The organism is Streptomyces sp. C1-1 (assembly GCF_050214755.1).
Lineage (GTDB): Bacteria > Actinomycetota > Actinomycetes > Streptomycetales > Streptomycetaceae > Streptomyces.
Genome location: NZ_CP189827.1, coordinates 172,349 through 230,019, shown reverse-complemented (window position 1 = coordinate 230,019; position 57,671 = coordinate 172,349). Strand labels below are relative to the sequence as shown.

Sequence of the window (57,671 nt, the reverse complement as noted above, 5' to 3'; positions counted from 1 at the left end):
CGGACTTTTTCCAAGATTCTTTTCGAGCGCATGCCGCGAGCGGGCCGTGGCCCGGTGTTCGGCTGCGCACACATGGTTCGACTGGCTGGCCTCACCATGGGAAGGGGACCGATTTTTGTGCCCGAGACGATGAGCCCGGCGGAGAGGGAAGACGCGGACGACGGGGCCCTGCTGGACGTGCTGGAGGCCATTCCCCGGCCCTCTGTCGAGACTCGTAGACGTGTCTACGACCAGATCGCCCGCCGCCACCAGGACGCGATCATCCGTCTGATCGCCAGGGACATGGGCGACGACCTCGCCGGAACCCACGACGTAGTCCAGGAGACCTTCACCGACGCCTTCGTGTACCTGGAGCGCAAAACGACCCTGCCGCCGCCCCGGCTGCTCGGCCCTTGGCTGCGCGGTGTGGCCCGGAACCGGATGAAGGCCTATTGGCGCAAACACCGCGAACGTCCAGCGGCGGACGAGAACGCAGTGGGGGAGCTGAGCGACCAAGAACTGACCCGGGACGCGACGATCCGCGACGACCTGGGAAGAACAGCAGAGGCGCGGCGTCTGATCGCCGAGGTCGAGGCCGCTCTGAGCGAGGACGACCAGCAGCTCTTCCGCCTCCGGTTCACCGAGGGGCTGAGGCCCGCCGAGATCGCCGAACTACTCGGCACGAACGCTTCCACCACCGGAAACCGCTGCAGCGAACTCACCAGGAAAGTCGGCCGTTACTGCGGCCTGCTCCTTCTAGTACGCGGCGACCGCACGAACTGCCCAGATTTGCGCGCCATTCTGGAGATGCACGAAGAAGAACACGGCTCGAAGTTCACCGCCGAACTGGCTAAGGCCGTACAACGGCACCTCGACACCTGTCCGACCTGCGGCGACTGCGCCGTCTGCCGAGCCGAAAAGCGAGTCCTCCTCAGCCAGGCAGCCCCGGTCGTCTTTCCGCTGTTGCTCGCTCTCGGTCTGCGCCGCGAGATCGCCCGCCGCATCAAGGAAGTCTGCTACAGCGGCCCAGCTCCCGGTGGCCCGCCATCCACGGCATTGCCGGAGTCCGCGCCCGCCACGCAGCCCGTCCCGACGCGAGCCGGCCGAGGACCACGAAAGAGGCGTTTGGCGCTGAAGGCGGCGCTCGTCATCGGCGCACTGATCGCGGGCGTTGCCACCGTACGAGCCGTCTGGCCGGACGAGCCGAAGACAGCCGAGCCCGAGAACGTCCGGTTGGCGGCCGACATCCGCGACGCGATGCTCGCACAGGGCCGTCTCGGTGCCACCTTCGAGGCCCGGTGGGGCGGTGACCCGGACTTCTTCGTCGGCACTGCCCGTCTCGACATGCGAAGCCGGACCGCGGTCAACGCCGCCACCCATGTCCTGTACGACTACGGAGAAGGCCACGGCTGGTACCCGCCAGAGATCGTGCTCATCGGGAACCGCGCCGTAGTCACACCCGACAAGGAGATGGCCGCAACACAGGGCGGGCAGAGAACCGTCTCCGACGCCACCGCGGCATCCAACGACCTCCCTGTGAAAAACGCGCTGGAGGCTCGATGGCTGGCCGAACCCGCCAATCTCTACGCGCTCCTCGACGACGCGACCCGCTTCAGGACCAAACAGGCTGGCATCACTCGTACCCTCACCGGCAGCACACCTCTGCGCACCCTGGCTTCCGACATCGCTGTCGGCCGCCTCTACCGCCCCTACGCAGCCAAAAAGCCCAGCGGTCTCGTCAGTTTCATCCTGACCGTAGATGCCCGTGACCTACCCAAGAAACTCGTCATGAAGGTTCCTGCCACCCCTACGGTCACCAAGCAGCTCTACGATCCATTCACTGTGACCTACAGCGGTTGGGCCCAAGGCAAACCGATCATCGCGCCCTCCGGACCTACGCCGTCCCCACAGTGGAGCGCATGAGGCCGTGAGGGGCCAACATCCACGTCGGCATGGGCTGTTGTTCCGGCGTTCTGCGCGACGCCCTCTGCGTGCTGTCCCGCGGGCCTCGCTTCCGCGGCGAGGGGTTTCCGGAACGGGTCCGGCGCCAGATCAGTGCCTGCGATATTCCTCCCAGGAGACGGCTGCCTCTTGCATGGGTTTGGCCCAGTTGTCGGAGCTTTGTGCCGCGATGGAGTCCCATAGTCGCCGTTGGGCGCGGGCGAGGGTGTTGAGGCCTTCGTTGGGGGCTTGTTGCCAGGCTGGGTGTGCGGCGGCGGCTTGTTCGGCCTGCTGGCAGGTGTGGCCGTGGGCGATGAGCCAGAGCAGCCACAGGGCGGGGTCGATCCAGGCGGCGCCGGTGGAGGCCCACCCCCAGTCCACGAGCCGGGCGTGGTGTCCGATGATGAGGATGTTGTGGGGGTTCCATTCGGTGTGCAGGAGGTGGTTGCCGGCGAACCAGGACAGGTCTGCGGGATCGTCCACCGCGCAGGCGGTGCGACATGGTTTTCAGGTCGAGAGCCGGGTCCGGGATGTGGGAGAGCTGGATCATGCTGGCCGTGACGGCGGGCAGGTCGGAGGAGGCGGGCGTGTAGTCGGCGTGGTGTCCTTCGAGGTATTCGAAGGCCAGCAGGCTCCAGCCGTCGGCCTCGCAGTGCCACAGCAGGCGCGGGGCGATGCCCGGCACCTGAGGGCTGATCTGCGCTTCTCGTGTCTGGGTCCACGCGCGGGGGTGATCTAGGGGCAGGCCCTTGACGAACATGGTGCGGTTGGCGGTGGTCACGCGGGCAGCGATGGCGCTGTTCAGGCCTGCGCGGATCATGGCGATGTTGACGACGGGGCTGCCGCTGGCTTTTTCGATCAGTCGCAGCACGTCGTCGGGCAGCTCGGTGAGCCGCTGCGTGGGCATTCGGGGGGCCTTTCGTGCGGGCGTGGTGCTGGGTCCACGGTCGAACGCGGCCCCGGCGGGCTGGTTTCTCGTGGTGCGGATTGTCGTCGCCGCAGCCGGGCAAGGCATCATCGAGAAGCGTCTCCTCGCCTGCGCCCCGGACGACGTCCTTGCGGACCCCGAGGAAGAGAGGACAGTCTGCGGGGCGCGGGTCATTCGAGCACCGCAGCTATGAAGTCAACCTCTCTTCGTGAGCGAGGCCGGTGGCGCGGTTTACCAGTGAATGCTCTGGCCTGCCGATGTGATGCGGATGGTGGCCTCTTCCAGCGCTGGCGTGCCGGCCGCATGCCAGCGGCTGAGTTGATCCTCGACGGCGTCCCAGAGCGGTTCGGGGCCGCCTTGCCGGACGATCCAGCGGCCGTCCTCCTTGTGGAGGGCGGCGAATGATCCGGTCTCGGTGTCGATGAGGACGTCGTCGTTGTGCTGGCCGTCGCCCAGTTTCAGACGCTGGGCGGTCGGCACGGCGAACTGTGCGACGAACCGGCTCGTCCAACCGTCCAGGACATCGGCGCCGATGATGGCCTTGCGCTGCTTGCCGACGCCGAGGTCTGGAAGCATGCCAAGTGAGGGCGCCTGGTGAGGTCGGGCGAGCATGAAACTCACCTGCCCGCCCAGCGCGGGCCCGGAGGCTGTGCCGTCTTCGTGGACGGTCAGACGCACCAGTTCGGAGGCGTTCAGCCAGCCGCCGATGGTGGTCAGGATCTGCCCGCCTGGCCGGGTCTGCTGAAGCCAGGCTGCGGGTACGGTGCGGACGGCGCACGTGGCGATGATCCGGTCGTACAGTGCGCCCTGGCCTCCTCCTTGGAGTCCGTCGCCGGTCAACAGGTGCGGATACATACCGAGTCGGCCGAGCGCCTCCCTGGCCCGCGAAGCGACGTCCTCGTCGTACTCGATCGAGGTGACGTTGCCGTCGCCCAGGCGCGCGCAGAGCACCGCGGTGGAGTAGCCGGTGCCGGTGCCGATCTCCAAGACCTTCATTCCGGGCTGGACGTCGAGGTCTTCGAGCATGCCCAGGACGAGGGAGGGCAGTGTGCTCGAGCTGGTCGGTTCCCGCATGATCTCGCCGCGGATGTCGGCCGGCTTGATCGTGCCCGCGATTTGCGTGACCAGGGATTCATCGGCATAACAGGCCTCGAGCCACCCTTCGCCATCCTCACTGACCGGGGTCCAGGCGGTCGGTGACGTGCCGGGCACCATGCGGAAGTACCCGTTGCGGAGGAACTCGTGCCTCGGTACGGCCGCTGCGGCGTCCTTCCACGGTTGTGATCGCAGCGAACCACTGGCGGTCATGGTGTCGATGAGCTGCCTCAGGTGCTTTTCGTGGTCGCTCACGGCTTCCTTTCCAGGAGGTCGACCAGGGTCGCGCACATGGGCAGGCCGGTCTCGCGTTCCAGCCAGTACCACTGGCCGGAGGGGTTGCATTCCAGGAACCACCATTGCCCGGCGGCGTCCACGGCGAAGTCGAAAGCGCCGAAGTGGAGCCCGAAGTGATCCAGATACTCGTGGAGTGCCAGCTCAATGTCTGCGGGCGTCTCTACGGCGGTGTAGCGCAGGCGGCTGTAATCGGTTCGCCAGTCCAGGAGATCGGAGTCGATCCGGACGCTGAAGGTGTGCCGTCCCATCACGGTTACGCGGATGTCGGCCGCCTTGGGTATGCGTTTTTGGAACAGGTGGGCAGTGCCGGCAACCCTGTCGTCGATGTCCTCCGCGGTCACTTCGGCGATCTTGACCACGGACGAGACGTCGCCGATCCGATACAGGGGGTTCCACAGGGGTTTGTAGATCGTGGGACCGTGCTGCTTGATGAAGGTCCTGGCAGCGTCAGGGTTCGACGTGATGAGCGTGGGCGGCACCCGCAGGCCAGCCTTGGCGGCGGCGGCCAGACCGGACGGTTTGAATTCGGCGTCACCGGTGTAGTGCGGATGATTCACATACAGGCAGTTCGGGAGTGATGCGATTACGCCTCCAAGGCCGTAGCGGGCTTGGGTGATGGCGAACCTTGCGTCCTGCTGGTCGAGGTGCGGGAAAGCGAAGCCGCTCGGGCGCCGGTAGTACAGAGCGCGGACGTTGCCGAGGTCAGCGGTGCGCGAGGGGGTTTCAAGGCGTCCCCGGAGGCCGTCCTGAGTGATCTCGGCTTCCACCGACAGTGAGGCGGGGAAGTCCCCTGCGTCGAACCGCACGACCGGGATGCCCCGGTCGTGCAGCTCGGCTATCACTACGTCGGCGGTGGGGTCGTACAGGCTGGTGACGACCAACACCGGGCGCAGATCACTCACTGGTCGCTGTCACTTCCCGTGTCGCTGTCCTGAGTGGATCCGTTGCCGTCGGGGCTGGTCCCGGTGGCCGGAGAGGTGCCGGTACTGGTGCCGTGGCCGGGCATCTCCATCACCTGGCCCGAGCGGTCGAAGAACACGGCGGCCTGCGTACTCGGGTCGAGCTCGACCCGGGCGTGTTCTGCAGCCATGGTTGGGTAGGGCGCCATGCGGGTGAGACCCCACGGGGCAGGAGTGATGGTTCCCTGCGGGATCGCCGGGCTTGTGGGCAGGCGGTCAGAGTGGACGAACATACGTCTCCTCAAGTCGGAGTTTCACGGCGGGTATTGCCGGGAGAGTTGAGCCCGGCGGCAGGGGGGCTTGTGGGATGGCGTGCCTGTACAGGGCGGATGGCGTGGTGTCAGACGGCGATGCGCCGGCACCAGGCATCGGGGTCAGCGATCTCCCGTGCGGTGGGCAGGAGGGCGGTGTCCTTCCAGACTCGGTTGATCAGATCGGTGCCGTGAGCTTGCACGGTGTGGGCGATGAGCCGTGCTCCTTGCTGGTAGGCGGCGCGGCTGGGGCCGAGGCGGCGGATGCCGGGGATACTCGCGTGGAGCCGGTAGCGCCAGGAGCGGGGGGCTTGCTGGTGGTGGTCGACGGGCCGGCCGACGAGGCGGGTGGTGACCTGCTGGTCCACCCAACTCGCGTGGCCTTCCAGGACGGTGGAGACGCCTTCTTTGCTGATCTGCCGCTCTGCGGGGAAGAAGGTGTGCCACACGGTGCCCGCGCGGGCTTCGGCCTGCAGGTGGTGCACCAGTTCGTGGGCGACCATCTGGTGCAGGCACTGGTCGTCGGCGAGCAGCCCGGTGTGGTGCAGGGCCCGGGGCGCGAGGATGGTTTGCGTGTCCCCGTCGCTCCCCTTCACGGTCTGCCCGAGGATCAGAGGCCAGATGAGTGCCGTGAAGAGGTCGGTGACCTTGAGCGCGCCGCGCAAGGCGTTGATCTTCTCCGGCGGCAGGTCGAGATCCGTGATGTCCCGTTGCAGAACGCGTTCCCGGCTCTCCCGGGAGACGTGGCGCCACGCTGTGGGTGTCAGCAGCCGGAAGCGGACTTCCGGCGGCAGGGGGAGGCCGGTGGTTTCCACCACGTGGGGGGCCACGATGTGCAGGGTGGTGAAAATCTGTTCGCTCAACTCGGGATGGCGGCGGGTGTCGTCGAGGACGACGAAGCGGGTCACAGAGCACCTCCCCTCAGGCTGGCTGTGGGTATCCGGCGATGCTGTTTGGCTATGCCGGCGAGCTTGGAGGCCCCTATGGGGGCTGTGACGGCAAGAAGAACCTTGGTTACGAAGGGGAGGGGAGCGGGCGCATACATGAGCGCTGCAGCGCCGTTGTAGAGGGCGTGGCCGGCCGCCAGGGGTGCCACGGCCTGGTAGCGGCGGTAGAGCCAGAGGTGGCCTGTGGCGTAGCCGCCCATGGCGAGGGCGGCCAGCCCCATGTAGCCGTGCAGGACGGTCTCGACGGCGCCGACGGTGGTGTAGATCTGCCAGGCGGGGCGGCCCGCGGCGGCCAGGAGTCGGCTGACGGCCCCGATCAGCACGACCTGCTCCACCAGGACGGTCATCACCGACAACCAGGCCAGGGCCAGGGGGGTAGTCGCGTTCAGGGCGACACCCTGATCCATCCCCACCAGCAGCCAACTGTCGAAGCCGGCCAGGGTGAGCAGCCATCGGCCGAAGGCGCTGACGACGCCCCCGACGAGGCAGACGGCGAGGGCGGCGGAGGTGAGGGTCCATGTGGTGCGGCGCTGCTCGGGCGTGGCCACCGCACAGCCGGCCCGCAGCGCTGTGCCGTTGGCGCGGCAGACCTCCCATGCCAGCCAGGCGAGCACGACCCCGTACGCGACATCGCGCTGCGCCGGGACGCCGGAGGCTGCCGTGTGCAGGAAGGCGATACCGCCGAGGGCGACGAGCACGTAGCGGCCCATGCGCCGTTGCGTGGATGTGTCCGTTCCGCGGCAGACGAGGGCCGTGGCGAGCCATGCCAGCGCCACGCACAGGAACGTGAAGTCGACCCAGGCCACGTCGGAGGGGGACAGCACGGGATCGCCGTCCGAACCGTCGATGAAGGTTAGAGCAGTAGTAACAGAGGGGCCCGAGGCGAGGGTTATGAGCGCGCCGGCGAGTGTGAGTAACCGCAGCGGGCCAGGGGTGCCGCACGGCGCGCAGGACGCGCTCGGCGGCGGAACGGATGGGGTCATTTCCTCTACTTCGCATGGTGCGGCAGACGGTTCGCTGCCGCTGCTCGAACAAGGGCGCCCTCGCTGCCCCGCCGTCCGGCTGGGGCAGCGAGGAGTGGGGCCCTGCCGCCGAGGGGGAGTTCACCCGGCGGCAGGGGGTCTCAGCGGATCCCGCGTTGCCGTTCCAGGTCGGTAACCTGGTGGCGGTGCCAGTCGAGGTCGGCTCTGGCGGCGTGGGCGTAGTGGCGTACGACGTCCTTGCCGAGCAGGAGGTGGGCGACGGTGCTGTGCTCGAAGTAGGCGAGTGCTTCGGCGAGGTCGGGATACAGGGGGATGGAGTTGCGGTCCTGGTAGGCGTCGCCGTCGCAGGCCGGCCGGACCGTCAGTTTCTCCCTGATGCCGTGGGTGATGGAGGCGGTGTAGGCGGCGAGGGCGAGGTAGACGTTGGCGTCGGCGCCGGCCAGTCGTACCTCGAGATGGGCGCCCGCGTCGTGGCCGGTGACGCGGACGGCGCAGCCTCGGTGGTCGAAGCCCCAGTTGAAGCGGGTGGGGGCGAAGGAGTGCGGTCGGTAGCGCTTGTAGGAGTTGGCGGTGGGCGCGTACAGGGGCGCCAGGTGCGGGAGTGCGGAGATCAGCCCGGCCGTGGCCTGCGCCATCGCGGGCGGCGGCTGTTGGCCGCGGCGGTGGGCAAACGCCGGTGCGTGCTCGTTCCACAGAGACAGGTGCAGGTGCAGGCCGCTGCCGACCCCGGTCTGAGGGGCGGCCATGAACACGGCCGTCATGCCGTACCGGGCGGCGATCTGTCCGACGAGGTACCGGAAGAGGGTGTAGTGGTCGCAGGCGGTGAGGGCGTCGCCGTAGGGGAAGGTCACCTCGCACTGGCCGGCCGCCCCCTCGGTCTTGAAGGCCTCGTACCCGATCCCGGCGTCGCTCAGCGCCTGGCCCAGGTGGTGGAGGAAGTCGCTGATCTCGGGCGGATGCTGCAGGGCGTAGTCCAGGTTCGCCGGCCAGGCCGGGACCGGGCCCTGCGGGCCGTTGGTGTAGAGCACGAACTCGACCTCGACGCCGACCTTCACCTCGTATCCCAGGTGGCGCAGGCGATCGAGTTGCGTCGCCAGCAGGTGCCGGGGCGCCACCTGGACGGGGGAGGCGTCGTCGTGGACGGGCGTGCCGAAGACGAGGGCGGTGCCGGGCCGGTGCGGCAGCATGCGGACCTGGTCCAGGTCGGGGATGACGAGGAAGTCCCCGAACCCTTGGTCCCAGCCGGTGCAGTCGAACGTGTCCAAGGGTGTCATGTCGACGTCGGTGGCCAGGATGTAGGAGCACATCTCCGCCCCGCCGGTCATCCGGCTCAGGAAGACGGAGGCGTTGAAGAGTTTGCCCATCAGCCGCCCGTGCAGGTCGGGCACGGCCAGCATGATGTCGGTGACTGCCCGGTCCTTGAGCAGGCGCTGCAGTGAGCTGCGGTTCACCGGTCCTGCGGGCCACGGCGTCGCGGTGGGGTCGGTGGTGGCGTTCATCAGAAACCTTCGCTGAGCAGGGCTTCGCCGGGCTGGGCGGTCGCGGCGGCGGTGAGCTGGTAGTCCCGCTTGCCGCGGGTGATCCAGGTGGCCCATGCCAGCAGCAGCGCGGCCAGCAGGGTCACCCCGGCGTAGTTGAAGGAGTCGGTGCTGATGGGCGTGGACTGCGGAAGGCAGAACACGATCGTGATGACCGTGACGTAGGCGACGGCGAGTACGCTGACCGGCTTTCGCCAGCGGCCCAGGCTCCACGGGCCGGACTGGTAGGCGCGGCCTTTGCGCAGGGCGAGGTAGACGGGGATGCCGTAGGCGGGGATCATGCCGACGGCGTTGATCGCGGTGATCGCACCGTAGGCGGCCGGCGACCACAGGGCGGGCAGGGCCAGGATGAACGGCACGACGATGACGCACCACACCGCCCGAGTCGGCGTCTTCGTGCGCTCGTTGACCCGCCGCCAGGACTGCCAGCCGGGCAGGGCGCGGCTGCGGGAGAACGCGTAGACCATGCGGCTGGCGGCGGCGACTTCGGCGTTGCCGCAGAACAGCATCGCCACGACGACGAGTGCCAGCAGTGCCTTCGCTCCGCTCGCGCCCAGGGCATCGAGGAAGATCTGCGCGGGCGGCACCCCGGTCGGCGTGTTCTGGGTGGCCGCGTAGTCCTGCATCGCGAACAGCAGCCCGGCCAAGAGCACGAATCCGGCCGCCCACGAGACCCAGATGGAGCGGACGATGCCGCGGGGCGCGGCCATCTGGGCGTCGCTGGTCTCCTCGGCGACGTGGGCGGAGGCGTCGTAGCCGCAGAATGTGTAGCCCGCCAGAAGGGAGCCGATGAGCGCGACGTAGAGGGGGTGGGGGAAACCGGTGTCGTTGTGGAAGTGGGTGAACACGAAGGCCGGTGACCGGTGCGCGGTGGGGGCGAGGGTGAGCGCGGCGACGATGACGGTGACGCCCGCGAGTTGCCACCACACGGAGACCGCGTTGAGGGCGTTGACCAGGCGCACGCCGGCGGAGTTGAGCAGGCCGTGCAGCAGCAGGATGCCTCCGAAAATGGTCATGGTGATGCTGCCGGTGGGGGTGATGCCCCATTGCATCTGGGCGAATGCGTCGGTGAAGACGGCAGCGCCGTAGTCGATGCCGGCGATCGCTCCCAGCAGTCCGAGCAGGTTGAGCCAGCCTGTCATCCAGCCCCAGCGGGCGCCGCCGAGTTTGTCGGCCATGAAGTAGGGGCCGCCCGAGGTCGGGTAGGCGGAGACGACATCCGCCAGGGACAGGCCGACCAGCAGGGTCATTGCACCGATGACGATCCAGCTGCCGAGCATCACCACGGGCCCGCCGTGTGCGAGGCCGAAGCCGAACAGGCTCATGCCGCCGGCCAGGATGCAGATCACCGAAAACGAGATCGCGAAGTTCCCGAACACGCCCATCTTCCGGGAGAGTTCGGGCTTGATCCCGAGGGCGGCCAGGACGTCGTCGTCACTGCCGTCATGGGCAAGGGTGCTGGTTCTTCTGCGTAACACCAGAGATCCACTTTCACAATCGAAGGGGTAAGGGACAAAGACGCGAGGAGCGTCGACCACGCGCACGGGCGGGGAGGTGCGGGACGGTTCACCAGCGCGGGCGCTCGCGCAGGGTGGCGCTGCGGATGCGTAGGAACTCGGTGGTCCAGTCGTAGCTGCGGCCCAGACTGCGGTTGATCGTCTGCCACGGCTCGGGGGTGGCATACGGGCCCATCGCCTCGAACACCGCCCGTGCGTCCTCGCCGCACGCCACCAGAGCGTGCGCGAGGTGATTGAGATCCAGCAGCGACAACCAGGCGTGATGCACCGCAGGGACGGAGGCGAACCAGCGATCCCGGGCCTGGCACGCATAGTGCGCCACCTGCGCGGTCTGCCAGAATTGCAGGGCACTGCCGTGCCCGTTTCCGTGCCGGGCTGCGTAGACGTCACGTAGCGCGTACAGCGGCAGAAGATCCAGCTCAAGGTTGGTGGGCTGGCTGGCAACGGCCCACGCCGAGTAGCTCATGGCGGCTGTGGGGCCGCCGCGGTGGAGGAAGAATTCACGCATGCGGTGATGTCCCTCCCGGTTGCCCGGATCACGCCGGTTGATCTCCTCCAGCAGCGGCCACGGCCCCCGAAGCGGCATGGTCGGATCCCTCAACCGATCCCACGGCAGCGGACGCGACCGCCACTGGGGGTCGAAGTGGTAGGGATCGAAGGGCAACTGCGTCAGCTGCAGCAGGCAGACCCACGCCACTGGACACTCCGGCCGCAGCGTCATCGCCTTGATACAAGCCTGCCGCGCCAGCCCCGCCGCCCGGGCCACCAAGTCCTTGGTCCTGCCGGAGCGGTGGGCGGCGAGCGCGGCCCGGGTGAGTACCCGAGCCCACATCATGTACGCATCCGCGCTGCCGGATTCCTCCCCCAGCCATGTCTTGAAGACACCGCCTTCTCCCGCTCCTGCGGCCAGCAGCTGACTCCGGCGCGTACGCAGAGGCCAGTTCGGACCCGTCCGCGCCAGCAGATCCCGCGCGGCCCGGTAGCGGCCCAGTTTCAAATCCTCTATCGCGGCCCGCAGATCAATGTCGGCGCCGACCGGACTGACGATCAAATCGGTATGGGGCTCCGTGCCCCTTTGAACGGCGGGGAGATTGGCGTTGGTCGTTAACGGCCTGGGCATCGAGGCATCCGCTGGGTAGGGGTGGTGGTCTGGGGGAGTTGCCCGTGCGGCAGGTCTTCTGCGCGGCCGGGGGTGACGCGGTGTGCCGGGTCGTCTGAGGGGGCGGGGACGGTTATTTGTTCCTTGGTTGAACTGCGGCTGGGCAACGCGATACAGGCCCAGACCTGGGTGCCGCTGGGGTTTGTGGTTGCGTGCCAGCGGGTGGCAAGTGCCTCAACCAGACAGAGCCCGCGCCCGTCCTCGGCATCCTCAGCCGCAGTGCGGTGGATGATGGGGGAGCGGGGCCGGCCGCGGTCAGTGACACTGACCCAGACGTGATGAGGGGCCAGCCCTAGCATGACGGTGATGTCTTCAGCACGCGCGTGCACGACCGCATTGGTAGCCAGCTCGCTGGTGATGAGTGCCAAACCTTCTACGGCTTGACGGCGTACATGCCAGGTCCGGCAGGTGTTGATCACGTGCGTGCGGGCTGCCCGTGGCGTGTGCAAGGAGCGGCCGGACAGGTTCCAGGACGCCGACAGATGCTGCTCATAGCGGGGCAGGGCGCTAGTCGGAAACGGCGTGTCGGGCAGTGCTGTACGTAGGGCGGGCAGCATCGCCCACACGACGCCCGAAAGATCGGTGGCCGGGTGGGGGATCACGGTGTGGCCTCCGGGGTGCTTGTGGATTCAGCTCGGTCTAGTTGCCCCAGGCACAAGTGAGGACTCAGGCTGTTGCTTCCTGAGGCTGTGGCAGAGCTGGTTGGTGGTTCTGAACACGTGCAACGCCACCTGCAGGATGGGCGGCTGGGACTCGCTGTCGACCGTAGAGCTGTAGCGCTCGAACTAGCAAAGAGATTGCGCGAGTTTGCAGCAGAGCGATTGACCGGCTGAAATGCTAAGTGGAGCATCGTCATGTCGCGCAAACCTCAGCAAGACAGCAGACAGGAGAAGACCATGAAGTTACGGTTCCTCGGTAAGAACTCCACGGTCGGTGACTGCCCGACCCTGTACGCCACTGACCGGGACACCTATCTCGTCCAGGGGTGGAAGGTCTTCGCGAACGACCTGTTGATGCAACTTGAGGTCTTGGAGGGGGAGACGGTGGTGGAGGTGCCCTCGGAGTTGTTCGAGCACCTCACGAAGGACGGCCTGCCCACTGGGGAGATCAAGCGCATCGATGATCCGATTATGATTCTGACGCCGACCGGTACGTTCGTCGTGCAGGGCCGTGAGGTGACCGATCCCGAGGCCCTAGCCCAGATGGAAATTCCGGACTACGAGAGCGTGGTCGAGGTTCCTGTGGCCGCGATCACCGCCTTACTGGAGGAGCCCCGTGGAGCTGATCTCAAGCGTCGAGCGCAACCAGCTCTTTGAGAGCTTTGCGTACGACGCATGCCATCTGGAGCTGAGGGACGACTACTCAGTTCCCGACGAGGACAGCCCGTTCACGAGCTGGCTCCGCGGCGAGACCGTCGACTACTCCTACATGGAGCCGTGGACGCAACTCGTGCGACGCGTCACCGCGGAAGGTAAAACGGTCCGCCGCATCCGAGTGATCACCGAGCCGCACACCCCCTACATCCAGTGGGAGCACGCCACCACGGCCCTCAATGAGAGGGCGGGTGAACAGATCCGCTGGCTGCCCCGTCGCAGCTTGCCAGAGAACATCACATTTCCTCTGGCAGGCAACGACTGGTGGCTTTACGACGATCGCCTCCTAGCCGTAGGCCACTTCGATTCCGAGGGCAGAGTGCTCGGATCACAGATCATCGAAGACCCGGACACGGTCGCTGAGTGTGCGCGTCTGCGAAACCTTCTGTGGGCCGCCGCCATCCCGCACCTCCAGTACAAGCCCTGACCGACTCGTGAGCACTCAAGTAGAAGAAGCACTGCAGGCGTTGGGTGCTCGGCTGCGCGGCTTCCGTAAGGACGCCGGCTTTGTCAGCGGCCGGGCATTCGCGCGCGCCACCTCCTGGCAGGAGTCGAAGGTCTCCCGCATCGAGAACGGCAAGCAGCGCCCCAGCGAGGACGACATCCGTGTCTGGTGCGAGACGACTGGCCAAGGTGACCAGTTAGGGGACTTGGTCGCGATTGTCCGTCACGTCGACGAGCTTTGGCTTGAGTGGCGTCGCCAACTCCAGACCGGCGTGGAGAAGCGGCAGCACAAAGCGATACCGGTGTACGCCAAGACCAAGGTCTTCCGCATCTGGCACCCCACGCTCATCTGGGGCACGCTACAGACAGCCGAATACGCCGCCGAGGTCTTCAGACAGGGTGTCAGTTACTACGAGATCCCGAACGACACCGAAGCTGCTGTAGCAAAGCGGCTTGAGCGCCAACAGTACCTCTATCAGGGTGATCGTATTTTCAACGTGCTGCTTGGCGAACAGGCCCTCTACACCAACTTTGGCGGTCCTGAGGTCATGAAGGGGCAGCTTGACCGCCTGCTGGCGGTGATGAGGCTTCCCCGCCTCAGCCTGGGCATCGTTCCCAGGGCTGCGCGAACGTCCATATGGCCGGGTAACGCGTTCTCCATGTTCGACGACCGGCTCGTCCTCGTGGAGACCTACTCGGCAGAATTCTCCGTCACGCAGCCCCGCGAAATTGAGTTGTACACCAGGGCGTTCGCTCTCTTGAAGCAGTCGGCGGTCTACGGCACGGCTGTCCGAGACCTCATATCCGCAGCGCTCCATACTTTTGATCAGATGCCGAACGACTAGGAGGAGCGCCATGCAACGTGACGACCCCCACTGGCGTACAAGCTCTTATACCGGGTCCGAAACATGTGTCGAAGTGTCTGACCGGGAACCCTTGGTAGTGCTGGTCCGCGACACGAAGGCACGCGCATACGGAAGCCTGGTGATCAAACGGGAGGCCTGGCGGGCGTTCGTCAGGTATGCCGCGCGACGGTAGGGCATGGTGAGCAAGCCGATGGCTGCTCAGACTTATTGTTCGAACTCCAGGGCTTCGTACCGGCGGGTAGTGGAATTCGGCGCGCTGAACGCGTGCCGTCTGGGACCGGATCGTCGCGGCCTGGGTGGCTGGCGACGATCGGGAGCTGGACGATGCGTGGGTAAACCAGGCTTTGTTGGTACACACCTCATGGGTGGATAGTGCCTGAAGCGAACCAGGCCTGGAGTGTCTGCTCTGCTCCATCTGGGAGATCGTCGATGAACACCACGGCCAGGCCGCGCTGCGCTCGCGAGCAGCAGACGTAGAACAGGTTGCGTGATCGTTCGGTGCGCTCGGCTTTATCGGTGCCTGCAAGCATCTTGCCGATGCTGTACCTGTTCCAGGAACGGTCGTCGACTACGACCATGACGTTCTCGAATTCGTCACCTTTGACGCCGTGCTGGGTCGAGAACGGGGTGAGTTCATCGATGAAGTGGGTGATGTTGATGACCTCACGGTAGGACACGGAGCGGAGGTTGTTGGAGAAGTCTGCTCGTCGCTGGTCCCGCTCGTCTAGGTCGCTGGCGGATCTCCGGCGTTCCAAATCCTTGAGCTTTCCCGGCAGGGCGAGGAGACGGCCGTCGGCCATCAGATCGAGCACGTCGCCGATCGTGCCGGTTGTGCGTATGGCGTCGAGTGCACGAACTGCGTCGCTGATAGCGCGTTTGTGGGCGTGACGGGTGATCCGTGTCCGTCCCTCGTCCAGCAGGTTGGTCAGCTCGGCGAAGTCGTTGTTGTGGAAGGCGGTGCTTACAGCTTCGATGCGGGTCAGGTACTGGATGTACGGCTCGTTGCGTGCCATAAGGTCGTCGGGACCGTAGCGGCCCAGCTTTCGGTACTGTTCCAGGAGGTTGGCGTACTCCAGGGTGCCGGCTATCCCTCGGTGGGTGAGCAGCAGGTACTTGGAGTTCTGTCGGGTCCAGCCGTTCCGGGCGAGGACTGCTTCGGCGGCGGTGAGTCGCACAGGGCCGGCCGGGATGCTGCTGTTGAGGAACAGGTGGACCTCGCCGGTCTGATGTTCCCCGACGGCGTCCTGGGTGAGCTCAGGACGCATCCGGTTGAGCACCTCGACAACGGGAGGCGAGCACCGGTAGTTCTCGTGCTTGGTGATCTCGGTGAGAAGGCCAGCCCGTTTCACCGCTCCGACGCCTGATTCGTAGATCTTCTGCATGGAGTCGCCGAAGAGACCGACTACGCATCTCTCGCGGCCTGCGCCTGCCAGATGATCCAGCAGCAGCTGGATCGTCTGGGGCGACGTGTCTTGGTACTCGTCGACAAAGATGACCGGGTACTTGCTGGTGATGATGCGTATGAGTTTGGGGTGAGCCGTGACGAGACGCAGCGACAGCGCGATGACGTCGTCGTGGGAGATGCGCCCCTCGTGCAGCCTGCGCCCGCGGTCGGAATACTCGATGGCGGGAGGATCGGCGACGTCATCAAGGTCTTCTGGTTTGGACAGGTCCTTGTTGTAGTCGAGGATTTGCTGCCAGAGCTCATGCTGGTACGGCTGGATGACGCTCCACAGGAATTCGTGGATGGTGCCGACATCGACGAGGGGATCTGCGGCGATGCGTTCGTGGATCTTCTTCTTTGCGACGTTGGTGTAGGTGATGCAGGCGATCCGCCAGCCGTGTGCTTCCAGGTCTGCACGGCGGTGGGCCAGGAGGTACTGCAGGGCGCGGACCAGGGTGGTCGTCTTGCCGGCGCCGGCCCCTGCCTCGACGAGGAAGCTGCGCCGGGCTTCCAGTTCGGTGGCGACGGCTTCGAGGGTGTCTAGGCGAGCCACTGCAGTCCTTCGGCGATGTAGCGGGGAACGGCCCAGTCCTCCAGGAGCATGACGTCGAAGGCGAAGTCCGTTTTGTGGTCGCTGAGTTGCTGTGCGATGTCGTAGGCCTTGGCTTCGATGTCGTCGGTGGTGGGGTCGGCCCCGACCTCTTTGACGAAGGCTCCTTTTAGGGCGAGTTGGCGGAAGCCGCGTACGAGGGGTTCTGCGTTGGCGATGATGAAGGCGTCCTCGAAGCTCCGCGCGCAGGCTCCCGAATCTGTCTCCGGGATCTGGTAGGCGACGCGGACATGATCCTGCTCCTTGTCAGCCGGGTCGGTGGCGAGCAGCTCGGCGACGCTGGACTTTGCGGGCAGCCAGGTCTTGAGCGTCGTATTCGAGGTGACCGTCTGCCCCTGGCCGGGTGGGCAGGCTTTGCGGTGCTTCGGGCACACGGAGTCGATGTCGGTGATGATCAGGGTCTTGACGTTCAGGAAGGCGAGCAGTTGCCGGAAGCGGACGGCGTAGGCGTCGCCGACCTCGATGACTGATACGTACTGGTGCAGCAGCTCCTTGGCACACCGCCGGACCATCTCCGGCAGGATCAGCCGTTCAGCAGTGCCCTCGATCAGGATCACCTTGTCGGCGAAGAACATGTCACACCGGTGCAGGACCATGTACTGGCGCAGGAAACGCAGGGTCTCGTCACCCTGTGGCGTGGCCTTCACGTTGGCCTCGAAGGTCGATAGATCCTTGACCGTGAGCTGCGGCTCGGCACGGTCGAAGTAGCGCACCGTGTGGAAGCCGCTGCTTGCGACGATGTGGGAGGAGTGCGTGGTGATGACCACCTGTACCTTCCAGCCCGTCTTACGGTCGATGAAGTCCTGGATGTTCTTGATGAACGTCTCCTGCATCTGGGGATGCAGATGAGCTTCGGGCTCCTCGATGAACAGCACCTGCAGCGCCGGCTTGGGCGTGGTGCGCTCGTAGGTCTGGTGAAAGCTGATGACTTGCAGGATCGTGAAGATCAGCTTGCTATAGCCCAGCCCGTTGTGACCTTCGGGCAGATGGAAGTCGTCGTCCCCGGATGGGTACTGGATGCGGGTACTGCCGCGGAGGATGCCGGAGGCCTCGATGAGGGAGACGATGCGGGGCTTCTGGACCGGAGTGATGGTGCCCACCCCGAAGGTACGCAGGTCCTCGAAGATCGGGTCGAACAGCGTGGCGTAGTTGTCGTCGAGCTGTTGCGAGGCGGACGCCAGAGCGGTCTCGATCTGCTCGATGCTCTGGTGACGGTCCTCGTGCCCGCTGTTGACCTTGTAGTAGGCCTCAAACGTCTTCGACAACGTGCGGGCCTTGTCGCTCGGTGTGTCATCCATCTTGGTCTGTGCGTAGACGAACTTGACCGAAATGATGGACTCGGCGGCGCCGCGCTTGATCTCCTTGCGGACGTTCTCGTCCAAGGGGCTGATCGCGCGATAGGTCGGCGTGAAGTAGTCCGAGAAGTTCTTGCGCAGCCACTTGATGCGATCGAACTGCTCCCGCTGGCTGGCCGACCAGAAGTCTTTGAGGAAGTCGTGCGGGCGGGTCACCTCCAGCACTGCTTCGATATTGACCTTGAAGCAGGTGTCGTCCAGGTCGAGGATCACACCAGTGAGCGGCGCGAGGTCGTCGTCTTCCGCGTACTCGATGGTGAGAACCAAGCGGATGGCCGGGACGAGGTCGTGGGCCTTGGTCAGGAGTTCCTCGCTCGTCTCGGCGTCGCCACGGCTGGCGTGTGCCTGAGCCTCGCCGAAGATCTGCCGCGCCTGCTCGATGTCGGCGATACGGGAGGTGGAAAAGTCCTCCAGGACGAATCTCGTGTCCTCCTCACCGAAGAACTTCTCGAAAAGATTCACGAACGACGTCTTGCCGCTGTTGTTGCGCCCGACGATGAGGGTGGCCTTCGGATCAACCCGGACGTCCACCCTCTCCAGGGCGCGAAAGTTGATCACTTCGGCATGCGTCAGCTGCATCTCACTCCCGGCATCGTTCAAAACCTCGCTCCCGGGACGGCATGCGCGTGCGACTACCGAGAGTCAGAGAAGTATCTGATGCGGAAGGGGTAGAGGTTCCCACTTGACTCAAAGTGATCAGAGGGGTGACGGATTGGGTCTGTTTCGGTCGTTCCTGATCGGTCTCTGTTATTGATCTTGCACGGAGAACCATGTCATGAAATGGCACTGCCAACGCGATCGAGTCGGTCAACGCCCGCATCCGGCGTTCGGTTAAGGTCCGCGGCCGCTTCCTGAACGAGCAGGCCTCGCTGAAGTGCGTCTACCTGGTTGACCAAGTCGCTCGACCTCAGGGGCAGGGTGAAGCCCCCTGGGCCATGCGCTGCAAGACCGCGCGCAACGCTTTCGACATCACCTTCGACGGCCGCCTTTCGGCCCGCCAGTAGCCCCGACTACTTGCAGTTCAACACTCGTTGGACAGTCCCCTGCCGGTCGAAGGCATTGGGCTGGCAGCCGGCGACGCGGCGTAACACCGCGCGGTTGTGCTCTCAGGTCATGGGGTGGGGTCCTAGGGAGTGCCAGCGTTGTTCGAAGTCGGGGATGAGTTCCTGGATGTAGTGGGTGGTGATGGGTTGGTTGTACTGGCGGGTGATGCCGTGGCGGGCGCATGCATCGGCTATGTCTGCGGGAGAGGGTGCCTGGGCGTGTGCCCGGTGGTGAGCCCATAGGTTGTAGATGCGCCAGCGGAGGAAGTGTCGGCGTAGGTTGGCTGGGCTGAGGGGTTGTTGACCGCGTCCGAGGAGTCCTTGGGTGGCGAGGTGGGTGGAGAGTTCGCGGTCGCTGGGCTCGACGCCGTGGCGGATGCGGTAGTCGTTCCAGGCGAGGTAGTAGCGGTCGGTCACGGTCAACTTCGCCTGGCCCGGGCGGTTGGTCCGGCGAGCGGGGTTGTTGTCTGGTGGTGTCTGACGCGATGGTGTCGTGTCGGTCCGGTGTGGGGGAGCGGTCCTTCTGCTTGTTTGGGTGGGCTGATTGGCCGTGGCGGGTGCGGCTGCGTAAGGCCAGGCGTGCGGGAACTCGCCGGCTAGGTTGCGTCGTTGCGTACGGGCGGGTGGAGGGCTGCCGGGCCAGGGAGCACCGCCTTGCCGGGGGGCTGCGGCCCATCCGAGATCTCTTCCGTGCGGGTGGGTGGAGAGCGCAGGGGTGGGGGTGTCGGGCTCTGAGCCAGTCGATACCGCTTTGGCAGGAATAGCGCTCGCACCTGGTTCCGTGTCTGCGTCCTGGCTTGTGCCGGCGGCTTCCCCCTGGGGTGTGGGCGAGATGAGGTCCGGTGGGTTGCCTGCTGCGGTCAGGCCCGCCGGGGCCGTCTCCGCCAGCGGGAAGCCGTAGCGGGCCAGCCGCAGCGGCAGTAGTGCTTCCACCGGAGCTTTGCGGCGCCAGGCCCGGCCGAACCGCGAGTGCAGGCGCGCCCGGTAGACCAGCCGCTCCTGCTCCAGCTTGATCACCTGGTCGTAGGAGCGCAGCTCCCACAGCTTCATGCGCCGCCACAGCAGGAACGTCGGCACGGGGGAGAGCAGCCATCGGGTCAGACGGACGCCCTCCATGTGCTTGTCCGCCGTGATGTCCGCGATCCGGCCGATCGCGTGCCGGGCCGCCTCCACCGCCACGATGAACAGCACCGGGATCACACCGTGCATGCCCACACCCAGCGGGTCCGGCCAGGCCGCCGCGCCGTTGAACGCGATCGTCGCCGCCGTCAGCAGCCAGGCCGTCTGGCGCAGCAGCGGGAACGGAATGCGGTGATGGGTCAGGTAGAGGTCCAGGGCGAGCAGGACACAGATGCCGGCGTCGATGCCGATGGGGAAGAGGTAGGCGAAGGTGCCGAAGCCCTTGCGGGTGGCGAGTTCGCGTAGGGCGGTGTAGGAGCCGGTGAAGCCGATGCCCGCGACTGTGAGGGTGCCGGCGGTGATCAGTCCGGTCAGGCACCGTCGGGCCGTGTGGCCGAGTGGGGGGAGCGACGCCGAAGGTTCGGTGCTGGTGCGGCGCGATGGGGGACCGGTGCTTGAGGTCAAGGGCCTGTGCTGAGTCGGCGATGCGGCCCTCGACGGTGACTTCGCTTTTGGCCCCGGTTCTGGCTGTAACCGTGTTCCCGGTTCCGCAGGTGCCGCTGGGCCCGGTGTTGATGCCGCTCTGGCGGCAGATACTGCCTTTGGCGCCGTCGCTGCCACCGGCGGGGATGGCGACTCGGGTGCCGTCCTTGCCGCTGATATGGAGGCCGGCGGGGACTGGAAGGGAGTTGTCCCAGGGGTCATGGCGTTGCTGCCGGATCGGCTTGGAGGGGCGTGTGGAGGAGGTGGTGGATGAGGTCGGTGGTCTCGGGTTCGGGTGAGCAGTCGAGTTCGCGGTTGATCTGTTGGATGCGGGTGATGGCGGTGTGGAGTCCGGAGCGGTTGCCGCGGGCAGCCTCAAGACGCATCCAATCCCTGTAGAGGAGTTCTGCGGTGGGGTCTGCGTCGAGGCCGGTGGCGACGGCCTGGCGGGCGGCGCTCAGGTTGTGATGGGGGCCTGCAGGGATGCGGTGGGTGGCTACGGTGTGGGCGATGTCGACGATTCGGGTGGTCATTTCCTGCTGCAGGGGTTCGGCCCAGGGCTGGGGCCGGCCGCCGAACGGTTTGCCCCGCACCAGGCCCAGTGCACGCTCCAGGTCATCCAGGCCAGCGGGGCCCAGCGGCAGCGCGCGTTCGACGAGGTGGAGGAAGCGGGTCCAGTCGCAGCGGATGCCAGGGGCGAGCCGGTAGGGGTCTTCGGCGGTCTTGCGGCGCGGCACGTACGGGTTGCCGGAGGGGGCGCTGCCGAGGCTGCTGCGCAGGCCCTGCATCCGGGCGTTGAGGGTGCTGGTCGACCATGGGTGGATGGGGTCCATGTCGGTGCACAGCACGTCGGCATTGCGGCCAGGTCGGAAATACAACAAGGCGGCCAGCTGCGCCATTTTGGGGCCGTGGCCGGTGTGGCCGACCCGGTCGACCTCGAGCGGCCCCAGCACCCGGATCTCCGGTGCGTGAGGATCCCGCCCCCCGTCTTCTTCGTCTGCTGGCATTGCCGGCTCCTGTCCGTTGGTCTGTGCCCCGTCCGCCTGCGCCCCCTTCGCTGTTTGAGCCTGGTCCGCCCCTGCCGTCTTCACCTGCGTCCGGGGCTGTGCTGCTGTCATGGCGTGGGTGGTTGCAGGAGGGGCCGGGGCTCGGAGTCCTGTCGTTTCGGTGCTCGACGCGGCTTCGTCCTTGGGTCCTGTCGACGCCGTGGTGGGGGAGAGGAGCAGGGCCGGGAAGACCTCGCCGCTTACGTCCGTTGCCGCCGCCGGTGACGGGATCGAGGCGGCAGTGGCTGCGGGCGCGGACTCCTGCGGCAACGGGTGCTCCGGCTGCTGCGTGCTGTCGAGCTCGTCCGGGACGTCTTCCCAGGGCCCCTCGGCCGGGTGGGACGGCTGCCCGGACACCTTCAACGCGGTGGTGATCTGCTGGTAGGCGGCGTGCTCCAGGCGCTGCACCGTAATGTCGGTGCCCGCGTAATCGACGGTCTGTGGGTCGCTGAGGGAGGCGTTGAGGATCTCCGCCTCGGGGAAACGAGCGGCCGCGGTGCTCGCCGGGGCGATCAGCGTGACGGGTACCGTCCCCGCCCGGTCGATGATGTCGGCGAACTGCCAGGCCGTGTCCTCGTCCAAGGAGGATGCGCACAGCAGCAGATACGGCTGATGCTCCGTGTCGGGCATCTGGTGAGCTTCCAGCAGGCGTTCGCTCAGATCACGCAGCGCGTGCCCTGCCTGGCGCATGTGGGCGATCCGCGCGGTGGGCAGCAGCTGCGGCAGGTCCTCACCGAACCCCACGGTGACGACCTCGACGTCGGTGGCCCACGGACTCATCCCGACTTCCAGGGCGAGCGAGGTGCACACTTCGGTGATGTGGACCGGGTTGCCGTCGAGCAGCAGCGCGGGCAGAGCGGCGAGGTTGAGCAGTAGCAGGTCGCCCGCCTCGGTGTGGCCGATCGTGACCAGCCCCGGATACGGTGCCGGCACGTCGCGGGCGGCCTCCTCGTCCAGGAGGGCGGCCTCCAAGGGCAGGACCCACCAGCCGCCCTGCCCGGCAGCGAAGGGCGCCACAGGTTCCTGGGCGAGGTCCTCGGGCAGCACCTGAATCGCGCGCGTTCCGATCCGGGCGGCCCGAAGGGGCGGCAGGACAGCGTCGGCCTCATGTTGTTGGGCGACGTGGTGGGCCAAGGTCCGCAGCGCCACGTCCAGCCGCGCGGCACCGCCGGGCTCGGCGGCCGCCGCCAACTGCGCCTCCGCCGGGGAGGTCTCCGCCGCGATGGCGATCTTCTCGCCCGGCTTGCGACGGCGGCGCTGCAGCGTCCGGCGCAGGGCGAGCGCCCCGGTGACCGCAGCGGCGAGCAGTGCGCCGGCGCCGAGCACGATACGCAGGTTCAGCGGGCTGCTGGCCGGAGCCGTCGCCGGGACCGTAGGCGTCGGGGTCGCGGGGGAGGAGGCAGCGGAGCCGGACGGCTCGGCCGACGCCGACGGCGTAACAGCAGAAGCCGGGGCACTGACGCTGGGCTCGGGCGTGGCGGACGCTGCCTCGGACGGTGAGGACTGATCCTGCCCGGGCTGCTCGGCCGGACGGCTGGAGGGCGCGCTGGGCGTGGACGACTGCGGTGCAGGCGCCTGGGTCTGGCTGGGTACGGGCGCTGGCGCATCATCCTTGCTGCCGCCCGGCTTCTGCGTGTCGTCGGGGGTCTGGGTGGCCGGGGGAGTGGTCTCCTGGCTGCCGGACTCCTCACCGTGGCCCTGGTCTTGAGGCGGCTGATGGGACTGGGTACCGGGCAAGGTGACCTGCTGCCCCGCGTAGATGACGTCCGGGTCGGTGATCTCGGGCAGTCCGTGCGGCTGCGGCTTGCCCCGGCTGACCTTAAATAGCTGCGGCCAGTCGTCGCCGTTACCGAGTTCCTTCTCTGCGATCTTCGACAGGTAGTCGCCGGAGTGGACCGTAACCACGTGCCCGCCCTTCTCATCAGTCGGCGGCTCACCCAACTGGGTACGCACGCCCCCCGCAGCCATAGCGGTCTCGGGCATCTGAAGCTGCCATCCGGGCTGCAGAAAGCTGTTCGCGCGGAAGACCGTGCCATCGGCCATGGTCCGTCCCTCGTTCAGATCTGAGATCTCCCGCCACCGCTCCCCGTCCCCCAACTCGTGTTCGGCGATGCCCCACAAGCTCTCCGCCGGCCGCGTCTCGCGGACCGTGTACGTACGCGACGCCTGCGTGCTCGCGGAGGATGCGGGTGAGTCCTGGTCGGCTTGGGCGGCTGCCCGCGGGGCATGGGCCGCCTGCCCCGGCACAAGTCCCGCCGCGGGGGCAGGCGCGGCCTGGGCGTCGGAGGCGAGCGCCGAACTGGTGGGCAGTAGCACCAGGATGCTGCCGATCAGCAGTGCCGCGGCGCGCTGCGAGGCGCCCATCCCGCGCGGGGCGCGCCAAGTACGGCCCCGCAGCTGTGCGATCAGCTCGCGTACCGCGCAGAAGCTGAACTGCGCCCACCCGATCCAGCCCACGCAGGCAAGGAGCAGCAAAAACACGCTGCCGGTGTCCTGCCGGTCCAGCAGGTGCGCCACGTCGTCGTGGGTGGCGGCCCAGATGACCGGGGTGGCCCAGGCCAGTAGCAGCGGCACCCCGGCGACCGCGCCGGCCAGGACGAGCAGGCTCACCGCGGCCTCGACGACCCGGGCCAGGGTGCGGCCCACCGCTGCGGCGGGGGAGCGGGTGGAGTTGCGCATCATCCGGTTCCTTCGTCGGGTGCGGTGACGCCGTGCAGGAGGGTGGCTGTGGCGTGGCCGCTCACCGGCAGTGAGCTGATCCCGGCCACCGACAGGAACGTGGTCTGGTAGGTGCTGGTGACCGTGACGGTGAGGGTGATGCCGTCGGGTGAGATGCTGACGGCGCCGGTGGCGCCGGCGGAGGCAAGATAGGACTGTGCTGCGGCAGCGGCGGCCTGTGGGTCGACGGTGATGGCTGTGCCGGTGATGGCGTCGGTGGGGTCGATGGCCTGCCCGCCGGCGCGGGCGGCTTCACCGGCGAGGTAGTCGGCCCGTTCGACGGCGCGCATTGTGCCGCCGCCGTCCACGGCGAGGCCGATGATGGCCAGCAGGGCGAGGACGCACACGGCGACGAAGACAGTGATGCCGCCTCGGTCGTCCAACGGGGTGCGCCACATGCGGCCGGAGGGAAAGGTCATCGCTGCCTCCGTGTCACACGGCCCGGGCGCCAGACTGCGGTCGTTCCTGCACGGGTGGCGGATGGGGTGCCGACGGCGCGGAGGGGCGGGGACTGAGGCTGGTGGGCGATGGGCAGGGTTAGGCGTCGAGCCGTGCCGGCCTGGGAAACGGGGGAGACATGTCTGCTCGTCGAGGCCTGTGGGGCGCTGTGGGCGGCGGTGTAGTACTGATCGCCTTGGTTGCGCTTGTCTGGCTGCCGCGCATGGTGTACCCGCCCCTCGCCGCGAGTGAGTTGCATCGTGTGACCGGTGAAAGGCAGCGTGTGGAACTGCAGCAGGACCAGTCCCGGGTGCAAAACGACTTCCGCGGTCAGCTGCTGCAGGCGATGGGCGCGGTGGTCGTCGTTGCGGGTGCTGCCGTGGGCTGGCAGCAATTCCGCCTTGCCCGGGAGGGGCAGATCACCGAGCGTTTCACCCGGGCCATTGATCACCTGGGCCATCCGACGCTCGATGTCCGGCTCGGCGGCATCTATGCACTGGAGCGGGTCGCGAAGAACTCTCCCGCCGACCGGCCCACGGTCACCGATATCCTGTGTGCGTTCGTGCGTGAGCATGCGCCGTGGCCGGTCGGCGCCCCCGGCGGGCCGCAGCATCCCACCCCCGTCGAGGAGCACCAGACCCCCTGGCTGACCTCCCGGGCTGCCGACGTGCAAACCGCCCTGTATGTGCTGGGCCGCCGTCCTGGGCACCCGGAGGAACACACCCTGTACCTTTCGCGCGTGGACTTGCGTCGCGCACACCTGTCCAAGGCGCAGTTGGCAGGCGCGAATCTTCGGCATTCGAATCTGTGCCGGGCCTATCTGCCCCACAGCAACCTGCACAGCGGCCAGTTGGCGAACGTTGATCTCCGCTACGCCTACCTGCGAGGCGCCCAGCTGGCTCACGCTGACCTGCGCGACGCGCATCTGGAGCACGCCGACATACGCCAGGCTGTCTTGCGTGGTGCCGATCTGCGGGGAGCCAACCTGGTGGATGCCGACCTGGACGGCGCCGACCTCACTGATGTGACCAGCGACGCCACGACGACCTGGCCCGACACCCACCGCCCCGCCTAGACCGGCTCTCCGCGCCGGACATGCGTGCGCACCCGCCCAGTCCCGGCGGGCTGATACGGGACGCCGTCCAGCGCCGCGGGCGAAGTGCCGGGGGCGCATATCGGCCCTCAAAACACCGTTCAGCGCGGCGCGACCGTCTGCACTCCGGTGGCCGCCTGGTCCGGTGCCGGGTGTTTGGGCAGCGGTGCGTGCCGGGCCGTGGCGCCGGATACGGCGGAACGCGGGACCTCGGCGTCGGCTGTGGGTGCGTGCCGGGGTAGTGTCGCGGCCATGCCCAGCGCTGACACCGCCGTCTGCCACTGCGTCGTCTGCCAGGACGTCGGCGATCCGGACGCACGTACCCGCTTGAGTGTCGCCACCATCGGTGAGCATGGCTGGCAGGTCATCATGATCCCCGCCGATGACCAGGGACCGGGCTGGGCCTACACCGTCGGCCTGTGGCACAGCCACCGCATACCTGAGCTGGCGATGTTCGGCCTGGACATCGACCTGATGCACACGCTTTTGAACGACCTCGTCCGCCAGGCTGTCGCCGGACCCGGTCTTGAAGCTGGCCAGGAGCTGCACGACGTCGCCAGTGTCCCGCTCGTTCTTGAGGCGGTCGACTATCGCTGGTACAGGGCGTTTTTCGGTACGGCGATCGGCTACTACCGCAGGCCGCCGTTCCCGTTCCTGCAGGTTCTCTGGCCTAACCAGGAAGGGGCCTTCCCCTGGCAGCCCGGCGGTGAAGGCCTGCTGGCTAGCCAGCCCCGGCTCTCGCTGCATCCTGTTGACCACCCCGTCGGGGTGTGGACGCAGGATCTGTGAACAGGCAAGGGCAAGGGCCGCAGTGTCGCGGACAATGAGGCTATGACGCGCTGGTGTCGCAGCTACTGGGCCGAGGAAGACACCTGGTTCTTCGAGGTCGACGCCGGCGGCTGGGTTACCCGCCAGGTCGAGCTCCAGGGACCGCTCGAGAAGCCCATTGCCGCAGCCTCGTTGGCCGAATGGGAAGCCGCCCAGCAGGCCGGGACCCTTCGAGACTACGAGGCGGCGTTCGGCGGCACGGCGGAGGTTGCTGTCCACGAGTGGGACCCGCACGATGCGCAAGACCTTTCCCCCGCGGAGTTCGAGAACGTATGGGCCGCGGCGCGGGCGGTTTGTCGGGCGCGAGCGCGTACCAGCACAGCGGACGAAGCGTGAACCCGACACCCTTCGACCGCTCACCGTCCTGCCCCCGTCGTGCGGCTCGCGCCCCACGGCACGCCAGCGCTCGGAGCGTCCGCCTGACCCCAAGGGGTGCGGGGTTCGGCGGCTGAGAGCTGCTGGTAGGCGGTGTGAACATGGGGGAATCCGAGAGCTCTTTCCCGGTAGGCGTCGACGATAGATGTTGCCGTGGCCGTGAGGGTCTTGGCTCCCGGCAGGCCGGGCAGGAGGAGATCGGCCAGGTTGACGGTGCAGGTCACGGTGGCGGTGACGGTGCCGACCTGTCCGACCGGCACACTCAGGCCGCCGGTGTTGATGGTCACGGACGTCGAGGCGCAGGTGATGCCCTGGTCGTCCAGCGACTGGGCGGCCGCCGACTGTGCGGCGCTCTGGGCGGCGGCTGCGGTGCGGTGGATGGAGGCTTCCCGGGCCGCGCCCTGCGCCGCTGCGTCGATTTTCGCGCCGGAGGTGACGATCCGGCCGCCGGCGAGTCCCAGGCACAGGAACATGATCAATGCCGGGAGGATGATGGCCGCCTCGATCGCGGCGCTGCCCTCATCGCCGCGGCAGTGCCGGCTGCGGACCCAGCGGGATGTGGAGCGCATTGAGATCACTCTCCGGAGGAATCGGTGAAGCGTTCGACTGTTCCGGTGGCGCTCTGGCTGATGTGCAGGCCGGGGATGCCGGGGATGAGGGAGATTGCGTAGCCGGTGACGGCCAGCCGCACGCGTTGCCCGTTACTGCTGGCGGTGACGTGGTAGCCGCGCAGGCTGTCACCCGCGGTGCGGCCCAGCACAGCACGTGCCTGGGCCGCACCGTCGGCCGGGTGTGCGTGGTAGGCGCGCGCGGCACTGGCGCCTTCGCGGGCGGCGGTCAGGGCGATCTGCCGGGCGTAGTACCACATTGAGGCTTGGATGACGGCGAGGGTGGCGAGCAGCACGAAGGGGAAGATGATCGCCATCTGGATGGATGTGTCACCGCGGTCGTCGCGCCATTGTCGCCTCTGCCACCAGGCTGTCAGCCGTGGGGGAGGCTGCATCACAGGTTGCCCAGCTGACCGTTGTACTTGGCGATCACGAGGGCGATGGTCCCGGCGACCAGAACGGCTCCGGTGACGGCGGCGACCCAGATGATGACGGTGGTGATGCTGATGTCGCCGCGGTCCGGCCGTGCGAGGGCCTCATCAAAGCCCGCGCGCAGGCGGACGGTCACCCGGGTGGCCGCGCGTCCGGCGGGTCCGCCCCTACCGGTTCTGCGTCCGTCCTTGCCGGGAAGCGGGGCGAGTTCTGCAGGGGCGTCGTGCGCGGCCATGACTGCGGGCGCCGGTGTGGCCGCAGCTGCCGCGGAACGGTGCTCGGCCGGGGCGGGGTCTTGGTGGATGCGGCCGGCCAGCCGCCGCACTAACCGGGTTACGCGCATGCCGTTTCGGCTGTCCCGGTGGCTGCGTCCCGCTACGGGGGACGGCGTGGGCCCGCAGTGCGGGTCTGTGGTCGCGCGGAATACAGCTCGGCGGGTGCGGGTTGCGGTGTGCTTCATGAGCGGTGCCTTTCGCAAGCGTGGGACGCGGTCGGGGTGGCAAGGGGGCGGCGCGGCCTGGGGGTGGTCAGACGGTGAGCATGCGGATCACCGCGGGGAAGGCCATCAGCAACATCACCAAAACGGCCAGGAGAGCTCCGGGCGCGGTCATCTTCTCGCTGGCCGTGTTCGCCTCGGCGGCCTGATCCGCCAGGAGTTCGGTGTTCAGCGCCGCGGTTCGGGCCCGCAGCGCCTTGTAGACGGCGGCGCCGTCGGTGGCGGAGCCGCGCATGATGTCGGCGATGTCGGTGAGGACGGGCAGGTCGTACTCGTCGGCGAGTTGGGTGAGTGCTTGGTAGGGCGGGATTTTCTCCAGCCGGGCGCGGCGCAGCGCGCCCTGCAGATACAGGAAGGGCCAGCCGTCGCCGACGGCGGCGGCTTTTTCGAGGGCTTCGGCGGGGCCGGCGTCGGCGACCCGCTTGAGCGCGACCAGGTCGAGGTAGGCGGACAGGGCGTGCGCGAACTCCTCCCGCGCCCGCTTGGCCTGGTCCCGCACGGCGAGGTCCGGGGTGAGGAACAGCAGCGCGGCGGCGAGGAGTCCGACGCCGGCGGGCAGGTAGAACGGCAGGCCCACCCCGGCGATGATCCACGGAATGGTGGCGATGACCGGGCAGAGCAGGCCCAGCGCGGCGAGCGCGGTCTTCTTGAGCATGAACTGGCCCGGCCCCTGCCCGAGCAGGGCCAGGTTCGTGGTGGGGATCTTCACGCCCGGCAGGCGCTCGAGGCGGGCCAGCAGCCACCGGCCCCACACCTCCTCGCGGTCCAGCTGCGGTTCGGGCATCGTCCAAGTGGCCGGGGCACTGCGCTTGAGGGCCGGCCCCAACGCGGGCTGCGGCTGCAGCAGTTCCCGGATCAGCAGGGCGACGCCGGCACCGACGGTGCCGCCGGTCACCACGACGGGGATCAGGTTCACGGTGCGGCTCCTTCCGGCTCGCGGGGGGTGATCGGCTGCTCCGGCTCCGGCGTGGCGGCGGGCAGCCGGACGGTGCTGGTCAGGTCGGGGATGAGGAAGCGGGGGATGCGGCGGAAGGAGCCCAACTGCCGCATCAGGGCGAGCACGCCGACGAATCCGGCCGTCAGGAACGCAAGGACGAGCTGTCCCAGCAGCGTCGTGTACGGCTTGGTGTAGCTGGGCACGAAGAACCCGGCCACCACGACGCCGACGGTGATGAGGGTCATCCACCGCACGGTGGTGCGGGGCTTGGCCCGGTCGGCTTCAATGGCCCGCTTCTTGGCGACCTCCTCGCGGACGGTGGCCGACAGGTCCTCCAAGGCTTGAGCCAGGCCCGGGCCGCGGTCGCCCGCCGACAGGATGAGCGCCGCGGTCACCTTGTCCGCGGTGACATCGTTGATTTCATCGGCGAACGCGCGCAGCGCTCCTTCCGGCCGCCAGCCCAAACGGAGCCGGTCCGAGAGGTTGATGATCTGCGGCGCGAGTGCGTCCGGTGCCCCCTGACGGCTGGTGATCATCGCCTGTTCCAGGCCCATGCCGAGGCGGAGCAAGCCGGCCAGCCGCTGCGTCCACTCGCTCAAGCCCTCCAGTTGGCCGATGCGCTCGGCCGCCATCTGCACCGGGGTGATCAGCCAGGGCACGCCGATGACGGCCGCCCCCAGCAGAGCACCACCGACGAAGTTCCCCGAGACCAGCCACACGGCGATGAAGACCACGATGGCCGCGACCATGAGGGTCCGCCGCCGCATCCGGGCATCCTCGCTCTGGTTCTTCCCACCGCGCAGGGACGCCTGCCAGCGCTGACGCAGCGGGGCCCGCCGCGGTGCCGTGATGCCCACGGCACCGGCCACGACTCCGATCAGCCCCCCGACGACGGCCATGCCGGACAGCAGCCCGAACAGCAACGTCATCGGCTCACCCCCACCTTCAGCGGCAGCGGCGCCGGCCAGGCCCCATAGGGCTGCTGCAGCAGGGCCGAGTCGAAGCCAACGCGGCGCAGGTCGTCGATGCAGCCCGGATCCATCCGCGGCACCGCCCGCAGCTCTCCCCACTCAGATCGAGGGGCGAAAATCTCGTTGGTGGCGGGCCGGCCGTTCTCACCGATCCCGGTCAGCTCCAGGACGTGGGAGACGTAGCGGTGGCGGCGGCCGCCGATCCGCGTCTCGTCCGTCATGTCGACGTACACGATGAAATCCAGGCCGTTGGCGGTCTGCCGGTAGGCCAGCTGCTCGGACAAGTTCTCCTGGGCCAGTGCGTACAGTTCGGCGATCCGGTCGAAGACGATGTCGGGCCGTCGGGCGTGGATGGTGCACAGGTTGCCGCCGGAGCCGTTCGTCAACGCCTGCATCATGGCGACGACTTCCGGGCCGCGGACCTCGCCGACCACGATCCGCTCCAGCGACATCCGCAGTGCCGGATGCATCAGATCCAGCAGCGTGACCTCACCGGCGCCGCGCCCGGTGACGTCTTTCTCCCCGTTGGACTCCCGCCCGATGAGGGAGACGACCTGCTGGTGGTAGCCGCTGGTATGGGCGAACAGCTCGTCCTCGGTCTGAATGGTCGCAAACCGGCACTCGGGGTCGAACTCCTTGAGCATCGCCCGCAGCAGCGTGGTCTTCCCAGCCTTCTGCTTGCCCGCGATCATGATGTTCTTCCCGGCCCGCACACAGGCGCCGAGGAAGGCGCGCAGGATGGGATCGATGGCGCCCAGCCGGACCAGGTCGTCGAGATCCGCCTGGGAGACGCGGTGGCGGCGAATGACCGCATACGTCATCGGCCCCAGCCCGGTGATGGCCTGAAGCCGCGACCCATCCGGCAGGGACAGCGCCAGGGTGGGGTTCGCGGTGGAGATGGTCCGCTCGCTGTGCCCGGAGCCACGCGCCAACTCCCGCAGCAGCTCCAGCAGTTCCTCCTCGGAATCCGCGATCGGGCCGACCCGGCGGCGTTCGCCGTCGCCGTAATCGAGCCACACCTCACCCGGGCCCTGGATGATGATGTCCTCGACCCGCTCGTCGTCCAGGTACGGCTGCAAGCGGCCGGCCCGAAACAGCAGGTCATACACCGCGCGCCGCAGCGCCTGATCCTCCTGCGGGGCCATCGCGCGGGCGTCCGACCACACCGCGACCGCCTCGGCGATCCACTGCAGGCAGCGCTGCTCCTCGCTGGCCCTGTCCATGCCGGGCCTGGTTTTGAGCAGTTCCTCGCGCTGTCGGGCCACCTGGGAGGCAATGTCACGGGCTACCCGGTAGTCGACGGTGGCCTGCGGCGCGGCCGCACCCAGCACCCGAGGGTCCACGGCGGCACCGGCCCGCGCGGCCGCTCCGTGGACAGGTGTCCGTGGGTGGGGCGGCGGTGTCACGGTGGGGTCGGGGTGCAGGGGCCTAGCGTGCATGGGGCACCTCCCTGCCCGCTGTGCGGGCGCCGCGTGGGTCGAGCCGGGAGCGGCGCATGGCCGCCAGTTGCAGAAGCAGCGTGCTGCCCGTGCGTGCGGCTTTCATCAGCGCGGAGCGGGTGAAGTGCCGCGGCTGTTCGGCGCCGTCGGACAGCACCCGGGCGTCCTTCGGTACGTACGGCAGCGTGGCGATCACCGGCACCTGCAGCACGCGCTGCACCTCGCCCGCGGGATACGGGCCCTCGTCGATCATCAGCACGCTGACGTCACCGACGCGTTCCTCCAGCGACCTCACCCGTCCCTCGGCCGCCTGCAGGCAGCGCAGGGTGTTGCGGACCACCACGAACACGGCGTCGGCCTGTTCGGCCAGGACCCCCGAGGGCCCATACGCGCCGCGGCGCCCGAGATCGATGATCACGTCATGGCCGCTCTCGGCCTCGATACCGCGGAACATCCGCGCCAGGACCTTCCACACCTGCGTCAGGCTGGCCGACTGCGAAGCATCGGTGAGGCCGGGCAGCAGCAGCCGGTTACGCAAAGACTCCCGACTCGTGCCGTCGTCACCGCTGACGTCGATCAGCTGACGCCAGAAAGCATCACTGAACTCGCCCTTGCGCACAGCGACGGAAAGGTTGCGCAGCCCGTACCGGTCACCCAGCGTGCCCTGCAGCAGCCCGTGCAGGACGGCACCACCATCCGGGTCACACTCGGCCAGGATCATCCGGCGGCCCGGCGTCAGCGGCCACGACAGCAACAGAGCCAGGGCGCTCGTGGTGACGCCGGGCGCGCCACTGCAGCCGGCGAGGGCGATGACCGCCATCAGTTGCCGTCCGGGGCAGCCAGGACCAGCCGCAGGGTTCCGCCCGCCTCCCAGGCCGCGGCAGTGGGGCCATCGCTCGAAGAAGTCGCCACGTCGACGACCACGACGCCCGTGCCCGGAGCGGCCCCGGACGCCTTCACCACCCGGCCCTCGATGGTCTGGGGCGCGGCGTCGGACGTCTTGTCCGTGCCCGTCGTCCCCTGAGCCGGCACGTGCACCAACTCAACTTTCTGGCCCGGCACCAGCGCGGTCGCGGGAATCTGCTTGGGCTCCAGGCCGATGGGCACCAGCTGCTCGCCTGCCTTCACCAGGTTGTCCTTCGTCACCTGAGAGGGAGCAAGCAGGGAACCGGGCTTGAGCTCGACCGCGGCCCGCTTGCCCACCACCGACCTCAGATTGTCGGCGCGTACCGCCTTGACGGCCGGGTCCAGGGCGACGGACGCCTTGCCCAGGTCGTCCTCGGTGAGGACCTGGCCGACCTGCACGTCACGGACCACCGTCACCACGTCCGTGCGGTGGCCGACCTGCAACAGCAGAACGGCAACTCCCGCGCCCCCGGCAGCGATCAGCGCCAACGACAGGGCAATGACACCCGGGCGTCGCCGACGAGCCGACACCCGGGGCGGCGCCACCGGTCCTGCCCCGCCCCCGCGGTGAGGGAGTGAGGTCGGGGCTGTACCTGCACGTTCCTTGATCTTGCTCACCGTTTCCGTCCTTCCGGCGGCGTTACCTGACGACCTGGACCTCGCCGACCGCCACCTGCACATTGGTCTGCCGGACCTCGGTGAGCTGGCCGGCCTGTCCGCCGCCCTGCCAGTTGATCGCCCACGTTGAGGTCGCGGTCACGGGGAACTTGCCGTTTCGGGCGCTGCCTGAGGTCCTGGCATATACGTGGCCGCAGGTCGGTGACTGCGTCATGCCCTCGGACGGTGTGTAGGGGGTACCGGGGCCGCCGCAGGTGACGGAGGCCCCGTCGCCCATCGACCACACGATCTTCGAGACCTTCGCGGTCGCAGTGACGGTGACCCCGCCCGCCGTGGCCGTCGCTGTGTTCGGGCCGTAGGTTGTGGCGCTCTGATGGACCCACATCCACATCGGGATGCCCACCGTGTACTTGCCGGCCGCGCGCGGGCTGGCGATGTCGGGGCCTGCCAACAGCATCTTGCCGACGGCCTGCTGAGCTACCGCGACCGGATCAACGGCAGGCACATTTGCGGCACCATCGGCTACGAAGTACGTGAACACCGGGGCGCCATCTGGGCCGTTCTTGCATTGGCGTTCGTATACTGCGCCGTCCTTGGGAGACTTGCCTTTCCAATACATGCTGCCTTCGGGCGGCTGTGGGGCTAGTTTCCGGACGCTGCATGTTGGCTTGCTGCTTGTCTGGCCGCTCCCCGAGCCGCTGGGCTTGCTGTCGGAGCCCGGGGTGGTCGCGTCGTCGTCCGCCTCGCACACCACCCACTTGCCCGCCCCGCTGCAATTGCCGCCGCTCGGTGGGCCGGCTAAGGAGTGCGAGGGTAGAGCTAACGACAGCGCCATGGCTGCGGTGAGCGCGAGGCCCGCGTGGATCAGCAGGCGTTTTGCTGTGGCGTGATGTCGACGATCTTCCACTGCTTCCCCCACTTCTCCGCATCGATCTTCGTCCAGTAGCGGATGAGCCGCTTTTTCGGCATCTCCACGGGCTTGCCGGAACTGCGATAGATGAACTTCCAGTGGCTGCTGTCCAGGCAGTCCGTCAGCTTCGCGCTGGGAACCTTCTTGGCCGCCTCAAGGCTGTCGACCGCGGATTTGTGGGTCGGTGCGCCAGTTGTCACGATGCCCTTGGAGCGCAGGGACTTGAGGTCAGACTCTGTACTCGACAGAGCTTCCGCAGCGGCGTACCGACTGAAGTCAGTTCCCGTGGTGTCACCCTTGGCGTAGGCCTTGGTTTGCTCATTCCAGAAGCGGGTGTAGGCGTCCAGGACGGCTGCCTTCTCAGCTGCCTGTGGATCCGCACTCGCGGACGCCGTTGTGACCGGTGCAGGCTCACTGCTTCTCACCGAGGAACCCGTGGAGGAGGCGTCGGAGTTTCCACCGTTGTCGCTGCATCCGGTCAGCCCGAGCAGGCTGCCGGCGAGGATCAGGGTCGGTGCGTGCGTTCGGGTGCGAACGGCGGTGCGGCGGAGCGCAGTTGAGAGGTGTTGTGTGGCTGTCACGTTGTCTCCCCGTGCGGCGTGGTGAGAAGGACCGCCGCCCGGGCACTGTGACGTGCTGCAGCCCGGAACCGCGGCTTGCCAGCTGCGGTGGTGCGTTTGCGTGATCGCGAGGTTACGCATATGCCAGTCAACTTCCCAGTGTCATATTCGAGTTCACTCGTACAACTCGGGGCGTATCCGGTCACTCCTGTAGCTGGATGTCGCTATGCGGGGTGCTGGTTGTCGCGTTTCGATTGGTGAAGCAGGGCGGGTGTCCTGCTTCCGTCCACGAAGGCCGCCGCCCGGAGTTGACAGGATGTCTGCGTTGCCGTTTGGTCTCGCGTGTCGATCAACCCGTCCGGCTCGCTTTCCCCTGTCTGTGTACGGCGTGAGGCGGCTTGCGCCCGGGAGTAAGGGGCCGTGGCGGAGTGTCTGCGGTCGCGAACTGCTCGCAGTGGGAGGGGCATCTGAACCCTCGAGTGGTGTCGGTGTCCGGTGGGTTGATCGGCGGCTCGGTGTGCGACAGTAAACTATTGCTTCGCGTTAGCAAACTCAAGAGGGTTTGGGGTGCAGTTGCAAGGCTGCGACATTCCGGCTTACTCAGAAGGCGGGAGCTGAGAGCGTGTGGCTGCGTGAGGCTCACTCGTACTCCTCCATCTTCTTCGTCAGGAGTACGGGCTTGGCGCTGGCGGGGGAGTGCTCAGCGAGGAAGGCGACGACACGGTCGAGCTGCCGGGTTGCACTGTCGAGGAGCTGGTCGAGGGGGAGTGCGTGGGCGTTGGCGAGGGCGGCTCGCTGCAACGCGGGGACGTGGCGGGGACGTGCCTGGGCGGCGAAGACGGTATCCAGATGCGGGCCTCGTAGTTGTACGGGGCCGACGCGGTGTCCGTGGACGTTCATGGAGACGTAGTGGGTGAAGCGCTCCATGGTGGCCACGCGGTCGGGGCTGGGGGAGTCGCCCCATTCGGCGGTGATCGGGGCGATCGCGGATGTCGATCCGGCGGTGGTGGCCAGCGTGGAGGCGTTCTGCACCAGCGACAGGCGCACGGCGGTGGGTAGGCGGGACAGGAGTTGGGTCATGCCGTGGACGTGGACTCTGTACTTGCGGAAGTCTTCGAATATGGCGGCGATGGTCTCCGGCGCTGCGCCGGTCAGGGTGATCAGCTCGTCGAAGTAGGGGCGGAACGGCACCCGCCCGGCCTCGGGGGTGTCACGCCGGGAGCGCACGGCGCGCAGCAGATCGCGGGCCAGCAGCGCGGTGATCAGCCGGTCGGTGGGCCCGTTGCCGCCCGGACACACCCACACGACCATCCGCGAGTCCATGGCGGTACGGATGTTGTAGACGCCTGCCGGCTGGCCGAGGAAGGCCCGGGTGACGGGATTGGCGGCCAGCCGTGCGATCGGGTTGAGGACGACGGCGAATGCGTCCTGCGGCAGGGTCTGGAAGACCGTCTGCCACCAGGATTGGGTCTCCTCGTTAAGGCGGTCGGTGACCGCGGCGAGTGCCGCCGTGCGGAATGCGGCATCGGTGAGCAGGGCCCGCACGTGGAAGATCGTGGCCTGGTCCCTGGGGCGGCCTGCCTGGCAGGCGACCTCGTTGACGGCGACGAGGACGGCGAGTGCGGCGGTGAGGATGGTGATGGCCCGCGGTGCGGTGGCATCGTCCCAGGCAAGTGCGGAGGCGTAGGCGTCGGTGATGGATTCCACGACCTCGTGCGCCGTCTGCCCGTGGTGCATACCGAGCGGATTCCATGAACTGAGCCGCGGGTTGGCGCCCAGGCCGTTGAGGTCGACGAGCGCGATGCGTCGCATGAGGTCCTCGTGCGCGAGGAACGGCAGGGCGCGGGGCCAGGAGTCACGGTGCGGGTCGACGAACAGCAGCCCGCCGCCGGTGTGCGCCCAGCCGATCGCCTGCGCCAGGGCCCGTTCGGTCTTGCCGCCGCCGGCCTTGCCCACCCCGACCTCGAACAGGGTCTGTTCGGCGTAGGTGGCGACCAGGCGCTCGCGGCCGTCCGGGCCTCGGTAGATGCCCTGCAGCAAAAGCTGCGGATCACCGAAGGCGAACGTCGGCAGCTCCCCGGCGAGCACCGGCAGACGGCAGTGCAGGGTGGGCGGCTTGAGTAGACCCGTCAGCTCTTCCAGCCGCACCCAGTTCGCGCGGGGCGGCTGGCAATGCCCCAGACTCCAGCGGCGCTCGAACCCGCGCTTGGTGGGCCACTGGTCGGCGCCGATCCGCCACGGCCCCAGCCGAAGGCCGCGCATCGCCCACCGCGACCGGCCGCCGAACACGTCGAAGGCGGCCTGGAGCTGGGCGAGCCGGGCGTGGGCGCGGCCCTCGGTGTTCGAGGCGCACATCACCAGCAACTGCACCCTGACGAGGTGGTCGTCGTCGGCGAGCTTGCCCAGCGCCTCGGCCGGCTCCACCCGGCGCGGCACCGGCGGCATGACCAGCCGCCGTCCGCCTCCCGCGGCCAGCTTGCCGCTGAGCAGCTGCTGCAGCTGCCAGGTGAGGGAATCCTCGATGCCACTGGCATCCTGCCGAAGCCACCGCGCGGCCCGCTGCGCCTCGCGGCGCTCCGCGCGCCGGGCGGCACCCATCAGCTGCATCCGGCGCGCCCGCAGCGCCCACTTGGGGGCGCGCTGGATGTCGAGCCGGATCTCGGCGAGGTCGCCGAGCTCGGCGCGCAGGTCGGACACAGCGTCGACGAGCGGCTGAAGCGGGTCCGGGGCAAGAGGCACCTCCCGCAAGGGTGCGGTGGGCTTGCCGCGCAGGATGAACTCCGCCCGCACGGTGTGCGTGCGCGGCTTATCGGCGATCTGCCTTGCTCGGTGGACGGTGACGTCCGGCCCGAACGGGGTGATGGACAACAGCCGTTGGCCGCCAGCCGGGCCCTCGATGCGGTAGCGCAGCGGGCTGGAGCCGTCCGCACGCAGTCGGATCTGCACAGCCTTGGCCCGGCGGGGCGCCCACCAGGGCATGGCCGTGGACGCGCGGGCGAGCTGGACGCCGCGGCGGAAGATCTCCTCAAGGCTCGGGTCGAAATGCCGGCTGGACACCAGCTCCAGGGCCATCCGCTCCGCGGACGCCTTCGCTGCGAGGCGGCGTACCACCCACTCGCCCCCGCTCCAGCACACGGCGACGGCCAGCGCGAGCATGTACCAGTGGCCGTAAAGCCATTCGGCGGCGTCGACCAGGCCGGTGACCAGAGCGAAGCCTTGACCGGCGGCCGCGCCACCGGCCTCGGCCGTCAGGTACGGGGCTGCGGGATCCACGTCGCTGCTCCCTTCTTGCTCGCGCGAGTGAAGAACCAGTCGGTGATGCGCAGGTCGGTGAAGGTGCCGCCACGGTCCATGCCAGCCCACACCAGATGGACCACCGCCCTGTTCGGGCTTGTGTCGCGGCGGGCGATCGCGGCCTGGATGCGAAAGCGAGCGGTGGCGAACGCCGGCGAAACTGCATGGCCTGAGTCGCCGAAGACCTCTGACCACTTCGCGCGGCCTACCCCGGTGGCGTCCGCGCGTAGCAGCGCACGACCGGCCGTGAGCAGCTCCCGCTCGTCGACAGGAGGAAGGTCGGCAGGCCAGGCTGCCTCCAGGTTCCGCTGGATGGCCTTGTCACCGGCCACGCCTTCGCCGTGTGGCGGCAGAGCGGACTCGAGGGCCGAGGGTGTCGAGGCAGCGGGCGGCGCAGAGGAAGCCGTGCCGAGGGTCGGGTCGCTGGCGGGAGGCGGAGCAGCCGCCGATGACGAATCCGTGGCCGTCGGCGCGATCGCCGCCTTCGCTGAGGCTGTCGGCTCCTGGGCGTGCGGCATTGCCAGCAGAGTGATGCCCGCGACAGCGAGCAGGCCGGTGGTGAGCAGCAGCAGGCGTGAGGGACGCGGTGTAGTGGTCACAGCAGGCGTGCTCCCCCCGCATAGCCGGACATCGCGTTGACGGCGTCCAGGCGCACGACGGTGCCCGGGCGGGCGGCGTTGACCATCTGCCCGCTGCCCACGTAGATCCCGACGTGGTAGATCGTCACATCGCGTCCGGGAGCGGTGGCGTAGAAGACGAGGTCACCGGGCTTCAGTGCGCTGGTGCTGAGGCTGGCGGGGATGCGCTGGCCGGCGCTGGCCTGGGCGGCCGCGGTGCGTGGCAGTCGGATGCCAGCCTTGGCGTAGGCGTAGGTGGTCAGCCCGGAGCAGTCAAAACCCCTGATGGGCGTGCCGCTTTTACCGCCTGGGGAGCAGCAGATGCCGTACGAGGGACCCTGGGCGTTGCCGCCGCCCCACGAGTAGGGCACACCCCGCTGGGAGAGAGCGGCCTCGATGACGGTGCGAGCCCTGCCTGTGACGTTCTTCAAGTCCGGGGACTTCGCGGCCGCGGTGTACTGGTCGATCCAGCCCAGCACGTTGGCGACGTACTCGCCAGAGTGGTTGTACTGCCAGATCGCGGCCTTCAGCTGCGACTGCTTCGCAAGGTCGCGGCCGCCTGCGCACAGGTAGATCGCGGCGCCGAGCGCTGCGTCGTCGGCGTTGTGCGGGTCGGCGACCTTGTCGCCGTTGCCGTCTTCGCCGATCGACGCCCACGTCGAGGGCAGGAACTGGAACGGACCGACCGCACGCTCTCCCTGAGAGGTGTCGTCCCACTGGCCGCCGTCGGTGTCGGGGACGGCGGTGGTGTTGCCGCCGGCGCCGGAGCCGTTGAGGAGCACCCCGTAGATCTTCGGGCGGATATCGCCGCCTGCGGTGATGGTCCGTCCGATGGCATGGTTGGACTCGACCTTGGCGATCCCGGCAAGGAGCGGCCAGCGCATGCCCTGGCACGTCGGCGCGTACTGACCGACCTGCTGTACGGCCCTTTTGTAGGCGGCCAGCATGCGCTGCGGGATGTCGGCGGCGCTGCCGCCCTCGGCGATCCCATCGTCGTCCTGCGCGTTCTGCAGCGTGACGTAGGCGCTGATCGCGTTCCCTACCGGTGCGGTACAGCACACGGCGGCGAACATCAGCAGCGCCACGATGCATCCCCACCGCCGCCGGACGCGGCGCCCCGGCTGCTTCATTCGCCGTCACCGTCCTCATCTCGCCGCCGGGCCTGCTCCCGCCGCCGGCGTTCGGCCTCGGGCGCGGTGCGCCGCATCAGCTCCTGCATCCGGGCCCGCGCCTCCTCCCGCGTCCGGTTGCCGGCGCTGCGGCCTCCGGGCAGAACGGGCCCGCCGGCCTCGGGCCGCCGCGGCGCGGGGCCGTCCCGGCGGGGCAGCGGTGCCGGAGATGAAGGTGCTGCGGGACTGCCCGCCGACGGAGCGGGCCGAGCGGGGGCAGCGGCTGGACGGCCACCCGAGGAAGGGCCGGACGGTGCGGGATGTGCGGGCGTTGCCCGGCGCGAGGACGGCGCCGGCGTTGCTGCAGCCGGCAAGCGGCGGCTGGTGAAGGGACCGGTTCCGCCGCTGTCGCTGTTCTCCCGCAGTACACGGGCCACGTCACGCCCCGCGTCGGCCCAGGCCCGGCCGTCCTCGCGGACGGTGTTGCCCCATACCCGCACCTGCTGGCGGGCGTCCTGGGCATAGCGCGAGCCTCCCGACCGGGCGCGGCGCACGCCTGCCGGCAGGCCGACCGTCGCCCCGTACGCGGCCCGCCCGCCCCGGTTGAGGATGCGGTAGCCGCGGAAACGGACCAGCCGGTTGTGGGCCCGAGTCGACAGCAGCGTGCGATCGCTGCGCTGGTCGTGCAGCACCTGCCCGGTGGTGCGGTCGACGACCTGCCCCTGCTCGTTGCGGTACCAGTCGGGCGGGCCCGAGGGCCGCCACGGACCTGCACCGCCCCCAGGACCGTCGTCCCCACCACCTGACGGCCCGCCGGCGCCTGCGCCAGGGTCGCCGTCGGCGGTGGGCTTGCGCCACGTGGCCAACCGCTCCTCGTCCGGGCGGCGTCCGATCAGCAGCCAGTGGCCGCCCTTGGTGCTGAGCCGCACCCCCAAGGAGCCCACGGCCGCGGCAGCAGTAAGCGGTGCCAGGCCACGCCCGGCCTCGGCGGTGGCATCGGCGAGGATCCCGCCGGTGTCCACCGGCAGGCCCGCCCCGTCGGCCAGCGAGGTGAGTGCACCCATGAGCCGCTGCCGGGTGCCGAGCATCCCGAACCTGCCACCGGCGCCGGTGAAGACGCGCAGCCCGCCGCCCCATCCGCCCATCGCCGCTGAGGAGTTCAGGGCGAGCGCGGCGCCGAGCTCGGAGGTGTCGCCCGGCAGGTGAGTGCCGCCTACCTTGGCGTAGCGCATCCGCATCGCCATGCGCCGGCCGAAGGAGGCGAGGGAGGTCAGCAGTCTGCGGTGCCCGGCCGCGCCGGCGATGGCGAGGACGTCGATAAGCAGGATCCGCTCCACCATCAGGTCGGGTCCGTGGGTGATAGTGGCGTCGACGGCGATCCCGAAGAACGGGATGAACGCGCAGATCCCGACGACGGCCATCATCGCGATGCCCCACAGCGACAGCCACTTCCACACGCTCTGGCGCGCAGGCCCGGGCAGCATGCCCGCAACGAACGTGACACCGCCGGCGGCCGCCGCGGCCGCGCACACGCCCTGGGTGCCGAGCAGAACGATCGCGGACGACAGCAGCATGCCGCAGATGAACAGCGCGGCGACCACCAGCAGGAAGGCTCCGCCCACCCGCCACCAGGTAGGCCTTTGCGCATACGTCGCGCAGGACGTGCCGACCGGGCCGGCCTTCCTCATATCCGCGAGGAACGCAGCGAACTGCTGGTCCTCTTCGCTGAGGACGGGATGTGCCGCGTCCAGCAGCTCACCGCCCGGCGTCAGACCGGGCAGCACGCTGCCTGTACTCCTGTGGTCGTCCTGGCACCACCTCTTGCCCGGCCCCTTGACCAGACGGCACGGATCGTCCTTGTCGTCCTTGGCAGCGCCCGCCTGGTAGCCGCCGGTGACCCATTTCAGATGGACGGCGTAGGCCTTGCGATCGGATGCCTTCGCGGGGTCCAGGACCCGCCCGTACTCCAGCAGCATGTACGGCTTGACGACCAGCGCGTTGGTGATCGAGTCCTGAAGGGGCCGGGCCACCTTGGCGGCGGAGACCGGCGCTTGCCCTTCCTGTTCCTCGCACGTGAGCTCGGCATGGCCGGCCATACCCGCGCACGGGTCGTCGCTGGCGACCTTGCCGCCCCAGTCATAGGAGTTGACGCTCTGCTGCGCGACCTCCGCGGCCACCTGCTGGGACTGCCCCAGCGGCCCGTCCGGGCCGAGCAGCGTGTCGGGGCGGATGAGAGCCGAAGCGGCGAACGCCCCGATGAGCAGGGTCAGGAAGATTTCCCCCAGACCGCGGCCGACCCGCCCCCGCACGATCATGAACCCCGCGAAGACAAACGCCCAGGCCAGCAGCAGACCCTTCAGCCCGAGGGCGTCGACGACCACGTGGTCGTAGGCGTCGGCGACCCTCTGCGCGGGGCGGGCGAGGACCTTGAGCAGCGGGAAGCGGAAGGCCACCTCGATCGCCCACCCAGCGAGCCCGACCAGCAGCCGGATCAGGGTGAACAGCCCCGACAGGGCGAAGGCCAGCGCCTGGCTCTTGAAGTCGACGATGGAGCCGCCGGAGGCGTTCAGGTCATAGCCGTCGATCGGCACACCCTCAGACGAGTCGATGTTCAGCGGCGCGAGCAGGTCCCCGGTCCCGCTGCTGCTGGCCGCGTAAACGACCTGGGTGTTGACCAGCAGGAACACGCCGGTGAGCAGCACGACGAAGCCAGCCGAACGCAGCCTCGCGCGATCGGGACGCAACACGTCAGCGCCGCCTCTGCCCAGGGACGGACCGCAGCCGCCAACCGGCCAGGGCAGCGACGCCCGCACCGGCGGCCACCAGCCTCCACGCCGCACCGGCCACATCCTGCTGCCCTGCAGCGGCGGTGGTGGTCGCCGTGCCCCGCTCGCAGTAGGCCTTGCCCGGGCCGACGATCAAGGCGCAGGGATCCTGGTGTGCGGTGCGGCTGCCGGTGAAGGCCTGTCCGGTGTCCGGCCACCACCTGTCTGGCACGCCCACCTTCGGGGCGAGGATGACTGCGCCCACGACGACGGCGACAACGGTGAGGACGCTCACGACCGCCGCGACGCGCCGGGCGTGGTTCCAGGACGACGTGGTCATCCCACGTGCTCCTTCGGACAGGTTTCTGCGGCCTCACCCGCACGGGTCACGGAAGGCGGGGCAGCGCTCGTGCGGCGTCCGGGCGTGGTGGTAATGGAGGTGGTGATACGCGGGATGCGGGGGATGGAGACCTTGATGCGGCCGGTGTTCTGCCGCGGGCAGGTCAGCAGGAACTCACCCTCCCGGCCCCTCTGGCCGACGGGAGACAGGCCTGTGGTCACCAGCCGCACCAGTGCGTCGTCGTTCGGATCGAGTCCGACGAACTCCAGGCCACGACGGGCGCGTTCGCGGTCGGTGGTGCGGGCGAGTGCCCGGTAGGCCATCAGGCCGCGGTCGGGGCCGAGTTCTGCGGCGTCGTGCGAGCCCGCCAACAGGCCGGCGCCGTGCTTGCGGCCGTCGTGGAGGATCTCGTGGACCAGGGCCGTGCCCTCGGCGGAGGAGGTGAGCCAGTACAGCTCGTCCAGCACGACGGCGGTGAACCGGGAGGGGTCTTCGAACGCGGTCTGCCGGGCGATCGCGGCGATCAGGTAGAGCACCGCACGGCCGATCAGTGCCTCCAGCGGCTGCTGGTGCAGGATCTCGGGGTTGGCGAACGCGGCCTTCGGTGGCAGCTTCAGCCCCGTGGTGGTGATCACGATCATGTCGGAGGTACTGGAGGCGTCCAGCCTGACCGGCGGCAGCGTCGGGTCGAACACCATCGCCGCCAGGGCGTTGGTCGCGACGACCCCGATGAGGCCCGCGAGGGTGGCGGCCGCGTCCTGCCGTTTGCCCGCCTCCCGCGCCGCCATCTTCTCCAAGACCTCCAGCACGCGGTGCATGGACGGCGCGTCGCTGAGGGCGGCCTGTTCGACGGCGTGGTGAAGGACCTCGCCGCTGGTGCTCATCGGGCCGATGCCGAGCTGCAGCGTCAGGTAGGACAAGGCGTAGTGGCGGCCCTCCGGCCCGTCGAACATGCGCAGCGGGTCGATGGACACCTCGGCCTGGGCGGCGTCGATGATCTGCACGCGGCCCGCGGCGGCGGTGCGGGCGAAGGTCGCCCATTCGCGCACGGGGGTGCGGTCGATACAGATCGCGCAGCCGCCGCGCGCCCACACCGCCTCCGCGATCAGCTTCTGCAACACGCTCTTGCCCGCACCCAGGTCCCCGACGATGCCCATGGAGGCGGACGCATCGACCTTGGGCGCATCGGCCACGTTGATCATGACGGGGCGGGTAGTGCCGCAGTCCAGGTCGATGCCGAGCAACATGCCGTTCGGGTCGCCGACCTCACCCACGGTGAAGGCGCCACCCAACGCCCAGTCCTCGCTGATCTGGTGCTGGGTGAACTCCCGCACCACGCCGGGCCGTACGGTGCCGGGCAGGCCCAGGGTGAACAGGGCTTCCTGCAGGCCGGCCGGGCGCACGGCGCGGTAGTCGGCGCCGCCGAGCAGCGCCGCCAGGGCGCGGGCCCTCGCGTCGCACACTGCGGCGGTCGGCCCCCACACCGTCAGCACGGTGACGGACTGCACCTCGACCTCCACGGAGGTGCGCGACAGGCGGGCATCGAGCTCGCCCAGGTCGCGGGCGGCCTCGGTGAGGGAGGCGGGCATGCCGGTGGGGCGGGCGTCGTACTGGTCGGCCTGGTCGATGAGTTCGTTCTTCTTGCGCCGCACCTGCTCGCGCGCCTTCTCCGCAGGCACGAGGGTGAGGTCGACGGTGTAGTCGACGGGAAAGTCGAGCATTTCCAACTGGGCGAAGAGGTCGGCTGCATCCTGGCTGAGGGCGGGCGGGCACTCGGCCAGCGCCAACTGCGCCTGATATCCCACCCCGTTGTCGGACTCGACCTGCAGCCAGCGCCGCCCCAGCGGCGAGCCGGTGTTCACTCGCCACCAGGCCGTGCGGCCCGACCGGGTGATCCTGCCCGCGGTCTTGAGTTCGTCGACGTCATCGAGTTCGGGGTCGATGCCTCCCTCCTGCAGGCGGACCTGGCCGAGATCGGCGTAGCTGGGGGAGCGCAGCACGCCGTCCCGGATCTGCCCGCCGTACATCTCGCTGGTCTCGGCCTCCGCCAGCAGCGGCTCGGCAAGGCCGCGGTGCAGGGCGTGCTGGATCATCCACACGGTCTCCGCCGGACGGGCCGGGCGGAAAGCGACGCCGCCGGCGAGCGCGGCCTCCACCCGCGAGGCCTGCTCGCGATACGCGCTCGCCTCGCGCCGGCCCACCGGCGCCGGCCGCATGCCCAGCATCGGTGCGACCTCGGCCCACGCCGCACCGAGGGACGCCGACACCCGCAGGGTGCCGGTCTCGGTCTGCAGGGGCACGGTCAGCCACAGCGTGCGGCGGTGCATCTCCTGGTCGTCCAGCAGCTCCAGGGTGGCCTCAACGTTTTCCACCCACGGGCGGCGGCCCGTACCGGGTGCCTGCTCGGCCGGCTCGATGCCCTCGATCATCCTCAGGGCGATCTCGCCGGGGTCGACCTGGGCGCACAGGCCGTACAGGCGCGGGGCCCCGGACAGCGAGCGCACCAGGTGCGTGATCTTTGCCAGTTGTTCGTCGCGGACGGCGGCGGGTACATAGGTGCCCTGGACGGTCTCCTCACGCCGACCGTGGGCGTCCGGGCCCGGGTGCAGGCGATAGACGGCCCACACGCTGCCCTGCGTCGACCACACCAGGTGCCCGGCGATGTGACGGATCGGAACCCTCACCGCGCACCCCCCGGCTGGGCGAGCGCGAGCAGCTGCTGCACACCCGACACCGGCCCTGCCACCGAGGGAGCAGCCGGGTGTGTGCGGCGGAGTGCGGACGAGTGGTCTGTGGCCGGGCTCGGGTGCGGCGCCCGGGCCGGACGCCGCTGCACTGTACGGAAGGGTGCGGCCTGCGCAGCAGGACAGGGAGCGGGTGCGGGCGTGTCCTCGATGGTGAAGCCGCCGAGGAGGGGGTGCGGATCGCGGTCGCGGGCGGCCCGCCCGCCGATCCGCCCACCGCGGGGCTGCCAGCCAAGCAGCACCCAGCCGAGTGCGGCCTGCATCGGGGCACGGCCGGCGAACTTCGGCCGGCGCACCATCCAGATGACCAAGCCCCACCCGACGATGGGGACCGGCCCCATCCACGACCACCAGCTGATCGTCTTGACCAGAAGGAAGCCGCCGCCGACGGCGAGGGCGATCTGCGCAGGCGTGTAGGGGCCAAGGGGGATCTTCCAGTCGGCGACCTTGCCCAGTACCCAGGGGTGGCGGCGGGCGGCGGTGTAGAAGCGGCCCACCCGTGCCGCGGCCGCGCTCACAGCCAGCCCTCGACGCCCGGCGAGTGGTCACGAGAGGCCGGCAGTTCAGAGCGGACGACGCCGGGAGCGGCGGGTGCGCCCTTGGACGGGTTCTTCACCTCGTCGGTGAACATGTTCGCCAGGTCGTTGCGCGCGTTGTACAGACCGAGCGCGATCACCATCAGGAGCAGGGCGCCGATCCCCGCCTTCAGTGAGAACTTCTGGATCATGATGACGACGACCAGGCAGATCAGACCGGCCTGCAGCCCCTTCGTCGCCCACTCCTTGAACATGTTGATCCAGCTGTTGCCGAGGTCGTCCAGCTGCCCGGCGAGCATCAGGCTGCGCACGGTGTTCACCGCCCGCCCCCGTCCTGAGCCGTGCCGGACTCAAGCGCGGCGACTTCCCACCGGCCCGAGCGGGCCCTGAGCGTGAGCTCGTAACCCAGCGGCCACCGGCCGGTCGCGTCCCGGGCTTCCACTGAGGCGAGCACCTGCACCGTCGTGCCGTCCGCCGGCACCTTCTCGGCGGCTGCGGCCTCCTCGACGGCGGACACCTGCTGAACGGCGACAGCGGTGTAGGGGGCGGGGGAGACGGCGGCGAGGTTCACGCCGGGCGCGAGGTAGCGGCTCACCTCGCCGGCACCCGTCAGATAGGCGGTGAGGAACTCGCCGACCGCGGACGACAGATCACCGTCCGGGACGGTCACGGCGTACGACGACTTTGCCACCTCGGCTCGGACCGGACCGGCCACCACACCGGGCGCACCGGTCACGCCGAATGAGGAGCCCGTGCTGTCGGAGGCCACCGGCACGGCGTAGTAGCGCACCGATCCGCCTGCGTATTGCGCAGCCACCGTCACCGACCACGTGCCGGTGCCGCGCTGTGCACTGCGCACCGCCGTCACGGACTGAGGAGCCGATTGCGCATCGGCGGCCGGGGTGGGCAGTGCGACGTCCGGCGCCATCGACTGCGCAAGCCGCGCCTGCGCACTCGTCTCGTCGTTCGTGCTGCTGCGCAACCACGCGCCGACGAACACCTGCGCATAGCCGCCCGGGTCGGCAGCGGATGCCGCGGTGCGCACGGCGGTGGGCTTGGCCGCAGGAGCCGCCCTGACCGTGGTCGGGGTGGAGGCGACCGCGACGGCGAGGGCGATGGGTCCGGCCGCGATGACGGTCCAGACCGCTACGCGTGAAAGGCGTACGCGGCGGCGCATCGCCTCCAGCCGCGCGCCGGCCGCCATCGGAGCTGCGGCCTCGCTCGGTGAGGCCTGCTTGCCAGGGGACATGGTCAATCTCCCAGGTCAGAACGTCTAATTGCTGACCTTGAGAAAATCCGCCGACCCCGACCCGACCACCGACCATGAACCCCCGACCACGGTCACGATGGGGACACGAAGTCCATGGTCGGGGTCATGGTCGGCCCGACCATGACCCCGACCATGGGGCAGTCGTGCGTCGGCGACAGGCCATCGCGTCACGCGCTGATCCCGAGAACTGGCGACCGCTGCGCGGTCACCCGCCGCCGGGCCGCAGGGCCCGGACATCGATACGCAGACGCAAGTCGGCCGGGCCGCGTCAGACCCCTGCGCAGTGCTCCAGACGGACCTGCGCAAGAGAAGATCGGGAACTTGGGGCGACTGCGCAGCCGACCCAGCACAACTCGACTGCGCAGGATCCCGAGTCCGGTTGCGCAGCCCGATTGCGCAACGCCCTCATAGAAGGCGCTGGCCTGAGCGATGTGCTCACCTGCGTGTTCGCAGGTCGTCCATGAACGGAAATCGTCAAAGCGCTTGCTGTCGATTCCGGGATCCCTACTCCATGGGCGTCTCGGGCAGCGAAGGCGCGTGCCGTCGGCCGGAGCCAGGGCGTGTTCGATCTCGGTAACGCCGAAACAACTGCACTGTGAGGTACTTAGGTACTATGGCGGCGGAGGAGGTGTGTTAGCGATGACGACGGCGCCGAAACCGGCACGCCAGTCCCCGCTGAAGGTGGACCCGGCGACGGACAAGTTGATCAGCCAGGGCGCTCATTTCTTGGGGCTGACGAAGAAGGACCTGGTGGCCGAGGCGGTCCGGGCGTATCTGGAGCAGCGCCGTGAGGATCTGCGGTCCGGCATGGTGGAGGCGCTCAGCGTGCTGGATGGATCACTGAAATCGGATGTGATGCTGCTGACCGGGCTGACCGCAGAGGAGATCGACGCGGTCGGGGGAATCGAGGAATGAGCGGACCTAGCCCGCTGCGCCCGGCCCGCCCGACGCTGCGCTGCTTACGCGAGGATTTGGGCCTCGCGGTGCCGCCGGTCACGGCACCGCTGGACGAGATCGACCATCCGGTGCTGGCCAAAGCGTCCGAGCAGTTCGCGGACGAGGACGGCAAGCACGAACGCATCCGGTCCGTGGATGACCAGGTGCTGTTCAAGGTCAAGGTGCAGAGGTGGCGCGGCGCGGTATGGCTAGACGCCGACCTGCCGTGGCTGGTTGCGGCTGGTCGGCGAGAGGACGGCTCGGGCGATGACTTCTATGCAGCCCTTGAGGCCGATGGTCGCGCTGCCCGAGCGCGCTACAACGCGGAACATTCCGGCGGCCTGAAGACCACGACGCACACCGCCTACCTACTGCCCGCGCGCGAGGACCACGTCCGGTACCGTGCCGAGGCAGGTGTCCGCTTCGTGCGCCGCCTGCGGGAGACTCTGCTGGACCTGGCGCGCGCCACGCTGCGCGACGGTCGTGAGCACACGCGTGAGTTCGACACTTTCACCCTTGGCCTCCAGGTGCGGGCGGACGACGGCCACGAGACCTACCTCGCCGTCCGGATCACCGGCTCCGTTCCGCCGAACCTGACCGTGCTGATCCTGCGCAACGTCCCCGGCTGCGAGGCTGAAGGCTGGTATCCGGAGTACGCCCTGCCTGAGCGGGACCTGCTCCCGGCCGAACAGGCGTGGTCCAACCTCATGGACCCACGCGTGGCCGCCCAGGTGCTGGGCGACGAGGAGGGGTAGCCAGGCGTCCGTCGGCGTGAACTGCGACCCCGATGTCAGGGTTGTCCACGACCGGGGGCAGCCAAGCCGCTTGGTCTCACAGCGATGCGCATCCGGACATCAAAGAACCCCTCGCGCGTTTCCGCAGAAAGAGGGTGTTGCGCGCCCCAGGCAGGACTCCAACCTGCGGCCAAGCGCTTAGAAGGCGCGTGGTCGGTCCGACCATGAGAGCGACCACGGCAGCTGGAAGGCCGTGTTACCGGATCGTGACCGGCGGTCGGGGCTCATGGCCGTCAGCCTGGTCGGGGTCCGCGTGTGAGCTGACCGCATGGATCACACGCTCGCCTGCGCGCCCAGGAGCAACGGTCATCCCGCCTTCGCGGGCGCGGCGCACGGTCCTGGGCATCGTGCCCGGGCCGCGTCCGGAGCATGGCGATGAGCCGCTTCGGGGCAGGAATCCGCCGGGGTGTGATGGCGGCCGATCAGTTCACCCAGATCGCCAACGGCCTCTTCAGGGACTCAAGGCTCTCGTACAAGGCGAAGGGCATCTTCGGGTACGTCAGCACCCACCGCAATGGCTGGCAAGTCACCCTCGACCACCTGGTCGCCGTCGGCCCGGACGGGCGGGAGGCGGTCCGCGCCGGCCTGAAGGAACTGCAGCACTGCGGCTACCTCGTCCGCGAACGCCTGCGCCGCCCGAACGGAACGCTCGGCGAGGCCGTCTACTCGATCACCGATCGCCCCGCCACTCTCGACGTCGCCGTCCTGGAAGCCACGTGCGCCCTCGCGATCGAAGACGCATGCGAGATCGGATGGGGGGGCGGGGATCCGGCGCGGGGTGATGGCGGCCGATCAGTTCACCCAGGTCGCCAACGACCTCTTCCGCGACACCCGGTTGTCCTTCAAGGCCAAGGGTCTGTTCGGGTACATCAGTACGCACCGGGACGGCTGGCAGGTCACCGTCGCCGAACTGGTGCGGCGCGGCCGCGAAGGCGTCGACGCGGTCACCGCGGGCCTGAAGCAGCTGGAGCGATGGATTCCTTAACCGCACCCGCGAGCGCAACGCCGACGGCACGCTCGGGCAGGCTTTGTACGTCATCACCGACCTGCCCGCCCTGCAAAACCCCAGGTCGCATCCAGAGTCGGGTCTTCCAGGATTGGCTGAGCCTACGTTGGCTGATCCCGGCCTTAAGAACACCAACAGAAAGAAGACCAACAAGCAGAACACCAGACCCATCCATCCGTGCCGCGAGCCGCGAACACCTTCACGGCCGGACCGGCCGGACGCTGCGACGTCCCCGCCGGCCGGGCTCGCGGCGGATGAGATGCATCCCGGGATCGGGCTGCTGCTCGAACTGGGGGCAGCCCGCCCCGAGTTGCTGCTGACCGGACAGGCGCTGACCGACCAGGGCCGCGTCGTGACCGTGATGCTTCAGGCCGGCTGGAACGCCGAGCAACTGCGGCACGTCATCGCCGACCGGCCCCTGCCGAACCCGGTACGGACCACGGTCGGTGCGATCATCGCCGCCCGGCTGCGGGCCGCCCAGGCCTACCCGCCGCCCACCAGCGCCGCCCGCCCCGGCGCGGCCCCGCTGGACGAGCCGTTCGCGGAGGCGGCCTGGGAGCGGCCTGCGACGGCGGCCGCCGCCCGTTCCGTGACCGAGGCCCTCACCTACCGGGCCCTTGTTGAATGCGCCGGCTGCGGGGTGCCCGCCACCGCTTCTGGTGAGGACCTCTGCCCGGCCTGTCTGGGCTGGCCGTTGTGCCGCACCTGCCCCGGCCCAACGCGCAAGCGAGCCCACCCTGACGGCGACGGCCGCTGCACCACGTGTGCCTCCGCCTGACCGATCCCACTGGAAGGACGAGCAGCCCGTGACCGACACTCACCGCCCACCCCCGCCACCCGGCCTCGCGCAGCACCTGCACCCTTTCGCGGCCGACCCGGGTCGGTGGGAGAAGGAACACGCCCGCGCCCTGCGCACCGCCCACGTCCACACCTGCACAGCCGACTGCGAACCGGTGCTCGTCTACGAGCGCACCGGGTGGGGCTGGCTCGCCTGGACGATCCCTGGCGACGGCTCGCGGCCCGAAGTTGCCCACGAGATCGGAGTTCTCACCCCCTCGGCCACCCGTGCGCACCGTCTGGCCCTGCGCTGGCTGACCCGGCGCCCTGCCTGCCGCATCGACCTGTTCCCCGGTACCCGCGCCTCGCTGCGCCTGGTCACCTTCACCATCGCGTTCTGCAGCCTGATCGCCGGCCTGTTCGCCATGGCCCACGGCATCCCTGCCGACGTCGTCCTGCCAGCAATCGCGCTGCCGCCGCTGCTCGCCGAACACGTGCCGGCCACGCTGGATGCCCGGACCCGCCATCACGTCCGCAGCGTCCAAGAGGCCAGCGCCTGCCGCTACCTCCAGCGCCTCGCCGCCTGGCACACCTGCCTCCTCCAGGCGGCGGCCGGCAGCGACCGCTACGAACTGCGCCGCTCTGCCGAGGTCGGCCAGCAACTGCTGTGGGACGCCGCCGGCCTGCTCCAGACCCACGACGCCCGCTCGGTCTCCTGCGAACTGATCGCCCGCGAGCGGCTGATGCTCCAACTCGCCGACCAGGTTGCGCAGATCCTGGGGCACGCATCCGTCCAGGCGCGGCCGGACCACGCGGACCAGGCCTGCACACCGTCGCGGCCGCCTGGAACTCGGTCGACGACAGGGCCGGCGTTGCACAAGCCCGGCCCCTCACCCCTGGAAGGAGCACTCGGCATGCCCGAGCTCGACACCGCTGCCCGCACCGCAACCGTCTACCTGCTCTTCGCGCACGAGCCCTACTACCCCGGCCCCGGGGTCCAGGAGATCAACACCACCCTCGTGGCCGCCGACACCCTGCTCCACCCGCGAATCCTCCAGTCCGACGGCACCCGGATCCATGCCCTCCTCACCCAAGGACGGCAGCCGGGTGAGATCGTCCCGTTGGCCACCCTCACCCACGAACTGAACGGCGGCGCCGATTGGCCGGCCGTCGGCGACTGGGAACGCGTCACAGTCGACCTGGTGCACCTCGTGCAGACAGAACGGTGCGACGCCCTCAGCCTCCAGCTCCCCGAAGTCGCCCGGGCCTTGATCTGCACCGGCCCCAACAGCCAGGTGCGTGCCTTCGACGCCGCAGCGGGCGAGGCCATTGTCTACGGACCGGACGAGCGCACCAAGGTCCTGACCGAGGTCGGCACGTCCCTCACCGGCCTCACGGCCGAGCAGCCCTTCTGGCCGGGCGACGGACTCCTGCCGCCGCTGTGCCAGCGTGCCTGACAGCTACGGGGGAGCCAATGCTGATCAAGCGGGCATGACGGCTCAGGCAAACGCCTGCCCCTCAGGACCGGTATCCCAGGCCGTCAAGCCGATCAGCTTGGCGCGTCAGGGCGAATATGAATCGCCGAGGTCCAAGCCGGTGTCGACCTCGCCGCCTGCAACTGCGCCACCTCTGTGTGCACCTGCACTACCTCAGCCTCGGGGAGTCGAAGCGGTCCTGACTTTCCTGTCCGACCTGGCCTGGGCAGGGTCTTCTCAGTGAGCGTCGGTTTCCGGCTCGGGCCGGGGGAGTTCGTCGAGGTCGAGGGTGAAGGTGCGGCCGTCGGCCAGGGGGATGGGGAGTTTGCCCGTGCCGTAGGCGCGCTTGAGCGCCGTGCTGTAGCCGATCGCGGTGGGCTCGGTGTGCAGGACGACTTCCCCGGCGTAGGGGTCCACGACCAGGTAGATCGGGATGCCGTAGCGCCCGTACTTGGTGGTGCAGTCGTTGTAGTCCTTGCGTGCAGAGGAGGTAGAGACGACCTCGGAGATCAAAAGGACGTCCTCGAAGCTGTAGCGCCTGCTCACCTTGCGTGCGTCGTCGCGCAGGATGGCCAGGCCAGGGGCGGAGTGCTCGTCTCCGGGGAAGTCGATGTAGACGTCGGAGGTGACCTTCGCGTGACGACCGAGAGCGAGTGAGTCGATCTGCATCGACCTGATGGTGCCGGAGCACTCTTCGCTCCGCGGAATCATGATCATCTTGCCGTCGACCCCGAACAGGACCGCGTATCCCTTGGGGAAATCGGTGTCCATGATCGAGTGGACGCTCATGGAGAGGCTCCTTCCCATCTGCCGTCATGATATGGCGGACACTTTTCGTCCCACGGCGCACTTCCGTGGTGTAGCGGTGCGCTGCGGGTCCATGAGCGTCGTCTGTAGCGGCGCGGAGCCCTGGCGGATGGGGCCGGGCGAGTATGAACACCGAGCCGTCAGTTCTGTCCCAAATCGAGCACCGTTGGTCATTTACCTTTTATGATCATGTAACTCGCTATACCTTGCTCGATGTTGGACAGCCGGGGGGCGGACAATCGAGAGTTGGCGCGCACGTTGCCGTGCTTTCCGGACCCAGGTTGCAGTATTCGGCTTATGGGGGGTGGGCCGTGCGGTGGTGCTTTCTGTCGGCTGAACGTGGTCGTCATGCCACCGTTGCCGGGCTTTTGGGACTTGCCTGCATGGTCGGGCCCTTTCTGCTCAATCATTCGAACGGCGCTGCTGCACCACGCTTCCAATCAGGAACCGCATGGCTGCTGTCGACTTCCGCGGGGCTGTTGACGAAGGTCGACGGTGGATCTGGTCGGCCAGTGGCACAGCTTGCTCTGCCCGAGCGCACCAGTTCGGGTCCAGTTGCGCTCGATGAGCAGGGCAGCAGCGTCGTACTGCTGTCTGGACGGTCCGTGTGGAGTGTGGACGACGCCAACGAGCGTTACCGCGAACAGGACTTGGCGGTTGACGGCGATTTCATTGCTGTGTCCGGGTCTCAGGTCTATGGCACTACGGACAAGCCGCTGCATAGCGGCGCCGGGACCAAGTCACATCCCTATGCCGTCGAATCGGTCTCAGCCTCGTCTCATACCGCCAGTAGCCCGCGGGCGGTGAAATTTGCCGCGCCAGTGGTGTCGGCCGTCGCGGGAAGCGATGGTTCGTTGTGGGCGGCACTGGGGTCGTCCGGCACCGTGGTGCGGATCAAAGACAACCACATCGTGGCGCGTGTCCGTGTCGGCGACGTCCATGAGTCCTTACGCCTTACGGCGGCCGCGAACGCCGAGGCGGTCGCCCTCGACCCCCGGACTTTACGGCTCACTGTCCTGTCAGCGCACGGCTCAGTTAGATCCTTCTCGACCGGCGATCATTCCCAAGCGGTCACCGGCGTCGAACTCGCCGTCCCCTCCCACGCCTCAGCCCTCGTTCCACTTGTCATGCGGCCGACCCAGACCCTGGTCACCGTGAATTCGACGACAGGGGCGCTCACTCGCGTGCGACTGCCTGTCGCTAGAACAGACGTGCTGGGCCGACCGGTGGCGTCGGGGGCACTCGTGTACGTACCCGACGCCACGTCAGGCACGGTGCTGGTCGTGGACACCGCCTCTGGTCGTTTGCGCGCACCGGTTCGCCTACGACACTCCGACGGGCGCGCACGGCTGAGCGTCTTCGTGCAGAACGGACTCGTCTGGGGCAACGATGAGACGGGACCTTATGCGATGGTCGTGTGCCAGGGAACCACGCGGGTCTTCGCCAAGTACGGGCAGGCTGCACACCCGTCTGCCACCTCTTCCGGAGGCCCTTCCGTCGTATCCAGCCCGTCTGTGAGCATGACCCCGACGCCGAGCCCCGACACGTCCTCGCCGACGCCTAGTTCCAGCCGGTCGCGTCCGTCCACCTCGCCGTCGCCGAGCGGTAGCCCGCCGCCTGCGGGTCGGCCCTCGGCATCGGGGCCGGCCCCCACGGACGCGCCAGGGGGGAGGGGCCCCAGCTTGCTCAATACGATCACCGTGGTGTCGAACTCGGCCTATGAACGAACCGCCCTGGCCTGGGATCCGGTCGCTGCGAGGCTGGTCACCGCCCATGGTCCCGGTCAGGGCGAGCTGTGGGACGTCTCTGCACCGCGCGCCCCCCGACGCCTCCACCCGGTGACGGACAGCCCGGGAGGCGACACGAGGGGGGTGGTCTTCGCGGCTCAGGGCAGCCTGTTGTTCGTCGCTGGCAGACAGCCGTCGACCCACTTCCAGGACTTCACGATCTACTCGACCGGCGGGATACCGCGCGTCCTGTCCAGCAAGGTGCTTCCCGTCACCCAGGACCGTGGTCTTGGACCGGTGTTGGCGGTCCGGCCGGACGGAGGAGCCTTCGCGGTCGACGAAGGCGGCACCGGCGCGAGCAATGTCTCCATCTGGGACAGCGCCGACCCCGTGGCTCCGGCACGGGCGTCCAGCCTCGACGGGATCTTCGACGCCGGTGACGCGGCTGTCGATGTCACCTTCAGCCCCGACGACGTGACGATGGCGGTGGAGGTGAGGCGCGCGCGTCCTGGAACCGGACAGGGCCCGCGCGTGCTCTACCTCTACGACGTCTCCGACATCCGCCATCCCGCCCTGATGTCCAGGACCGACGTCGGCTCGACTTTCGCCGCGCTGGCCTTCAGCCCGAACGGACGCCTGCTGCTCGGCCCAGGGATCGGTGTGACGGCCACATTGTGGGACGTACGGGACGCCACGAAACCGGTCGTGGCCGGCACCCTTGCGACGGGCTCGCCCCTCACCGCCGCCGCCTTCGACCAGAGCGGCTCGGTCCTGGCCACCGGCGAGCAGAACGGCACCGTGAAGCTGTGGAAGGTCGCCCCGGGACGGCAGCCGATTCTGTCGCGCACCCTCACCCGGCGGACCTCCGCCATCGACCAGGTTTCCTTCGACCCACGCACCGGACTGCTCGGTGTGGCCGACGACACCAGTGTGCAGTTGTGGAAGACCCAGTGATCCAAGGAAGCCGCATGCCCTACTCATATGGTTCCCATGCCGCCGTGTACGACCGGTTCGCGGCGTCCTTCAACACACTGGCCGAGCATGTCGGACGCGTCATTCTGGGCAAACGGCAGGAGATCGACCTCGCGTTGACCGCGATGGTCGCCGAAGGCCATCTACTCATCGACGATTTCCCTGGACTCGGGAAGACATCACTGGCCCATGCCCTCGCAAGATCCGTGGAGGGGAAGTTCCAACGGATCCAGTTCACACCGGACACTCTCCCCTCCGACATCACAGGATCGATGATCCTCGACGAAAGCCGCAGCGGGCTGGTGTTCCGAAAAGGGCCCGTCTTCGCGAACGTCGTGCTGTGCGACGAGGTCAACCGCGCCTCGCCCAAGGCCCAGTCGGCCCTCCTCGAAGTCATGGAGGAGCGACAGGTCACCCCGGACGGCGACCCCATCGACGTACCACGACCGTTCATGGTCGTGGCGACCCAGAATCCGGTCGACTTCGCGGGCACGTACCCGCTGCTGGAGTCGCAGCTGGACCGTTTCATGATCTGTATGCGGATCGGCTATCCCGATGCAGGGACCGAGCGGGAGATCCTCAAACAGCAGAGCCTGGGCAGGCCGGTCGACGACTCGCAGCGGGCTGTGTCTCAGGCCCAGTTGACCGAGATGATCAACATCGCGCGAGGCGTGCGGGTCGACGACGAGATCCACGAATTCGTCGTCCGCATCCTCGGACGTACACGGGACGACCCATCCGTGCGGCTGGGTGCGAGCCCGCGAGCCGGCATCGCCCTGATCCGCGCCGCCCGGGTATGGGCCGCCAGCCGACAGCGACACTTCGTCGCTCCGCAGGACGTGGAATTCCTCGCCACTCCTGTGCTGGCGCACCGACTGATGCTCGACAGCAGTGCTGCATACCACGACGTGACCGCCACCGATGTCGTCAAGCGCGCCGTCCACAGTGCCAGGCCCAGCAGATGAGGCTCACCACTACCGGCCTCGGACTTCTGCTCACGTCCGCCGTACTGGCCTGCGGCGCCGTCCTGTTGGCCGCACCGGCACTCGCCCTGGCGGCCCTAGCCGGGTTACTGGCGCTGTTCTGGGGGGTGTTATCCACGGTCACCGCACCAAGGCCGACCGGGAGAGTCTCGCTGGACACGGGGACCATAGAGCGCGGAGGCCTGGTGACCGCGCGCATACGCGTCACTCCCACCGGACTGCTCCTCCGTACCAGCGTGGACCTGGACACCACGGCGTTCGGCCCCGCCGGGGTGACGACCGTATCCGCGGGGCCCCCCGAGCCCACCCAGGCCGCCGACCACCGGGAACGGACCATCTCGCTGAGGGCGACGAGACACGGAGTAGTGACGGTAGGCCCACCTGTGCTGACACAGACCGACCCCTTTGGGCTCTGTCGACGCGTAACCCGCACCGGCGAGACGCCTTCACTGCTGATCCGTCCCGCGCTCGTCGCCGTCGCCCGGATGGAAACGCTGAGTCGAGCGCGGTCGTCCACGAGCGGCCGAGGCACCGCGACCGCCCCCGGAGACTTCGACACCCTGCGCCCCTATGAGCCCGGGGACGACATCCGGCTGATCCACTGGCCCAACAGCGGGCGAACCGGAGTGATGCTGGTCCGCAAACATGTCTCCCCTCCCACGCGGGAGTTCGTCGTCCTGCACGACACCGCGGCAGCTTCCTACGCCACCGTCGAGCAGTTCGAGGAAGCCGTGGACTTCTCGGCGTCGGTCGTCGCAGCTGCCACCGCCGTAGGCCAGGCACTGCGGCTGGGCACGACCAGCGGCCCACGGG

51 protein-coding genes and 2 pseudogenes (1 of these 53 cut by a window edge) are annotated in these 57,671 nt (G+C 68.6%); 18 read left to right on the top strand and 35 right to left on the bottom strand.

All coding sequences use genetic code 11. The annotated features are described in order from the left end of the window. Positions 1-117 precede the first annotated feature (117 nt). Positions 118-1,902, top strand: a complete 1,785-nt coding sequence (locus tag ACQF4J_RS47390) for an RNA polymerase sigma factor (protein ID WP_427168859.1) — start codon at positions 118-120, stop codon at positions 1,900-1,902. Positions 1,903-2,031: 129 nt separating this feature from the next. On the opposite strand, the gene ACQF4J_RS47385 is transcribed toward ACQF4J_RS47390, so the two are convergent. Further along, a complete protein-coding gene (locus tag ACQF4J_RS47385) occupies positions 2,032-2,403 on the bottom strand; it encodes a hypothetical protein (protein ID WP_427168857.1) in 372 nt (123 codons plus the stop codon). Positions 2,404-2,669: 266 nt separating this feature from the next. Here ACQF4J_RS47385 and ACQF4J_RS47380 point away from each other — a divergent pair, with 266 nt between their 5' ends. Continuing rightward, the gene (locus ACQF4J_RS47380) at positions 2,670-3,041 is read left to right on the top strand and encodes a hypothetical protein (protein ID WP_427168856.1); all 372 of its coding nucleotides are present in this window, start codon (positions 2,670-2,672) and stop codon (positions 3,039-3,041) included. Positions 3,042-3,079: 38 nt separating this feature from the next. Here ACQF4J_RS47380 and tgmC read toward each other — a convergent pair whose 3' ends face one another. From tgmC to ACQF4J_RS47335, 9 genes are all read right to left on the bottom strand, one after another. Beyond that, positions 3,080-4,198: an ATP-grasp peptide maturase system methyltransferase gene (tgmC, locus tag ACQF4J_RS47375; protein ID WP_427168855.1), complete on the bottom strand. Its 1,119-nt coding sequence runs from the start codon at positions 4,196-4,198 to the stop codon at positions 3,080-3,082. Then, positions 4,195-5,142 carry an ATP-grasp ribosomal peptide maturase gene (tgmB, locus tag ACQF4J_RS47370; RefSeq protein ID WP_427168854.1) on the bottom strand — a complete coding sequence of 316 codons (948 nt, stop codon included), beginning with the start codon at positions 5,140-5,142 and terminating at the stop codon, positions 4,195-4,197. The genes tgmC and tgmB overlap by 4 nt, the downstream gene beginning before the upstream one ends. Beyond that, positions 5,139-5,432 (bottom strand): putative ATP-grasp-modified RiPP, encoded by a 294-nt coding sequence (gene tgmA / locus ACQF4J_RS47365; RefSeq protein ID WP_427168853.1) that lies wholly within the window; start codon positions 5,430-5,432, stop codon positions 5,139-5,141. The genes tgmB and tgmA overlap by 4 nt, the downstream gene beginning before the upstream one ends. A gap of 107 nt (positions 5,433-5,539) precedes the next feature. Next, positions 5,540-6,358: a zinc-dependent metalloprotease gene (locus ACQF4J_RS47360; protein WP_427168852.1), complete on the bottom strand. Its 819-nt coding sequence runs from the start codon at positions 6,356-6,358 to the stop codon at positions 5,540-5,542. After that, positions 6,355-7,221, bottom strand: coding sequence for a hypothetical protein (locus ACQF4J_RS47355; RefSeq protein WP_427168850.1), 867 nt, complete (start codon positions 7,219-7,221; stop codon positions 6,355-6,357). Before ACQF4J_RS47355 ends, ACQF4J_RS47360 begins: the two co-directional genes overlap by 4 nt. 299 nt (positions 7,222-7,520) lie before the next feature. After that, a complete protein-coding gene (locus tag ACQF4J_RS47350; protein WP_427168849.1) occupies positions 7,521-8,879 on the bottom strand; it encodes a glutamine synthetase family protein in 1,359 nt (452 codons plus the stop codon). Next, entirely contained in the window at positions 8,879-10,396 is a 1,518-nt protein-coding gene (locus ACQF4J_RS47345) for an amino acid permease (RefSeq protein ID WP_427168848.1), read from the bottom strand. Before ACQF4J_RS47345 ends, ACQF4J_RS47350 begins: the two co-directional genes overlap by 1 nt. 88 nt (positions 10,397-10,484) lie before the next feature. Further along, complete coding sequence (locus ACQF4J_RS47340; RefSeq protein ID WP_427168847.1) at positions 10,485-11,486, bottom strand: hypothetical protein; 1,002 nt, start codon at positions 11,484-11,486, stop codon at positions 10,485-10,487. A 53-nt stretch (positions 11,487-11,539) separates the two neighbouring features. Beyond that, complete coding sequence (locus tag ACQF4J_RS47335; RefSeq protein WP_427169007.1) at positions 11,540-12,151, bottom strand: ATP-binding protein; 612 nt, start codon at positions 12,149-12,151, stop codon at positions 11,540-11,542. A 339-nt stretch (positions 12,152-12,490) separates the two neighbouring features. Between ACQF4J_RS47335 and ACQF4J_RS47330 the strand changes: the two genes are divergently transcribed. The 4 genes from ACQF4J_RS47330 to ACQF4J_RS47315 are packed head-to-tail and all read left to right on the top strand — an operon-like array spanning position 12,491 to position 14,449. After that, complete coding sequence (locus tag ACQF4J_RS47330; RefSeq protein WP_427168846.1) at positions 12,491-12,910, top strand: hypothetical protein; 420 nt, start codon at positions 12,491-12,493, stop codon at positions 12,908-12,910. Beyond that, positions 12,870-13,394, top strand: a complete 525-nt coding sequence (locus ACQF4J_RS47325; RefSeq protein WP_427168845.1) for a DUF6879 family protein — start codon at positions 12,870-12,872, stop codon at positions 13,392-13,394. The genes ACQF4J_RS47330 and ACQF4J_RS47325 overlap by 41 nt, the downstream gene beginning before the upstream one ends. A 7-nt stretch (positions 13,395-13,401) precedes the next feature. Continuing rightward, positions 13,402-14,256, top strand: a complete 855-nt coding sequence (locus ACQF4J_RS47320; RefSeq protein WP_427168844.1) for a helix-turn-helix domain-containing protein — start codon at positions 13,402-13,404, stop codon at positions 14,254-14,256. Between the two features lie 10 nt (positions 14,257-14,266). Further along, positions 14,267-14,449: a DUF397 domain-containing protein gene (locus ACQF4J_RS47315; protein ID WP_427168843.1), complete on the top strand. Its 183-nt coding sequence runs from the start codon at positions 14,267-14,269 to the stop codon at positions 14,447-14,449. A gap of 187 nt (positions 14,450-14,636) precedes the next feature. Here the strand turns inward: ACQF4J_RS47315 and ACQF4J_RS47310 are convergent, their stop codons facing one another. Together ACQF4J_RS47310 and ACQF4J_RS47305 are read right to left on the bottom strand one after the other, a co-directional pair. Further along, positions 14,637-16,274 (bottom strand): UvrD-helicase domain-containing protein, encoded by a 1,638-nt coding sequence (locus ACQF4J_RS47310; protein WP_427168842.1) that lies wholly within the window; start codon positions 16,272-16,274, stop codon positions 14,637-14,639. Continuing rightward, positions 16,262-18,265 carry an ATP-dependent nuclease gene (locus ACQF4J_RS47305; RefSeq protein ID WP_427168841.1) on the bottom strand — a complete coding sequence of 668 codons (2,004 nt, stop codon included), beginning with the start codon at positions 18,263-18,265 and terminating at the stop codon, positions 16,262-16,264. Before ACQF4J_RS47305 ends, ACQF4J_RS47310 begins: the two co-directional genes overlap by 13 nt. A 206-nt stretch (positions 18,266-18,471) precedes the next feature. Between ACQF4J_RS47305 and ACQF4J_RS47300 the strand changes: the two are divergent. Further along, positions 18,472-18,690, top strand: a pseudogene (locus tag ACQF4J_RS47300) (transposase); the annotation flags it as partial. Between the two features lie 102 nt (positions 18,691-18,792). Here the strand turns inward: ACQF4J_RS47300 and ACQF4J_RS47295 are convergent. The 3 genes from ACQF4J_RS47295 to ACQF4J_RS47285 all read right to left on the bottom strand — a co-directional run bounded on the left by ACQF4J_RS47295 (position 18,793) and on the right by ACQF4J_RS47285 (position 24,514). Beyond that, a complete protein-coding gene (locus ACQF4J_RS47295; RefSeq protein ID WP_427169006.1) occupies positions 18,793-20,214 on the bottom strand; it encodes a DUF2637 domain-containing protein in 1,422 nt (473 codons plus the stop codon). Positions 20,215-20,549: 335 nt separating this feature from the next. Continuing rightward, complete coding sequence (locus ACQF4J_RS47290) at positions 20,550-24,056, bottom strand: LysM peptidoglycan-binding domain-containing protein (protein ID WP_427169005.1); 3,507 nt, start codon at positions 24,054-24,056, stop codon at positions 20,550-20,552. Beyond that, the gene (locus ACQF4J_RS47285) at positions 24,056-24,514 is read right to left on the bottom strand and encodes a TadE/TadG family type IV pilus assembly protein (RefSeq protein WP_427168840.1); all 459 of its coding nucleotides are present in this window, start codon (positions 24,512-24,514) and stop codon (positions 24,056-24,058) included. Before ACQF4J_RS47285 ends, ACQF4J_RS47290 begins: the two co-directional genes overlap by 1 nt. Before the next feature lie 302 nt (positions 24,515-24,816). Here ACQF4J_RS47285 and ACQF4J_RS47280 point away from each other — a divergent pair, with 302 nt between their 5' ends. The 3 genes from ACQF4J_RS47280 to ACQF4J_RS47270 all read left to right on the top strand — a co-directional run bounded on the left by ACQF4J_RS47280 (position 24,817) and on the right by ACQF4J_RS47270 (position 26,790). Further along, positions 24,817-25,608, top strand: coding sequence for a pentapeptide repeat-containing protein (locus tag ACQF4J_RS47280; RefSeq protein WP_427168839.1), 792 nt, complete (start codon positions 24,817-24,819; stop codon positions 25,606-25,608). A 270-nt stretch (positions 25,609-25,878) separates the two neighbouring features. Next, positions 25,879-26,415 carry a DUF4262 domain-containing protein gene (locus ACQF4J_RS47275; RefSeq protein ID WP_427168838.1) on the top strand — a complete coding sequence of 179 codons (537 nt, stop codon included), beginning with the start codon at positions 25,879-25,881 and terminating at the stop codon, positions 26,413-26,415. Positions 26,416-26,457: 42 nt separating this feature from the next. Beyond that, positions 26,458-26,790, top strand: coding sequence for a hypothetical protein (locus ACQF4J_RS47270; protein WP_427168837.1), 333 nt, complete (start codon positions 26,458-26,460; stop codon positions 26,788-26,790). A 158-nt stretch (positions 26,791-26,948) separates the two neighbouring features. On the opposite strand, the pseudogene ACQF4J_RS47265 reads toward ACQF4J_RS47270, so the two are convergent. The 19 genes and pseudogenes from ACQF4J_RS47265 to ACQF4J_RS47175 all read right to left on the bottom strand — a co-directional run. Next, a pseudogene (locus ACQF4J_RS47265) lies at positions 26,949-27,398 on the bottom strand (TadE/TadG family type IV pilus assembly protein); the annotation flags it as partial. Positions 27,399-27,403: 5 nt separating this feature from the next. Continuing rightward, a complete protein-coding gene (locus ACQF4J_RS47260) occupies positions 27,404-27,832 on the bottom strand; it encodes a TadE/TadG family type IV pilus assembly protein (protein WP_427168836.1) in 429 nt (142 codons plus the stop codon). Beyond that, positions 27,832-28,212: a hypothetical protein gene (locus tag ACQF4J_RS47255; RefSeq protein WP_427168835.1), complete on the bottom strand. Its 381-nt coding sequence runs from the start codon at positions 28,210-28,212 to the stop codon at positions 27,832-27,834. The genes ACQF4J_RS47260 and ACQF4J_RS47255 overlap by 1 nt, the downstream gene beginning before the upstream one ends. A gap of 184 nt (positions 28,213-28,396) precedes the next feature. Further along, positions 28,397-29,281 (bottom strand): type II secretion system F family protein, encoded by an 885-nt coding sequence (locus ACQF4J_RS47250; RefSeq protein ID WP_427168834.1) that lies wholly within the window; start codon positions 29,279-29,281, stop codon positions 28,397-28,399. Continuing rightward, positions 29,278-30,231: a type II secretion system F family protein gene (locus ACQF4J_RS47245; RefSeq protein WP_427168832.1), complete on the bottom strand. Its 954-nt coding sequence runs from the start codon at positions 30,229-30,231 to the stop codon at positions 29,278-29,280. The genes ACQF4J_RS47250 and ACQF4J_RS47245 overlap by 4 nt, the downstream gene beginning before the upstream one ends. Next, the gene (locus tag ACQF4J_RS47240) at positions 30,228-31,712 is read right to left on the bottom strand and encodes a CpaF family protein (protein ID WP_427168831.1); all 1,485 of its coding nucleotides are present in this window, start codon (positions 31,710-31,712) and stop codon (positions 30,228-30,230) included. Before ACQF4J_RS47240 ends, ACQF4J_RS47245 begins: the two co-directional genes overlap by 4 nt. After that, positions 31,702-32,532, bottom strand: a complete 831-nt coding sequence (locus tag ACQF4J_RS47235) for a hypothetical protein (protein ID WP_427168830.1) — start codon at positions 32,530-32,532, stop codon at positions 31,702-31,704. Before ACQF4J_RS47235 ends, ACQF4J_RS47240 begins: the two co-directional genes overlap by 11 nt. Next, complete coding sequence (locus ACQF4J_RS47230; RefSeq protein WP_427168829.1) at positions 32,532-33,149, bottom strand: SAF domain-containing protein; 618 nt, start codon at positions 33,147-33,149, stop codon at positions 32,532-32,534. The genes ACQF4J_RS47235 and ACQF4J_RS47230 overlap by 1 nt, the downstream gene beginning before the upstream one ends. Positions 33,150-33,258: 109 nt before the next feature. Further along, positions 33,259-34,143, bottom strand: a complete 885-nt coding sequence (locus ACQF4J_RS47225) for an ATP/GTP-binding protein (protein ID WP_427168828.1) — start codon at positions 34,141-34,143, stop codon at positions 33,259-33,261. Beyond that, positions 34,101-34,727 (bottom strand): hypothetical protein, encoded by a 627-nt coding sequence (locus tag ACQF4J_RS47220; protein WP_427168826.1) that lies wholly within the window; start codon positions 34,725-34,727, stop codon positions 34,101-34,103. The genes ACQF4J_RS47225 and ACQF4J_RS47220 overlap by 43 nt, the downstream gene beginning before the upstream one ends. A 618-nt stretch (positions 34,728-35,345) precedes the next feature. Further along, on the bottom strand, positions 35,346-37,979 hold the full coding sequence (locus ACQF4J_RS47215) for an ATP/GTP-binding protein (protein ID WP_427168825.1): 2,634 nt from the start codon (positions 37,977-37,979) through the stop codon (positions 35,346-35,348). After that, a complete protein-coding gene (locus tag ACQF4J_RS47210; RefSeq protein WP_427168824.1) occupies positions 37,955-38,599 on the bottom strand; it encodes a hypothetical protein in 645 nt (214 codons plus the stop codon). Before ACQF4J_RS47210 ends, ACQF4J_RS47215 begins: the two co-directional genes overlap by 25 nt. Further along, positions 38,596-39,702, bottom strand: a complete 1,107-nt coding sequence (locus ACQF4J_RS47205; RefSeq protein ID WP_427168823.1) for a C40 family peptidase — start codon at positions 39,700-39,702, stop codon at positions 38,596-38,598. Before ACQF4J_RS47205 ends, ACQF4J_RS47210 begins: the two co-directional genes overlap by 4 nt. A 41-nt stretch (positions 39,703-39,743) precedes the next feature. Then, positions 39,744-42,473 carry a hypothetical protein gene (locus ACQF4J_RS47200; RefSeq protein ID WP_427168822.1) on the bottom strand — a complete coding sequence of 910 codons (2,730 nt, stop codon included), beginning with the start codon at positions 42,471-42,473 and terminating at the stop codon, positions 39,744-39,746. 1 nt (position 42,474) lies between these two features. Beyond that, entirely contained in the window at positions 42,475-42,831 is a 357-nt protein-coding gene (locus tag ACQF4J_RS47195) for a hypothetical protein (RefSeq protein WP_427168821.1), read from the bottom strand. Continuing rightward, the gene (locus tag ACQF4J_RS47190; protein WP_427168820.1) at positions 42,828-45,515 is read right to left on the bottom strand and encodes an ATP-binding protein; all 2,688 of its coding nucleotides are present in this window, start codon (positions 45,513-45,515) and stop codon (positions 42,828-42,830) included. Before ACQF4J_RS47190 ends, ACQF4J_RS47195 begins: the two co-directional genes overlap by 4 nt. Then, a complete protein-coding gene (locus ACQF4J_RS47185) occupies positions 45,512-46,093 on the bottom strand; it encodes a hypothetical protein (RefSeq protein ID WP_427168819.1) in 582 nt (193 codons plus the stop codon). The genes ACQF4J_RS47190 and ACQF4J_RS47185 overlap by 4 nt, the downstream gene beginning before the upstream one ends. Further along, positions 46,090-46,431, bottom strand: a complete 342-nt coding sequence (locus ACQF4J_RS47180; protein ID WP_427168818.1) for a hypothetical protein — start codon at positions 46,429-46,431, stop codon at positions 46,090-46,092. The genes ACQF4J_RS47185 and ACQF4J_RS47180 overlap by 4 nt, the downstream gene beginning before the upstream one ends. Beyond that, the gene (locus tag ACQF4J_RS47175; protein WP_427168817.1) at positions 46,428-47,360 is read right to left on the bottom strand and encodes a conjugal transfer protein; all 933 of its coding nucleotides are present in this window, start codon (positions 47,358-47,360) and stop codon (positions 46,428-46,430) included. The genes ACQF4J_RS47180 and ACQF4J_RS47175 overlap by 4 nt, the downstream gene beginning before the upstream one ends. A 660-nt stretch (positions 47,361-48,020) precedes the next feature. On the opposite strand from ACQF4J_RS47175, the gene ACQF4J_RS47170 reads away from it, so the two are divergent. The 5 genes from ACQF4J_RS47170 to ACQF4J_RS47150 all read left to right on the top strand — a co-directional run bounded on the left by ACQF4J_RS47170 (position 48,021) and on the right by ACQF4J_RS47150 (position 52,351). Continuing rightward, positions 48,021-48,296, top strand: coding sequence for a hypothetical protein (locus ACQF4J_RS47170; RefSeq protein WP_384815914.1), 276 nt, complete (start codon positions 48,021-48,023; stop codon positions 48,294-48,296). Beyond that, positions 48,293-49,072 (top strand): hypothetical protein, encoded by a 780-nt coding sequence (locus ACQF4J_RS47165; protein ID WP_427168816.1) that lies wholly within the window; start codon positions 48,293-48,295, stop codon positions 49,070-49,072. The genes ACQF4J_RS47170 and ACQF4J_RS47165 overlap by 4 nt, the downstream gene beginning before the upstream one ends. Before the next feature lie 820 nt (positions 49,073-49,892). Beyond that, complete coding sequence (locus ACQF4J_RS47160) at positions 49,893-50,096, top strand: hypothetical protein (RefSeq protein ID WP_427168815.1); 204 nt, start codon at positions 49,893-49,895, stop codon at positions 50,094-50,096. 280 nt (positions 50,097-50,376) lie between these two features. Next, entirely contained in the window at positions 50,377-50,895 is a 519-nt protein-coding gene (locus ACQF4J_RS47155) for a hypothetical protein (RefSeq protein ID WP_427168814.1), read from the top strand. Positions 50,896-50,923: 28 nt separating this feature from the next. Beyond that, positions 50,924-52,351: a hypothetical protein gene (locus ACQF4J_RS47150; protein WP_427168813.1), complete on the top strand. Its 1,428-nt coding sequence runs from the start codon at positions 50,924-50,926 to the stop codon at positions 52,349-52,351. A gap of 255 nt (positions 52,352-52,606) precedes the next feature. On the opposite strand, the gene ACQF4J_RS47145 is transcribed toward ACQF4J_RS47150, so the two are convergent. After that, on the bottom strand, positions 52,607-53,158 hold the full coding sequence (locus ACQF4J_RS47145; protein ID WP_427168812.1) for a Uma2 family endonuclease: 552 nt from the start codon (positions 53,156-53,158) through the stop codon (positions 52,607-52,609). 1,721 nt (positions 53,159-54,879) lie between these two features. Between ACQF4J_RS47145 and ACQF4J_RS47140 the strand changes: the two genes are divergently transcribed. The 3 genes in view from ACQF4J_RS47140 to ACQF4J_RS47130 are tightly spaced (at most 14 nt apart) and all read left to right on the top strand, a layout consistent with a single transcriptional unit that may run on beyond the window. Beyond that, a complete protein-coding gene (locus ACQF4J_RS47140; protein WP_427168811.1) occupies positions 54,880-55,857 on the top strand; it encodes a WD40 repeat domain-containing protein in 978 nt (325 codons plus the stop codon). A gap of 14 nt (positions 55,858-55,871) precedes the next feature. Next, positions 55,872-56,840, top strand: coding sequence for an AAA family ATPase (locus ACQF4J_RS47135; protein WP_427168810.1), 969 nt, complete (start codon positions 55,872-55,874; stop codon positions 56,838-56,840). After that, on the top strand, positions 56,837-57,671 hold the 5' portion of the coding sequence (locus ACQF4J_RS47130; protein WP_427168809.1) for a DUF58 domain-containing protein. It continues 371 nt past the right edge of the window; 835 of the gene's 1,206 nt are visible here — the first part of the coding sequence; it begins with the start codon at positions 56,837-56,839; its stop codon lies beyond the right edge, outside the window. Before ACQF4J_RS47135 ends, ACQF4J_RS47130 begins: the two co-directional genes overlap by 4 nt.

Bases quoted from the DNA above. Each gene is read 5' to 3' on its own strand.
- ACQF4J_RS47170 (WP_384815914.1), top strand. From the start codon at position 48,021: ATGACGACGGCGCCGAAACCGGCACGCCAGTCCCCGCTGAAGGTGGAC.
- ACQF4J_RS47195 (WP_427168821.1), bottom strand. From the start codon at position 42,831: ATGACCACGTCGTCCTGGAACCACGCCCGGCGCGTCGCGGCGGTCGTG.
- ACQF4J_RS47145 (WP_427168812.1), bottom strand. From the start codon at position 53,158: ATGAGCGTCCACTCGATCATGGACACCGATTTCCCCAAGGGATACGCG.
- ACQF4J_RS47235 (WP_427168830.1), bottom strand. From the start codon at position 32,532: ATGGCGGTCATCGCCCTCGCCGGCTGCAGTGGCGCGCCCGGCGTCACC.
- ACQF4J_RS47155 (WP_427168814.1), top strand. From the start codon at position 50,377: ATGCATCCCGGGATCGGGCTGCTGCTCGAACTGGGGGCAGCCCGCCCC.
- ACQF4J_RS47315 (WP_427168843.1), top strand. From the start codon at position 14,267: ATGCAACGTGACGACCCCCACTGGCGTACAAGCTCTTATACCGGGTCC.
- ACQF4J_RS47135 (WP_427168810.1), top strand. From the start codon at position 55,872: ATGCCCTACTCATATGGTTCCCATGCCGCCGTGTACGACCGGTTCGCG.
- ACQF4J_RS47165 (WP_427168816.1), top strand. From the start codon at position 48,293: ATGAGCGGACCTAGCCCGCTGCGCCCGGCCCGCCCGACGCTGCGCTGC.
- ACQF4J_RS47175 (WP_427168817.1), bottom strand. From the start codon at position 47,360: ATGTCCCCTGGCAAGCAGGCCTCACCGAGCGAGGCCGCAGCTCCGATG.
- ACQF4J_RS47290 (WP_427169005.1), bottom strand. From the start codon at position 24,056: ATGCGCAACTCCACCCGCTCCCCCGCCGCAGCGGTGGGCCGCACCCTG.
- ACQF4J_RS47305 (WP_427168841.1), bottom strand. From the start codon at position 18,265: ATGCAGCTGACGCATGCCGAAGTGATCAACTTTCGCGCCCTGGAGAGG.
- ACQF4J_RS47350 (WP_427168849.1), bottom strand. From the start codon at position 8,879: ATGAACGCCACCACCGACCCCACCGCGACGCCGTGGCCCGCAGGACCG.
- ACQF4J_RS47330 (WP_427168846.1), top strand. From the start codon at position 12,491: ATGAAGTTACGGTTCCTCGGTAAGAACTCCACGGTCGGTGACTGCCCG.
- ACQF4J_RS47335 (WP_427169007.1), bottom strand. From the start codon at position 12,151: ATGCTGCCCGCCCTACGTACAGCACTGCCCGACACGCCGTTTCCGACT.
- ACQF4J_RS47275 (WP_427168838.1), top strand. From the start codon at position 25,879: ATGCCCAGCGCTGACACCGCCGTCTGCCACTGCGTCGTCTGCCAGGAC.
- ACQF4J_RS47240 (WP_427168831.1), bottom strand. From the start codon at position 31,712: ATGCACGCTAGGCCCCTGCACCCCGACCCCACCGTGACACCGCCGCCC.
- ACQF4J_RS47245 (WP_427168832.1), bottom strand. From the start codon at position 30,231: ATGACGTTGCTGTTCGGGCTGCTGTCCGGCATGGCCGTCGTCGGGGGG.
- ACQF4J_RS47260 (WP_427168836.1), bottom strand. From the start codon at position 27,832: ATGCAGCCTCCCCCACGGCTGACAGCCTGGTGGCAGAGGCGACAATGG.
- ACQF4J_RS47285 (WP_427168840.1), bottom strand. From the start codon at position 24,514: ATGACCTTTCCCTCCGGCCGCATGTGGCGCACCCCGTTGGACGACCGA.
- ACQF4J_RS47255 (WP_427168835.1), bottom strand. From the start codon at position 28,212: ATGCGCGTAACCCGGTTAGTGCGGCGGCTGGCCGGCCGCATCCACCAA.
- tgmA (WP_427168853.1), bottom strand. From the start codon at position 5,432: ATGTTCGTCCACTCTGACCGCCTGCCCACAAGCCCGGCGATCCCGCAG.
- ACQF4J_RS47270 (WP_427168837.1), top strand. From the start codon at position 26,458: ATGACGCGCTGGTGTCGCAGCTACTGGGCCGAGGAAGACACCTGGTTC.
- ACQF4J_RS47160 (WP_427168815.1), top strand. From the start codon at position 49,893: ATGGCGGCCGATCAGTTCACCCAGGTCGCCAACGACCTCTTCCGCGAC.